45 protein-coding genes (2 of these 45 cut by a window edge) are annotated in these 57,671 nt (G+C 46.1%); 39 read left to right on the top strand and 6 right to left on the bottom strand.

Features of this window, described 5'->3' with window-relative positions:
• The 3 genes in view from T359_RS0113340 to T359_RS0113330 are tightly spaced (at most 27 nt apart) and all read right to left on the bottom strand, a layout consistent with a single transcriptional unit that may run on beyond the window.
• Nucleotides 1-1,141, bottom strand: the 5' portion of a protein-coding gene (locus tag T359_RS0113340; protein ID WP_026517910.1) for a sensor histidine kinase. It extends 116 nt beyond the left edge of the window; only the first 1,141 of its 1,257 coding nucleotides appear in the window; its start codon is at nucleotides 1,139-1,141; its stop codon lies beyond the left edge, outside the window.
• Between the two features lie 27 nt (nucleotides 1,142-1,168).
• The gene (locus T359_RS20405; RefSeq protein ID WP_051545405.1) at nucleotides 1,169-2,203 is read right to left on the bottom strand and encodes a 5'-3' exonuclease; all 1,035 of its coding nucleotides are present in this window, start codon (nucleotides 2,201-2,203) and stop codon (nucleotides 1,169-1,171) included.
• 19 nt (nucleotides 2,204-2,222) lie between these two features.
• On the bottom strand, nucleotides 2,223-3,272 hold the full coding sequence (locus T359_RS0113330) for a hypothetical protein (protein WP_035784491.1): 1,050 nt from the start codon (nucleotides 3,270-3,272) through the stop codon (nucleotides 2,223-2,225).
• Nucleotides 3,273-3,487: 215 nt separating this feature from the next.
• On the opposite strand from T359_RS0113330, the gene T359_RS20400 reads away from it, so the two are divergent.
• Both T359_RS20400 and T359_RS0113320 read left to right on the top strand, forming a co-directional pair.
• A complete protein-coding gene (locus T359_RS20400) occupies nucleotides 3,488-6,613 on the top strand; it encodes a glycosyl hydrolase 53 family protein (protein ID WP_081795583.1) in 3,126 nt (1,041 codons plus the stop codon).
• A 104-nt stretch (nucleotides 6,614-6,717) separates the two neighbouring features.
• On the top strand, nucleotides 6,718-6,900 hold the full coding sequence (locus T359_RS0113320; RefSeq protein ID WP_026517908.1) for a hypothetical protein: 183 nt from the start codon (nucleotides 6,718-6,720) through the stop codon (nucleotides 6,898-6,900).
• 2 nt (nucleotides 6,901-6,902) lie between these two features.
• On the opposite strand, the gene T359_RS22530 is transcribed toward T359_RS0113320, so the two are convergent.
• Nucleotides 6,903-7,073: a hypothetical protein gene (locus T359_RS22530; RefSeq protein ID WP_155840125.1), complete on the bottom strand. Its 171-nt coding sequence runs from the start codon at nucleotides 7,071-7,073 to the stop codon at nucleotides 6,903-6,905.
• Nucleotides 7,074-7,315: 242 nt separating this feature from the next.
• Here T359_RS22530 and T359_RS20395 point away from each other — a divergent pair, with 242 nt between their 5' ends.
• From T359_RS20395 to T359_RS20380, 18 genes are all read left to right on the top strand, one after another.
• On the top strand, nucleotides 7,316-7,513 hold the full coding sequence (locus tag T359_RS20395; protein ID WP_051545400.1) for a DUF6465 family protein: 198 nt from the start codon (nucleotides 7,316-7,318) through the stop codon (nucleotides 7,511-7,513).
• 170 nt (nucleotides 7,514-7,683) lie between these two features.
• On the top strand, nucleotides 7,684-8,799 hold the full coding sequence (locus T359_RS0113305) for a glycosyltransferase family 4 protein (protein ID WP_026517907.1): 1,116 nt from the start codon (nucleotides 7,684-7,686) through the stop codon (nucleotides 8,797-8,799).
• A 23-nt stretch (nucleotides 8,800-8,822) separates the two neighbouring features.
• On the top strand, nucleotides 8,823-10,022 hold the full coding sequence (pseC, locus tag T359_RS0113300) for a UDP-4-amino-4,6-dideoxy-N-acetyl-beta-L-altrosamine transaminase (RefSeq protein ID WP_026517906.1): 1,200 nt from the start codon (nucleotides 8,823-8,825) through the stop codon (nucleotides 10,020-10,022).
• A 20-nt stretch (nucleotides 10,023-10,042) separates the two neighbouring features.
• Complete coding sequence (gene pseB / locus T359_RS0113295) at nucleotides 10,043-11,053, top strand: UDP-N-acetylglucosamine 4,6-dehydratase (inverting) (RefSeq protein WP_330370193.1); 1,011 nt, start codon at nucleotides 10,043-10,045, stop codon at nucleotides 11,051-11,053.
• Between the two features lie 117 nt (nucleotides 11,054-11,170).
• Complete coding sequence (rd, locus tag T359_RS0113290; protein WP_026517904.1) at nucleotides 11,171-11,329, top strand: rubredoxin; 159 nt, start codon at nucleotides 11,171-11,173, stop codon at nucleotides 11,327-11,329.
• Between the two features lie 105 nt (nucleotides 11,330-11,434).
• Nucleotides 11,435-12,337 (top strand): ATP-grasp fold amidoligase family protein, encoded by a 903-nt coding sequence (locus T359_RS0113285; protein ID WP_051545398.1) that lies wholly within the window; start codon nucleotides 11,435-11,437, stop codon nucleotides 12,335-12,337.
• Nucleotides 12,338-12,360: 23 nt separating this feature from the next.
• Nucleotides 12,361-13,845: a hypothetical protein gene (locus T359_RS0113280; protein WP_155840124.1), complete on the top strand. Its 1,485-nt coding sequence runs from the start codon at nucleotides 12,361-12,363 to the stop codon at nucleotides 13,843-13,845.
• A 23-nt stretch (nucleotides 13,846-13,868) separates the two neighbouring features.
• On the top strand, nucleotides 13,869-14,807 hold the full coding sequence (locus tag T359_RS20390) for a hypothetical protein (protein ID WP_051545397.1): 939 nt from the start codon (nucleotides 13,869-13,871) through the stop codon (nucleotides 14,805-14,807).
• A gap of 8 nt (nucleotides 14,808-14,815) precedes the next feature.
• On the top strand, nucleotides 14,816-16,240 hold the full coding sequence (locus T359_RS0113270; RefSeq protein ID WP_026517901.1) for a flippase: 1,425 nt from the start codon (nucleotides 14,816-14,818) through the stop codon (nucleotides 16,238-16,240).
• Nucleotides 16,241-16,255: 15 nt separating this feature from the next.
• A complete protein-coding gene (locus T359_RS0113265) occupies nucleotides 16,256-17,296 on the top strand; it encodes an acyltransferase family protein (RefSeq protein ID WP_026517900.1) in 1,041 nt (346 codons plus the stop codon).
• A complete protein-coding gene (locus tag T359_RS22210) occupies nucleotides 17,286-18,410 on the top strand; it encodes a WxcM-like domain-containing protein (protein WP_081795580.1) in 1,125 nt (374 codons plus the stop codon). Before T359_RS0113265 ends, T359_RS22210 begins: the two co-directional genes overlap by 11 nt.
• An 8-nt stretch (nucleotides 18,411-18,418) precedes the next feature.
• Nucleotides 18,419-19,222: a sugar transferase gene (locus T359_RS0113255; RefSeq protein WP_051545395.1), complete on the top strand. Its 804-nt coding sequence runs from the start codon at nucleotides 18,419-18,421 to the stop codon at nucleotides 19,220-19,222.
• A complete protein-coding gene (locus T359_RS0113250; RefSeq protein ID WP_026517898.1) occupies nucleotides 19,219-20,178 on the top strand; it encodes an ATP-grasp domain-containing protein in 960 nt (319 codons plus the stop codon). Before T359_RS0113255 ends, T359_RS0113250 begins: the two co-directional genes overlap by 4 nt.
• A gap of 24 nt (nucleotides 20,179-20,202) precedes the next feature.
• Nucleotides 20,203-21,498 (top strand): ATP-grasp domain-containing protein, encoded by a 1,296-nt coding sequence (locus tag T359_RS0113245; RefSeq protein ID WP_026517897.1) that lies wholly within the window; start codon nucleotides 20,203-20,205, stop codon nucleotides 21,496-21,498.
• Nucleotides 21,488-22,384, top strand: coding sequence for an NAD-dependent epimerase/dehydratase family protein (locus T359_RS0113240; protein WP_026517896.1), 897 nt, complete (start codon nucleotides 21,488-21,490; stop codon nucleotides 22,382-22,384). Before T359_RS0113245 ends, T359_RS0113240 begins: the two co-directional genes overlap by 11 nt.
• Nucleotides 22,385-22,391: 7 nt before the next feature.
• Nucleotides 22,392-23,843 (top strand): flippase, encoded by a 1,452-nt coding sequence (locus T359_RS0113235; RefSeq protein ID WP_026517895.1) that lies wholly within the window; start codon nucleotides 22,392-22,394, stop codon nucleotides 23,841-23,843.
• Between the two features lie 16 nt (nucleotides 23,844-23,859).
• On the top strand, nucleotides 23,860-24,429 hold the full coding sequence (locus T359_RS0113230) for an acyltransferase (protein WP_026517894.1): 570 nt from the start codon (nucleotides 23,860-23,862) through the stop codon (nucleotides 24,427-24,429).
• Complete coding sequence (locus T359_RS20380) at nucleotides 24,426-25,550, top strand: glycosyltransferase (RefSeq protein WP_035784486.1); 1,125 nt, start codon at nucleotides 24,426-24,428, stop codon at nucleotides 25,548-25,550. The genes T359_RS0113230 and T359_RS20380 overlap by 4 nt, the downstream gene beginning before the upstream one ends.
• Here the strand turns inward: T359_RS20380 and T359_RS0113220 are convergent.
• Both T359_RS0113220 and T359_RS0113215 read right to left on the bottom strand, forming a co-directional pair.
• Nucleotides 25,513-26,637, bottom strand: coding sequence for a hypothetical protein (locus T359_RS0113220; RefSeq protein WP_026517893.1), 1,125 nt, complete (start codon nucleotides 26,635-26,637; stop codon nucleotides 25,513-25,515). The genes T359_RS20380 and T359_RS0113220 overlap by 38 nt on opposite strands.
• Nucleotides 26,638-26,652: 15 nt before the next feature.
• A complete protein-coding gene (locus T359_RS0113215; RefSeq protein ID WP_242839096.1) occupies nucleotides 26,653-28,350 on the bottom strand; it encodes a glycosyltransferase family 4 protein in 1,698 nt (565 codons plus the stop codon).
• 177 nt (nucleotides 28,351-28,527) lie between these two features.
• Here T359_RS0113215 and T359_RS0113210 point away from each other — a divergent pair, with 177 nt between their 5' ends.
• From T359_RS0113210 to T359_RS0113120, 19 genes are all read left to right on the top strand, one after another.
• A complete protein-coding gene (locus T359_RS0113210) occupies nucleotides 28,528-30,453 on the top strand; it encodes a hypothetical protein (protein ID WP_155840123.1) in 1,926 nt (641 codons plus the stop codon).
• Nucleotides 30,454-30,469: 16 nt separating this feature from the next.
• Nucleotides 30,470-32,047 carry a glycosyltransferase family 39 protein gene (locus tag T359_RS0113205; protein ID WP_081795579.1) on the top strand — a complete coding sequence of 526 codons (1,578 nt, stop codon included), beginning with the start codon at nucleotides 30,470-30,472 and terminating at the stop codon, nucleotides 32,045-32,047.
• Between the two features lie 2 nt (nucleotides 32,048-32,049).
• On the top strand, nucleotides 32,050-33,195 hold the full coding sequence (locus T359_RS0113200; RefSeq protein ID WP_026517889.1) for a glycosyltransferase 61 family protein: 1,146 nt from the start codon (nucleotides 32,050-32,052) through the stop codon (nucleotides 33,193-33,195).
• A gap of 13 nt (nucleotides 33,196-33,208) precedes the next feature.
• Nucleotides 33,209-34,342, top strand: coding sequence for a glycosyltransferase family 4 protein (locus T359_RS0113195; protein WP_026517888.1), 1,134 nt, complete (start codon nucleotides 33,209-33,211; stop codon nucleotides 34,340-34,342).
• 11 nt (nucleotides 34,343-34,353) lie between these two features.
• Nucleotides 34,354-36,366: a hypothetical protein gene (locus T359_RS0113190; RefSeq protein ID WP_026517887.1), complete on the top strand. Its 2,013-nt coding sequence runs from the start codon at nucleotides 34,354-34,356 to the stop codon at nucleotides 36,364-36,366.
• A gap of 25 nt (nucleotides 36,367-36,391) precedes the next feature.
• Nucleotides 36,392-38,185, top strand: coding sequence for an ABC transporter ATP-binding protein (locus tag T359_RS20375; protein WP_051545392.1), 1,794 nt, complete (start codon nucleotides 36,392-36,394; stop codon nucleotides 38,183-38,185).
• Nucleotides 38,166-39,158: a glycosyltransferase family 10 domain-containing protein gene (locus T359_RS0113180; protein ID WP_026517886.1), complete on the top strand. Its 993-nt coding sequence runs from the start codon at nucleotides 38,166-38,168 to the stop codon at nucleotides 39,156-39,158. Before T359_RS20375 ends, T359_RS0113180 begins: the two co-directional genes overlap by 20 nt.
• Before the next feature lie 11 nt (nucleotides 39,159-39,169).
• The gene (locus tag T359_RS21715) at nucleotides 39,170-40,297 is read left to right on the top strand and encodes a glycosyltransferase family 4 protein (RefSeq protein ID WP_026517885.1); all 1,128 of its coding nucleotides are present in this window, start codon (nucleotides 39,170-39,172) and stop codon (nucleotides 40,295-40,297) included.
• On the top strand, nucleotides 40,287-41,309 hold the full coding sequence (locus T359_RS0113170; RefSeq protein ID WP_026517884.1) for a glycosyltransferase family 61 protein: 1,023 nt from the start codon (nucleotides 40,287-40,289) through the stop codon (nucleotides 41,307-41,309). Before T359_RS21715 ends, T359_RS0113170 begins: the two co-directional genes overlap by 11 nt.
• Nucleotides 41,310-41,323: 14 nt before the next feature.
• Nucleotides 41,324-42,298 (top strand): glycosyltransferase family 2 protein, encoded by a 975-nt coding sequence (locus T359_RS20365; RefSeq protein ID WP_051545390.1) that lies wholly within the window; start codon nucleotides 41,324-41,326, stop codon nucleotides 42,296-42,298.
• Nucleotides 42,298-43,248, top strand: a complete 951-nt coding sequence (locus tag T359_RS0113160; protein WP_026517883.1) for a glycosyltransferase family 8 protein — start codon at nucleotides 42,298-42,300, stop codon at nucleotides 43,246-43,248. The genes T359_RS20365 and T359_RS0113160 overlap by 1 nt, the downstream gene beginning before the upstream one ends.
• Nucleotides 43,239-44,231: a glycosyltransferase family 8 protein gene (locus tag T359_RS0113155; RefSeq protein WP_026517882.1), complete on the top strand. Its 993-nt coding sequence runs from the start codon at nucleotides 43,239-43,241 to the stop codon at nucleotides 44,229-44,231. Before T359_RS0113160 ends, T359_RS0113155 begins: the two co-directional genes overlap by 10 nt.
• A 1-nt stretch (nucleotide 44,232) precedes the next feature.
• A complete protein-coding gene (locus tag T359_RS21710) occupies nucleotides 44,233-45,324 on the top strand; it encodes a glycosyltransferase family 4 protein (RefSeq protein ID WP_026517881.1) in 1,092 nt (363 codons plus the stop codon).
• Nucleotides 45,325-45,338: 14 nt separating this feature from the next.
• Nucleotides 45,339-46,310 carry a glycosyltransferase family 2 protein gene (locus T359_RS0113145; protein ID WP_026517880.1) on the top strand — a complete coding sequence of 324 codons (972 nt, stop codon included), beginning with the start codon at nucleotides 45,339-45,341 and terminating at the stop codon, nucleotides 46,308-46,310.
• Nucleotides 46,311-46,328: 18 nt separating this feature from the next.
• Nucleotides 46,329-47,876 (top strand): DUF6056 family protein, encoded by a 1,548-nt coding sequence (locus T359_RS0113140; protein WP_026517879.1) that lies wholly within the window; start codon nucleotides 46,329-46,331, stop codon nucleotides 47,874-47,876.
• Entirely contained in the window at nucleotides 47,873-49,096 is a 1,224-nt protein-coding gene (locus T359_RS20355) for a glycosyltransferase (protein WP_051545388.1), read from the top strand. The genes T359_RS0113140 and T359_RS20355 overlap by 4 nt, the downstream gene beginning before the upstream one ends.
• A gap of 170 nt (nucleotides 49,097-49,266) precedes the next feature.
• On the top strand, nucleotides 49,267-49,884 hold the full coding sequence (locus T359_RS0113130; protein ID WP_026517878.1) for a superoxide dismutase: 618 nt from the start codon (nucleotides 49,267-49,269) through the stop codon (nucleotides 49,882-49,884).
• Between the two features lie 54 nt (nucleotides 49,885-49,938).
• The gene (locus T359_RS0113125) at nucleotides 49,939-56,724 is read left to right on the top strand and encodes an Ig-like domain-containing protein (RefSeq protein ID WP_026517877.1); all 6,786 of its coding nucleotides are present in this window, start codon (nucleotides 49,939-49,941) and stop codon (nucleotides 56,722-56,724) included.
• Nucleotides 56,725-56,823: 99 nt separating this feature from the next.
• Nucleotides 56,824-57,671, top strand: the 5' end (the start) of a protein-coding gene (locus tag T359_RS0113120; RefSeq protein ID WP_026517876.1) for a S8 family peptidase. Its footprint extends 2,818 nt past the window's final position; 848 of the gene's 3,666 nt are visible here — the first part of the coding sequence; the start codon lies at nucleotides 56,824-56,826; its stop codon lies off the right edge, out of view.

Here is a 57,671-nt window from a genome sequence, read left to right as displayed (position 1 = left end):
TGACGGCCCTGGTACTTATGGGAAGACCGTTTTCGTCAAAAGAGGTCCCCTGGGGCGCAGGGTTCTGGGACATGAGTTTCAGTTTTTTACCGTTATAGGTTATTTCAAATTTTATCTGTCTGTTTTCCGCAGGAATTTTCTCCTGGGCTTCAACTGCATTTTCAAGGGCATTGGCCACAAGGCTTGTGAGATCCGTTTCCTCCATGGGGAAGCGCGCAGGGACTATGGCCTTGACCCTCAGCTTAAATCCCATTTTCTGACATCTTGATGCATAAATAGTCAACAGCTCGTTGACGATCTGATTGTCGCAGAAGGACACCACCGTGACCTGCTCCAGCATGGAATCGAATTCCTTCAGGTAGGCAGCGGCCTTGTCATACTCTTTTTCCTGGATGAATCCTGCAAGAACACGGTTGTAGTGTCTGATGTCGTGTTTGTATTTCCTGATGACATTTTCATTATTCTCATAGACCGCCAGCTGCTGCTTGAGCCTCTTGGCTCGCTCGTTCTGGAAATAAGCCAGCTGCTCGTCGGATTCCTTTTTGCCTATCTGATAAGCTGTGTGCTCGTATTCGATGACCCAGGCTGTGATCTGTCCCACGAAGTAGATAACCGGGTACCAATGGGTCATGTTCTGGCCATAGGGCTGAAGATAGCCGTTGAGTCTTGTGTAGAATAAGAGAATGCTTAAGATAAGGCCTGCAAAGGCACTGATTCCGCCGTAGATGCAGCCGCCTATATAGTCCGTGATAAAGGGAAGGATAAGAATAAACAGCCAGAAGGCATCCATTCCGATGGTCCAGTCCACCTCAGTGATGAAGTGGAAAAAGAGAATGATGCACAGGCCGTAGGTGCAGTATATGGCCAGAGTGGTGTGAATCTTGGTCCTTTTCAGAAGGATGAGCTGTATCACAAGAAAGATCGCGATGGTAACGTTGGTGACGGTGCTGTGCCTGTAGGGGGCATTCATTGTGGGAAAGGTGGCAATGACACAGTACAGCAGAAAGCCCACCAGAATAATGGAAAAGGTGCGGCATTTCTGCTCTGCGATGGCTGGATCATTTTCAAATTCTATAAGCTCCTTGATGCTATATCTGAATTTTTTGGTAAAAATAGGAGCTAACATAGATTTTATGCTCATTATGGAATCCCTCCCCCGGGCTAATGATCAGAGCTTTTCAATAAGTGATTTGAATCCGTACTTTTCAAAGGCAGCTCTTGCCTTTTCTTTGTCAAAAGCTATCTTAAAGTCATCAAGACTCTGAGTAAATTCATAGTCCTTTCTTATCATGGCAAGATCCTTGGAAAGAACCGCCATATCCCTGTACTCGCAGAGGGCCTTCATGGGGCTTCTGCTGATACTAAGGCTCTCCTTCCAATAGGCGCCCAGGGCCTTCAGAGCCTTGTCGTTTTCACAGGCATCGATGGCTTCGTAGATGCCCTCCACGGTGCCGTACTCCTTAAGAAGCGGCATGGCGGCGCTGCTGACACCCTTAACTCCCGGGATGTTGTCACTGGTATCACCCTGAATACCCTTCAGGTCAGGGATCTGTTCCGGGCGAACTCCGTACTCCGCAAGGCAAAGGGGAGGAGTTACCTCGAAGGCCTTATCCGGGAGCTTAACCAGCTTGTTGTTCCAGCCGTAGTCCCCGCCGTATTTATTCAGAAGCTCATCAGCGGTTTCCTGTTTGGTCTGAAGAAGCCAGACCCTTGTGTAATCGCTGACCAGCTGCAGATAGTCGTGATCCTTGGTGATGATAAAAGATGGAATCTCTTTTTCATATTTGGAAACGACGGAGCCTACAATATCGTCCGCCTCGAAGTTGTCGTCAAACATGACCTGGAAGCCGATGTCAGAGAGCATCTGCTCCATATTTACAAACTGCTCCTTCAGGGGAGCGGGAGTCTCGCCACGGTTCCCCTTGTAATCCGCGTATTTCTGCCTTCTGAAGGTATCCCTGGTCTTATCGAAGGCGAACATCATATGGGTGGGCTCCTGATCAGCCATGATCTTGAGGATGGTCCTCATCATGCCGTACATGGCATTGGTGTACTGCCCCTCTGCGTTGTGCATGATCTGGGAGTAGAGAGCCTCCTTTTTCTCGGGATCCTTTTCAAATAAGAGTGCCTTGGGAAGATTGCCGTAGTAGTTGGTCACCAGCATTGAACTTCCATCTATCAAAATAAACTTTTCTTTTGCCATATCTGTCTCCGTTCCTGGTTTAGTCAATGATCTGAGAATCGATAAATTCTTTAAATCTGGGGAGTCTTATTGAAATCATGCCCCTGGTCTCAACATCAATTATACCCTTTTCTTTTAATCTGTTTCTGGGAATTGACCATTCGCTGTGAGTTTTTTTTGTCATCTCCAAAAGCTCACTGGCGGACATGGTATCCTTCTGGACGATGAACTGCAGAAACCATCGGTCGTTGGGGGCAAGCTCTGACCATATCTTTTTATAGACCTTCTGTCCAAGAACATCATCGAATTGCCTAAGGACCTCGGTGGTGAGAGTTTTTCCTTTGGAATCCCACATATACTTGCCCAGGGTCTGATATGCGAAAGCGTAGCCCTTGGTGAGAAAGGCCATTTTCTCAGCCTCTTCGTAGGAAATCCCCAGGGTGTTTTTGTAGTCATCCCTTATGTAGGTGATATTAAGGGGCGTCATCTCAAATTTGGTGGCCCTCAGGAAAAAGGTGAGGCCCTCTGTGTTTTCCAGACTTTCTATATCCTGATAAAGACCTGCCACCACGCAAAAGATAGGAAGGGCCTTCCTTATGAGGATCTGGAACTCCTGTATAAAGGCCACGATGCCCTTGGTGCTTCTGGCTTCATCAATGGTGACAAGAAGGCGCTTGCCATGCTTTTTGAGCTCCTGCAAAAGAACCTCCAGTGCATAATCAATGCTGGCCACAGGGCTCTTTTTGGACAGATTGAGACCAATACCGAAGGCGGAGAGATTAAGATTGCCGTCCACAAACTTGGTTATCAGCGGAACCTGGCTGTAGAGCCTTGCCACAAGCTCGCTGATGATCTCCGAATCCGATCTGATTCCGATGACTATCCAGTCTTTTCTGTCTGAAAAATTCTTCTCAATGGTGGTGAGGGTGACGGTCTTGCCGGTGCCTTGTATGCCCGTCAGCTTAAAAACCTGCTCGTCCGGCTCATCGCTGTCGAAGGACTCGATGATACTGTCTATGACGGAATTTCTGCTGAGATATTTGGTCGGAACCTTTCCGAAGCTGATGGTATATGGATTTTTCTGATTCATCATTGCCTCCGTGTAGCTATATAAAAAAGTGAAAACTATATAATCCTATATAATTCTATATAATCATTATACACCTATATAATTCTATATAAAACTATATAAATCCCATTATTGAAACAGGGACATAAATTATCTTAAAATGGATAATGTACAGGCTGATTAAGTGACAATTGGCCTTGAGAGGAAAAAGTGGTAAAAGAAAGCGAGGGAGATCTATGAGAAAACTACCATGGACAAGGCCTATTGCATTGGCAATGGCTACAGCAATGGCGGTGCTGCAGATGAGCGCTGTGAAGGCATATGCAGCAGAGGAAGAGCTTGAAGCCGAAGAGATCATTCTTATTGATGAAGAGGATTATGAAGAGATCCTTGAGTCTGAAGCAGAGGATGAAATTGATTTCTTGGACGCTGAAGGTGATTTTATTATCAATTCCGACATGGAAGAGGATATATGGGGGGAGAATGCAGGCTGGACTGTTGAAGTCAGTGACTGGACAGCCACCGGTGCTTCTATCAAATCCTTTAACTATTCATCCGATTCCTGGATGAGTAAACCCACTGATGATTCTGATACAGGTGTTAATTTCTGGTTTGGTGATGGCGCCGGAGAGCTGTATTTTTACCAGAATGTAGCGCTGCACGCAGGTGAGACCTACACTCTGTCTGCTGAAGCCATGGGAGAAGGTGCGCAGTTTTATGTTGCACAGGTCAATGGATTTGCAGAAAAGACAGCGCTTACCGGTTATAACAACTGGATTACAAACAGCTACACTTTCACAACTGAAGAAGATGTAATTACCAGAGTCGGAGCAGTCTTTGAAGTGGAAAAAGGCGGATGGGGCTATCTTAACAATATTAAGCTTGTAAAGGCCGGAGATGAGCCCGTTATAGAACCGGAGCCTGAACCCGAGCCGGTGGATGCGGATATCTATGTGGAAAGAGTTCCCGGTGTGGGAAGAGACTTTATCTCCGGTGTGGATGTAAGCTCCTTCCTTGCTGAAAGGGCAAGCGGTGTTAAATACTATGATTTTGAAGGAAATGAGCTGGACGATCAGGGCTTTTTTGACTTCCTTAGTGGCTGCGGTGTCAATTACGTAAGAATCCGTGTATGGGATAATCCCTATGATGAGGAAGGGCACGGCTACGGCGGCGGAAACTGTGATGTTGAGGTTGCAAAAAAGATCGGTGTTCTTGCAACCAATGCAGGAATGAGAGTGCTTATTGATTTCCATTATTCGGATTTCTGGGCAGATCCCGGTAAGCAGAAGGTGCCTAAGGAATATGAAGGACTTGCTACAGAGCAAAAGGCTTATTGTATCGAGGGATACACCAAGAGAGCACTTTCCGATATCATGAACGCAGGCGTTGATGTAGGAATGGTTCAGATTGGAAATGAGACCAACAATGGTATTGCCGGAGAGACAGGCTGGGATAACATGGCCCAGATCTTTAAGGCAGCAAGTAACGGCGTAAGATACATGGAACTTAAAAATTCCCATCCTATGCTCGTTGCCGTTCATTTCACCAATCCGGAAAAGAGTGGAAGATATGCGGACTACGCGAAGAAACTAAATGACTACGGCGTAGACTATGACGTTTTTGCAACTTCCTACTATCCTTACTGGCATGGAACACTGGATAATCTCACAAAAGTTCTTGATAATATCGCAAAGACCTATGACAAAAAAGTTATGGTGGCTGAGACCTCTTACCTCTACACCTGGGAGGATGGAGACGGCCACACTAATACCGAGTATGAAGGAAAAACAGGTGATGTCCATAACTATGACATCTCTGTCCAGGGCCAGGCTAATTCCGTAAGAGGTGTTGTGGATGCAGTTGCCAAGGCTAAAAACGGCATAGGTGTATTTTACTGGGAGCCAGCATGGATCCCTGTTCAGGTTTATGACAAGGATGCGGCAAACGCTGATGAGATCCTTACTCAGAACAAAGAGATCTGGGAGACCTACGGAAGCGGATGGGCAACCTCTTATTCAGGAGAGTATGATAAGGACGCCAAGGTCTGGTATGGCGGCTCCGCTGTGGATAACGAAGCCTGGTTCGATTTTACCGGACATCCTCTTTCAACTGCTAATATATTCAACTATGTAAGAACAGGAACAACAGCTCCTGTGACAGTTACCGGCGTAATCGTTGAGGACTTTACTGTAGAAGAGGGACAGGACTTTGTTCTTCCGGGCATGGCAAAAGTAACTTATTCCGATGGCAGCACAACAGAGGCACCGGTCACATGGGATGTTGATTCCTACAATGCTGCTATTGAAGCAGGCATCGGAACTCACGAGGTTACCGGTGTTGCCACAGTTGACGGCGCAGAATATCCCGTAACCTGCAGGCTTACCATTAACCCTGTGAACTTAATAAAGAACCCCGGCTTAGAAGACTCTGACATGTCCATGTGGAATATAACAGATGCCAATTCCTGTGTGGGCCGTCAGGCTGACTCCAGCAATGTGAGAACCGGCGAATATTGTCTCAAGTTCTGGGACAACAAGCCCATTGACTATACAGTTACACAGACGATTACTCTTAACAGCGGAATCTACACTCTCGGAACATTTATTGAGGGCGGAGATGCCGGAGAGGATGCGAGCTTTATCCTTTTTGCAGAAAATGATGCTGAGAAAAAGCAGACAGAAACCGGGGTGACCGGCTGGCAGAACTGGGCAAATCCCGAGGTTAAGGATATCGAGATCAAAAAGGATGGCACTGAGCTTACCATAGGCGTCAGCGTTAAGGCCAAGGCAGGTGCCTGGGGAGCCTGGGATGACTTCTACCTATACAGAACAGGGGATGCGACAGCTGAAGATCCGGAGGAGCCAATTGAGCCGGAAGATCCCGATGAACCCGAGATTCCCGATGTTCCAATGGAGAAAAACAATATCACAGGCACCTGGAAGACAAAATGGGGATCAACCTATTTTGAGCATAATGATGGAACCAGGGCTACAGGCTTAGTAAATGTAGACGGTGAATATTATAGCTTCAATAAAAAGGGAGTCATGACAAAGAGCAGCTTCGTTACCTTTGAGGAGGGCAAGCGCTTCTTTGGAAAGGATGGTAAGATGATCACCGGATTCATGACCCGCTACACCTCCACCTACTTCTTTGATGCTGCCGGGCTTATGCAGACCGGCAAAGTAAAGGTAGGGGATAACTACTACTTCTTTAACGATAACGGAGCCATGAAGAAAGCAGCTTTTGTTACAGTAGATGACGCCAAGTATTATTTTGGCGCAGACGGAAAGCTGCTTATCGGAACCTTCAGTAAATGGGGCAGAAAATATAAAACAGATGAAAACGGTGTGATCCTTAACTGACAAAACCAAATGCAGCACCGCTCTGTATGAGAGTGGTGCTGCATTTGTAGTGTGTGGGAATGATTGGTATAATTAGCATAGAGCTATTATTTATGAGGGGATAAATGATGAATAAACTTCTTATTATCTATGCTGCCGTGGTCTTCATCATCGCGGTTGTGGTTTTCACCTATGCTGAACTTCATAAGAATGCCGAGCAGGAACCTGAAACCTACAAATGGATGAAGGTTTTCTCTTTTGTGCTGCTGGCTATTGCTCTGTTATGTTTGTTGTTCGGTAAGGGATAAGGTCATTTACTCCAGGTGCGAAGTCCTGCAAAGGCACAGGATGAAAGGTCGATACCACAATCAGAACTGGTCAGGGTGCGAAGACTGGGTTTGAACTCCTGCAGTCTGATAGCCTCAAGATTCTTAAGAAATTCTGCTGTTGCCTGGGAAAGAGTGGATTTTTTATTTGCCATAGCGTCACCTCCTTGTGGGATCTAAGGACATTTATGTGATCGAAATGTGCATCAATAGAATGGTTCTGAAATAATTTTCTGTCTTTCTTGTGTTTTAATTATAATTTACAAAAAATGGGGTGAAAAGATGGGAACTTTAGATAATATGCCTATTTTGAAATAATCATTCACACTTTTTCGGAAAAAGAGTTATAATATTGCTAATATGTGTTAATACCTATTCATGAAGGGGAGGAAAAATCATGGCAGCAAGTAAGGTTAGTGCAAAAATTGAACTTCAGTTTGGCGATAAGGCTTATACAGAAGATCAGATCGTTTCTATGGCTAAGAAGGCATATGGCGGCAAGGACATCAAGAGCCTTGACATCTATGTTAAGCCTGAGGAGAACAAGGCGTACTATGTTGTTAATGGTGAGACAACCGGCAGCGTAGAGCTTTGATATTTTTCAATGATTACGGAAAGCGGACAGGATAGCCTGGCCGCTTTTTTGTGCTTTTTTTGCTATTCTTGTAGAGTGTGTTATAATGTAGTGTCGAATATTATGTGCACGGAGCGAAGCTAGTGAAAAAAGATAGCAAAGCTATAGAAGATAGACAACTGAATATAGCCATGTTGGGGCATAAACGCATACCTTCACGAGAGGGTGGCGTTGAAGTAGTAGTGGAGGAGCTCTCTGTGCGAATGGCAAGACTTGGACATAAGGTTACATGCCTTAACAGATCCGGTCACCATGTTGCAGGGGAAGAGTACGACGCCATCGTGGGCAATACCTACAAGGGTGTGAGACTCAAGAGTGTTCCTACCATCAATAGGAGAGGCTACGCAGCAGCCACAGCCTCCTTTTTTGGTGCGCTTCTGGCAGCACTGGGCAGATATGATGTGGTTCATTTCCACGCCGAGGGCCCCTGTGCCACCATGTGGATTCCCAAACTTTTTGGTAAAAAATGTGTTGCCACCATTCACGGTCTCGATCATAAGAGACAGAAATGGGGACATTTTGCCAGCAGATATATTATGAAGGGCGAGAGATGCGCTGTCAGGAAGGCAGACCAGATCATCGTTCTTTCCAGGAGTGCCCAGGAGTACTTCAAGAATACCTACGGCAGAGATACGATTTTTATCCCCAACGGAGTTAACAGACCTGTTACAACCCTGCCGGAACTCATAGAGAAAAGATACGGACTTAAGAAGGACGGATACATTCTTTTCCTGGGAAGACTGGTTCCCGAGAAGGGACTTAAGTATCTTATCAAGGCCTTCAAGGAACTGGATACAGACAAGAAGCTGGTTATCGCCGGCGGCAGCAGTGATATGAAGGAATTTGAGGAGGGGCTTGCCAAGCTCAGCGCCGGAGACGACAGGATCATCTTTACCGGTTTCGTTCAGGGCAGAGTATTGTCAGAGCTTCTCAGCAACTGCTATATTTACGTTCTTCCTTCAGACCTGGAGGGCATGCCCCTTACCCTGCTGGAGGCCATGAGTTACGGCCAGTGCTGCCTGGTTTCCGATATTCCGGAATGTATCGACGTTGTGGAGGACAAGGCTCTTTCCTTTAAAAAGGGAGATTATGAGGACCTCAGGGACAAGCTTAAGAGTCTTCTGGAGAATCCGGCCCTTGTGGAGAAATACAGAAGCGAAGCCGCTTCCTATGTTTGCGAGAGATATAAGTGGGACAAGGTTGTTGAGGAGACCCTCAACGTTTACCGCACAGCCCTGGAGAAATAAATTTATTATTTGAGGATTTTTTTATGGAAAAAGAAAAACTTGCCATAAACGGCGGAACTCCCGTTAGAAAAGAGAAGATCTATTACGGCCGCCAGTGGATCGATGACAGCGATGTCAAGGCTGTTACACAGGCCCTTGTGGGTGACCTTATCACCTGCGGCCCCCAGGTTACAGCCCTTGAGAAAAAGCTCTGTGAAGTGACTGAGGCGAAGTACGCCGTTGCAGTAGCCAACGGAACAGCAGCTCTGCACTGCGCCATGATAGCAGCAGGCATAGGCCCCGGAGATGAGGTTATCACCACACCCATGACCTTCGCGGCATCAGCCAATTGCGCAGTATATGTGGGAGCGAAGCCTGTTTTTGCAGACATCGATCCCGAGACCTACAATATCGATCCCGATAGCATCGAGGCCCATATCACAGACAGGACCAAGGCTGTTGTGGCGGTGGACTTCACCGGACAGGCCGTTGATCACGACAGGATCAGCGCTATCTGCAAAAAGCACGGACTTATCTTTATCATAGACGGTGCCCATGCCATCGGAACCAAGTACAAGGGTGTTCCGGAGGGCTCACTGGCAGATATGACCTGCTTTAGCTTCCATCCCGTTAAGACTGTTACATCAGGAGAGGGCGGAGCCATTACCACCAACGATCCTGAGCTCTTTAAGAAGCTTCATCTTGCTTCCCAGCACGGAATCACCAAGAATCCCGAGGAGTTCGAGGGCGAGTGCGAGGGACCCTGGAGCTATGAGATGCAGACCCTGGGCTTTAATTACAGAATGACAGATTTCCAGGCAGCTCTTCTTATCAGCCAGCTTAACAAGCTTACTGAGTTCTCCAAGAGAAGAAGCGAGATTGTAGCCAGATATAACGAGGCATTCGCGGATGTTCCTGAGATCATCGTACAGAAGGAGATTCCTGAGTCCGAGACCACAAGACATCTTTACATAATTCAGCTTGACCTTGATAAATTAAACTGCACAAGACGAGAGTTCTTTGACGCCATGAGCGCTGAGAACGTCCAGTGCCAGGTTCATTACATACCTGTTTACTACTTCCCCTTCTACAAGAGAATGGGATATGAAAAGGGCCTTTGCCCTGTTGCCGAGAAGGTATACGAGGGAATCATCAGTATTCCTCTTTATCCTCTTCTTACAGACGCTGATGTGGATGATGCGATCCATGCGGTTAAGAAGATTGTTAACTGGTACAGAAAGTAACTTTTAGGAAGGAAATTACCATGGAAAAGTCAATTTTAGATAACAAAACCATACTGGTAACCGGAGGAACAGGTTCTTTCGGTCACTGCTTTACAGAGTACGTGCTTGAGCACTACAACCCCAAGAAGATCATCATCTATTCCCGCGATGAGTTCAAGCAGTTCACAATGGCTAATGAGAAGGTTTACAAAGAGCACGCAGATAAGATGAGATTTTTCATCGGCGATGTAAGAGATGGCGCAAGACTTGAGAGAGCCTGCGAGAATGTTGATTATATTGTGCATGCAGCAGCTCTGAAGCAGGTTCCTGCCTGTGAGTACAACCCTGATGAGGCTATCAAGACCAACATCAACGGTGCTCAGAATGTTATCAATGCAGCCCTTAAGACCGGCGTTAAGAGAGTTGTAGCTCTTTCTACAGATAAGGCTGTTGATCCCGTTAACCTTTACGGCGCAACCAAGATGGTTTCAGACAAGCTCTTTATCGCAGCTAATGCTTATGCAGGCAGCAAGGATATCAATTTCTCAATCGTAAGATACGGAAATGTAGCCGGTTCCAGAGGTTCTATCATTCCTCTTTTCAAGACTCTTGCAGAGAGAGGAGAGAAGGAGCTTCCTATTACCGACTTCAGAATGACAAGATTCTGGATCAGCCTTCCCGAAGGGGTTGAGCTTGTTCTCAAGGCTCTTTCAGAGGCTAAGGGCGGCGAGACCTTCATCAGTAAGATTCCTTCCTTCAAGATCACAGATCTTGCAGAGGCTATGTATCCCGGAATTGCCACCAAGGAAATCGGCATCAGACCCGGCGAGAAGCTTGATGAAGTTATGGTTACCAAGGAAGATGCTCCTAACACCTATGAGTATGAGAAGCACTTCATCGTTTATCCTCAGATGTCTTTCTCCCATGAGATTGAGATTGCTCCCGGTGGAAAGAGAGTTCCTGAGGGCTTCTACTACAGCTCCGGCAACAATACAGAATGGATGCGCGTAGAAGACATCCGTGCACGTCTTTCCGAAGCCGTAGAGCACTGATTGTCTCGTGACAAAAAATGAGAAGCTATAACAAATAAATAGGATAGCAATCCTCGATATTTTGATATAAAATATATGAAATGGTATTTATTACAAAATGATCAGGAGGGTTTTCTTATGAAGTATGTATGCGGAACTTGCGGATATATTTATGATGAGGCAGCCGGCGATCCGGATAACGGAATTGCTCCCGGCACAAAGTGGGATGATCTTCCCGATGATTTTGTCTGCCCCCTCTGCGGCGTAGGCAAGGAAGAATTCTCAACAGAGGCGTAAATAAGCAAAAGGCCCCGTTCCGGGGCCTTTTTTCATGCTTTAATGACTTGCTTCAATATGTTAAAATGTCCTTTGAGTTATAGTTTGTTTAAAGAGGAATTTTTAATGGATTTTAAGAAAAAACTGGCGAACAGATTTCGCTGTTCCCTTACTGTTATATCACCCAGTCTTAATGCGAAGGTCCTTCACAGAGTCAAGACCGGCAGATGGCTGAATTTTGACAAGCCGGTAACCCTGGCAGACAAGCTTGTTACTTTAAAGATCAGATCCTACAACAAGGATCCCCAGGTCAAAATATGTGCGGATAAGTACCAGGTTCGCTCTTATGTAGAAGAAAAGGGGCTTGGTTCTATTTTGAATGAACTTATTGTCGCATATGATTCTGTGGATGATATCGATTGGGACAGCCTCCCACAGCAGTTTGCCATGAAGTGGAACTTCGGCTGCGGTCACAATATCATTTGTAGTGATAAGAGCAAGCTGGATATTCATGAAGCTGCTGCTAAGCTCAAAAAGTGGGAGAAGACCTACAGAGATAATTATCTTAGCTATGCAGAGTTACAATATAAGGGAGTTCCCAAAAAGATAATAGTGGAGAAGTTTCTTAAGCCTTCATCAGGAGATCTTCCACCGGATTACAAGCTTTACTGCTTTAATGGAGAGCCGCTGGCGGTACTTTACATTGAGGAACGCAATAAAAAGAATCATCCCGCAGGCTTTTTTGATCTCGACTGGAATTATCTCGGAAGTCCAAAGAAGGAAAACAGGGGTAATATTGAAGCTGTATACCGCGGTTTTGAGAAAATGCCCGAGAAACCCAGGTCCCTGGATGTAATGGCAGATGCAGCAAGAAAATTATCTGAGGGATTTCCTTTTGTCAGATGCGACTTTTATGATGTGGACGGACGCTGTGTCTTCGGAGAGATGACCTTTACCCCCGCCGGTGGCCACGACGTAAGTGAGACGGATATCAACGGCCGAAGTATGGCCGATTACCTGCAGATTTAATACAGATAATTATAAGGATTAAAATGGATTTAGTTAAACTTGGATTAGAAAAGGTTTGTAAATTATATGAAGTTGACATGACAGGTGACTACAACATCAGAACTGTGCCTGCCAGGTCTCTTATTTCACCTCTGAGGCTTGATCTTTTGGCTAAGATTGCCTATGTGGAAAGCCGTGAGAAGAATCGAAACAGGGAGTTTGCGCTGGGGATCTATAAAAGAACCCTGGAAGCCTGCACTCTGGGCACCTTCTCAGAGTTCGACAACGACAAAAAGCAGAACTTTGACGACTTTGTCACTGAGTTCGACAAGCTTATAGACAGCATCAAAGAAAAGGGTATGGATTCTTCAATATCCGTTATTCCCGTGGGCAAGAACGGAATCATCATGAACGGTGCACACAGAGTAGCCATTGCCGCATATTTTGATATGGAGGTTCCCATCGTCGAGTTTGATGTTGACGGCGCAGAGATGGGTGTGGAGCTCTTTAAAAAGCGCTACTTACAGGAGAATGACATTGATTATCTTGTGACTGAGCTTTGCAAATGGCGAGACGATCTGTATCTTTGCTGTCTGTGGCCCTCCGCAGGACCTGAGGACAAGCGCCGCAGGGCCAAGGAGATCATGAGTAGTCAGTACCGGGTGGTCTATGAAAAGAAAGTTAATCTTAATTCCAACGGCATGCACCATCTGATTCCCCAGATTTACTGCACCATGTCCTGGATCGGAGATGTGGACACCAGATTCTTTTCCGCAACCCCCAAGGTAAATAACTGCCTGGGAGATAACCCCTTTGAAGTTATACTTTTCCAAGGGGATGAGCTTCAGAAGGTGGTTGCCTTAAAGAAGGCCATGAGAGATGTCTTCGGCATAGAGGAGAATTCCCTTCACATCACTGATTATCCCGAAGAAACCCGTTATGTTGCGCAGATGCTTTATAGCAACAACACGGTTGATTTTTTGAATAAGGGAGAACCTTTTAAGTATATCAAGCTAAATAAGAAGGTTTTTGCCTTCAAGGACTATCTCAAGGAGAGTAACAGGGATATCGATGACTATGTCATTGATTCCGGAAGTGTACTTGGAATCTACGGCATAAGGGAAGCCAATGATCTGGATTACCTCTGCATAACGGAGAAGCAGGGCGATGATACCGAGGAATTCGAGAACCATGTATATATCAAGGACGGCGAATATTATAAGAGACCCTTCGACGACCTGATCTACAATCCCTTCAATGTATTTTATTATTTCGGACTCAAGATCATGACTCTGGACAGGGTTGACGAGTTCAAGAAAAACAGGGCTTCCTCCAAGGATAAGATAGATACAGAGCTGATAGCATCATTTATCAGCGGCAAAAAGAGCCTCTCCCAGAAGCTGGGAGTCATCAGGCTCAATGTATCAAGAGGCATCAGAAATGGCGTGTACAAGACCGCGTCACATCTGCCTGATCCGGTATATGATCTGGTCAGAAAAGTGTATCGTTTGTTGAAACACAAGAAATAAACTGCAGAAGTAAGGAGCAGCATATGAATAAACTTGCACCGCTGGTGCTGTTTGTATATAACAGACCGGACCACACCCAGAGGTGTCTGGAGGAACTGAATAAATGCGCCCTGGTGGAGCAGACTGACTTTTATATTTTCTCCGACGGAAATAAGAGAGAAAAGGATAAAGAGGCTGTGGCAGAGACCAGAAGAGTAGTGGATGAGTTTGCTAAAAACAGCCGCTTCCAAAATGTCTATGTCAGAAAGTCCGAGGTCAATAACGGACTTAAGAAGTCGGTCATCAACGGAGCTACGGATATCCTTAAACAGTACGGCAAGATCATTGTTCTTGAGGATGACCTGTTGGTTTCCGAGGATTTTCTGATATTTATGAACGGGGCACTGGACTATTACGAGAAGGTGCCGAAGATATGGTCTATCTCAGGTTATACCCCTGATCTTAAGAGTCTCAAGACCTATGACAAAGACGTATATATGGTGGAACGTGGCGGAAGCTGGGGATGGGCTACCTGGTATGACAGGTGGGAGACCATAGACTGGACAGCCTCGGATTATAAGGAATACAGGGCGGACAAAAAGAGAGTCAAGGCCTTCAGGAAGATTGGATACAGTCTTCCGGAGATGCTGGATGCCCAGATGAACGGGCTGATTGATTCCTGGGCCGTGCTCTTTACCTTTGAGAAATTCAAGCAGGGCAGATATACGGTCAATCCCAAGCTCTCAAGGATCAAAAACATCGGAACCGACGGATCCGGAACCCACAGCCGTGCAGAGAAGAGATGGGAAGTGGGACTTAAAGAGGGCATTTCTCCCATTACTTTTATTCCCCCGGAGCTGGATAAAAAGGTCAACAGAGACTTTTACAATTACCTGGCCGGCAACTTTTTTATCAGAAATGCAAGAAAATACTGGCAGAAGTATAAGATTGCCAATCATAAGGCAATGGTACTTAAGAAGTAATCGATCATATGAGTAAAATAAAAAAGAATCTTAGTCTTCAAACTATATATCAGGTTCTGGCGGTGGGGCTGCCGCTGATCACGGCGCCTTATCTGGCAAGAGTTCTGGGGTCCGAGCAGCTGGGTATTTATTCCTACACCAGCTCCATCGTTGCCTACTTTTCCCTTCTTGGAAAGACAGGAACAGTCAATTACGGCACCAGAAGTATAGCCTCCACCAAGACCGATGATGACAGGAACAGAACCTTTTCGGAGATATACTTTCTTCAGGTGATAACCTGTACCATCGCGATATTGCTCTATGCAGGCTATCTGCTTTTTTTTTGCAGGGCAAACAGAATTATTGCTCTATTGCAGGGAATTACCCTTATAGGCTGCATTACCGATATCACCTGGCTGTTCTGGGGAGTTGAGGACTTTCAGATAACGGTCACCAGGAGTATCGTAGTCAAGATACTGACGGTGGTCATGATCCTGACTCTTATAAAAAAGCCTGAGGATCTGTGGCTCTACACCATAATCATGCTGGGAAGCGTTGTGGCCAGCAATCTGGTTTACTTCGTATCCCTTCGTAAGTATGTAAGATTTGTATTCCCAAGTATGAGCAAGGTTGTAAGTCATATCAAACCAAACTTTGTACTTTTCATTCCCCTGCTGGCCATGTCCGTTTATCACACCATGGATAAGACAATGCTGGGTATGATCAGTAACTTTAACCAGAGCGGTTATTACTACAACGCAGACAGAGTGGTTCAGATACCTCTTGTTATCATCAGTGGTTTCGGCACAGTAATGCTTCCCAGGATGTCTTTCCTGATCAGCTCCGGCGATTCAGATAAGGCCAACGAGCTCTTTTTCAATGTGCTCAAGGGAATTGCGGCGGTTAGTATAGGAATGGCCTTCGGAGTAGGGGCAGTGGCCAGGGAGTTTGTACCGATCTTTTTTGGAAAAGGTTACGAACCCTGCGTTCTTCTGATGATGGTAATGTCTCCTCTTCTTCTTATCAAGGGACTGGCTCTCAATCTCAGGACCCAGTATCTGATACCCATGAAGAAGGAGAAGACTTTTATAACATCTGTTATAATCGGAGCTATAGTCAATCTGATCCTGAATATCATACTCATCAGGCCCTTTGGAGCCCTGGGAGCATGTATAGCAACTGTTATGGCAGAGCTTTCCGCAGCGGTTGTTCAGTTCACAGCCCTCAAGGGACACAAGACAGAGCTTCTTGGCCTTATTAAAGAATCAATAGTCTATGTTATTGTGGGTCTTGTAATGATCCTGGCTGTGAGACTTACAGCAGGCATAAATACGCCGCTGGTTGTTAAGCTTCTTCTGGAAATAGTCCTGGGAGGCCTGGTATATCTGATTGGCTGCCTGGCATATTGGAAAGCCAGCGGCAGTGTATTATTATCTATTATAAAAAAGCGTTGAGGGGAATGAATGGGGATGAAACGAAGTGCAAATGTTGAATTGTTGAGATTTATGGCGGCTCTGCTGATTATGGGGCGCCATATTTATCATATAGGAATTCTGGACCATCCTTTTTACGACTGCTGGATCTATGTTGAGTTCTTTCTTCTTATTACTGGTTATTTCACTGCCAGACATTTCGATCATCATGTAAGTGAAGATAAGGCCGCAGCTGCGGTAAAATATACTGTAAAGAAGTTCCTGCCTATTGTTCCCTATGCAGTGATCGCATCAGTCCTTGCCTGGGTAACCCAGGGAGTATATGGACTTCTTTTTGAGAACTGGTCTATGGAATCCTTTATAGACAACTTCCTTGGGGATTTCGTTTTTGACCTTCTTCTTATCTCCGGAAGCTACACAAGGCCTCTGATCGCGCCCCTTTGGTACGTCTCAGCTATGCTCATTGTGTTCCCGCTTTTCGCATTATTTGTTCAGCTCAAAAACAGATATCTCAGACTTATTTTATGTACCTTTGTTCCCATCATGTATTTCGGCTGGGTAGGTGTCAGCGGAAAAAGAGACTTTCCCCATGATATGCTGAGAGTTTTTGTGGGCATGATGCTGGGAGTTGTTATCTATGAGATAACTGTTCAGGGTAAAAAAGTTTTCGAGAGCATGAATAAGCTCGTGCTCACTGTCATAGAGGTTTTATCGATAATTTTTCCTATATATGCATGTTATAATAACTGGGCAGGAAAGGGATTTACATCAGCAAGACTGTATCTTTTATGCTTTTTTGTAACCCTGACCCTGAGCCTTTCCGGGGCCACATATACTTCGGGAATCCGGGGCAATGTGATAACCTATCTGGGAAGACTTTCCATGCCCCTTTACGTGATCCACTGGTATATCGGGACTTTGGTCAATGACGCAGACAGCGTTCTTTCCTTGAGCGATCCGATATGTATAGCGTTATATTATCCGGCGTCCATTATCGCTGCCATGATATTTATGGCAATCATCGGAAGATGGAAGTGGTTTAATAACATATTGAGGATGGTAGTATATGAAAAATGAGATTCGCCACGGTGGCCTTAAATTCATAAGCTTTGTTATCATAGACCTGATCTGCATTGTATTGTCCAATGTCATAGTGACTCATATATATCTTAATATCAGTCATGCTAAATATAGTCTGGAAGGACACCTTCCGGTCATTTATCTAATGGTTGCAGTGGATCTGATAGTCACAGGGTTCTTCAATACTCTGGCCAGGGTTTTGAGACGTCGTAAAAGAAAAGAAATTCTTCAGAGTCTTAAGCATGTGGCAATCAGCTTTGTGATTCTTGCCATGGTTCTTTTTACCACCAAAAGCGGTGCGGAGTATTCCAGAGTTATAGTTTCTCTGGCTTATGTTTGTGACTTTTTCCTGATACTGGGATGCCGCTATCTGTGGAAAAAGGTTCTTATGAAGATCTATTGGACAAAGAATAACAACAGTGCACTTCTTATGACTACGGACAGTTTCGCGGAGGAAGCCCTGGAGGCACTTAAGAAATCCGGCGGAGATGTAAAGAGCATTTTCCTTCTGGACAGCAAGGGGCAGAAGGCTATCGGTGGCGTGCCGGTGGCTGAGAACATAGAGGACGCCATTGCGGTCCTTGGCTGGGATCTTGCCAAGAACGTGTATATCTATGGCCTGGATCATCAGATGATACCGGATGCACTGGCAGATGCCTGCAGAGAGATGAAGGTAAGAATCGACCTGGTGGATTTTAAATACAAGATCATTGATGTTAAGACTGTAAAAAATGATGATTCGAGATACGGAAGTCTTTCCTTTATCGAGGGCAAAAGAGACATTCCTTTCCCCATTAGGAGAGTGTACTGGATCACGGAGACTGAGGCGGATCTCCATCGCGGATTTCACGCCCACAAGCTCAATTGTCAGCTTTTGTTCTGTCCCCACGGATCCATAGATATCATCCTGGATGACGGAGAAAAGAAAGATACTGTACGATTGGATGAGCCGGGAAAGGGACTTCTTCTTATGCCGGGACTCTGGCGAGAGATGATCTGGAACGAGAGCGGCTCTGTACTCTGCGTTCTGGCTTCCGAGTACTATGATCCTGACGAGTACATCAGGAATTATGACGGTTTTATAGCCTATAACAAAGGGTCTAAAGAGTGAAAAAAATTATGGAAAAATCAATTGGAAACAACAACCTTGTCTCTACAGAAGAAGAGGCAGTGGCAAGGATGTTAAGAGAAAAATATCTGGATCTGAAAAATCAGACTGCAGAGCCGGTGCATCCAAGGGTCAGCTTCTACACCAAATACGGTAAGAGAATGATTGATCTTCTCTTAGCACTTCCGGCTTGTATAATAGCACTTCCCATTAACATGATCCTGGCGGTCTGCGTATTTTTTGATGTGGGAACACCGATTTTTTACAAACAGACAAGAGTAGGAAAGGATGGAAAGACCTTTGTGATGTCCAAGTTCCGCAGCATGAATAACAAGACGGATGCGGACGGCAAGCTCCTTCCGGCCTCCATGAGAGTAACAAGGTTTGGTAAGATAATGAGGAAACTCTCACTGGATGAACTGTGGAATCTGTGGTATGTGGTAAAGGGAGATATGTCCATAATAGGCCCCAGACCACAGCCTGTTTTCGTATGTGACAGGATGTGCGAACGGCACAAGATGCGAAGCGCGGTAAGGCCGGGCCTTGAATGTCCCAGGGTCATACATGTAAAGGGTGAGGAGATCTGCAGAATCCAGAGAACCTATGAAAATGACATCTGGTATGTGGAGAACTGCAGTCTTATTCTGGATATCAAGCTTGTATTTCTTCTGATCAAAATGGCCTTTACCTTAAAGAGAAGAGAGGAACAGGCCGCAGGCCAGGGACTTAGCTATTTTGTGGGCTATGACAAGGACGGTATTGCCATCAGCCTTAATTCATACAATAAGTTTTATAAGGGGAAGGACTGTTTATGAAAAAAACAGCATTGGTCACAGCCATCGGAACCGTGACAGCCACAGCAGTGGTAAGAGAACTGAAAAAGTCCGGTGATTTCCATATCATCGGTGCAGATATCAACAGACAATATGAGATCGCAACTTCGTTGGATACAGATGAATACTATGTTTTTCCGCTGGCAGTGGAGCCATCATACATTGATTTTGCGGTGGATTTTTGTAAGAATCACAAAGTGGATTATTACTTTGCGGTTATAGACAAGGAAGTAGTTAAGATTGCAGAAAACAGAGCGAAATTCGAAGAAGTTGGAACAAAGCTCTGTGTGGTAAATTCTGAATTTGCGGATGCCTGCCATTACAAGGACAGATTCGGAGAATGGATAAGACAGAACCTTCCGGAGGTTGCCATCAGAGAATACAGGAGCCTGGAGGAGGCTCAGGCTGCCGAATATCCTCTGTTTATTAAGCCCTCTGAGGGTGTTGCCAGCTCAGGCTGCCGCAAGATAGAGTCCTATAAGGAGCTTGAGGCCTCTGTAAAAGGCCAGGAGCTTGGCAGTAAGTACGTCCTTCAGGACTTCGTTGAGGGAACCAATATCACAGTGGACTGCCTCAGAAACAGAAAGACAGGGCAGAAGCTCCAGATCCAGAGAAGAGAGCTTCTTCGCAATTCCAACGGCTGCGGCATCGCAGTGGAGATATTCCATGATGCGGGGCTTGAGACCATATGCAATACCCTTATGGAAAAGCTTGACTTAAACGGCGTTGTGAACATGGAATTCTTTGAGACCGGGGCCGGATACAGAATAATCGAGATTAATCCCAGATTTTCCGCGGGAACATTGTATTCCTGCATGAGCGGCGGCAATACGGTTCTTAATGCCATCCATATCGCTGAGGGAGAGCCCTGCGAGTTTGGAGAAATTGCAGTGGGAGCGCATTTTGCGGAGCGCTACGAGCCCTATAGAATGGACTGATCATAGAATAACGAGGTGACTTAAATGCTTAAGACGGATTTAAGAGGAAAAAAGCTTCTTTTAGTCGGAGGACTGAATAATACTGTGGATCTTTTTGATCTGGCCCACAGAAACGGCGTGACAGTGGGAGTTGCCGATTACAATAAGGGAACTCTTGCCAAGAGCCTTGCGGATTATGCCCATGACATAAATGCCTATGATGAGGATGCCATGGCCAAGCTCATAGAAGATGAGCACTATGACGGTGTTATCACTGCCTTTAATGAGAGGCTGGGCCCCATTGTAAGAAAGCTGGCAGACAGAGTAGGACTTCCCTTCCCCTTCACTGTAGAGCAGCTGAAGATGAGCACCAACAAGAAGTTCTTTAAACACACCTGTATGGAATACGGCGTTCCGGTTCCAAAGGAATATATTATCGAGACTATTGAGGACATAGATAACAAGGATATTGAATATCCCGTTATCATCAAGCCCGTGGACTGTGCCAGCTCTGTAGGAGTTACACCCTGCTTTGACGCGGATGAGCTTAAAAAGGGCTTTGAGAAGGCAAAAAATGCCTCCAAGTCAGGTGATGTCATCGTGGAGCAGTACCTTCCCTATGATGAGATTAACATGACCTTTATTGCTCAGGACGGTGACATTCAGCTGGTGGCTGTTCATGACAGATACTTCAACACAGAGCAGAAGAGTGCCACCAAGGCTCCTGACCTCTATATTTATCCCAGCAGATATACATCAGTTATTTCAGATAAATACAAGGATGCTATCATCAAAATGTTCAAGGGTATCGGAGTTGAGAACGGCTCCCTGTTTATTCAGGCCGTGATCAAGGGTGATCAGCTCTACTGCTACGAAGCAGGCATGAGACTTAACGGCTGCAAGACCTACCAGATCCTTGAAGTTGAGAATGATTACAACACCTTTGAGCACCTTATGCATTTTGCTCTCACCGGAAGCATGGGAGAGCATGTGGATTTTGATCCTGCTTTTAAAAAGTGGTATGCCACCGTCAATGTTCTGGGAAGACCAGGAGCCACCATTACAGAAGTTCGCGGTGAGAAGGCTCTTAATTCCTATCCATGGCTTATTCATATCGCAAGAAGAGATGCGGTGGGACATACAATACCAGCGGATGCAGCAGGCACATTGGTTCAGGACACCACCAGAATCCATCTTGTGGCCGATACCAAAGAGCAGCTGAAAGAAAGACTTGATAAGACCAATGAGCTTTTCCGAATGCTGGATGAAAACGGAGACGACTTAATCCTCACACCACATAATACAACAGAGCTACTTAAGGAGATGGACTATGAACTGTAAGAGACTTGTTATCAGCGGAGCAGGCGGATTTTTGGGTTCGAATATCATACGACAGGCAGCTGCCATAGAGGGTCTTGAGATCCTTGCCATCACTTCGGATGCCGAGAAGCTGAAAGAGGTGACAGGCTGTGACATCTCTACCATAGATACCGCAGAGTATCTTGAGAAGGGCTATGATTTTTCTGAGGGAGATGTTTTTATCAATTGCCTTTTCCCTACCAATGCCGACGGCTTCAGGATGGCTGACGGACTTAATAAAGTATACAGAATGATCAATGTTTCCAAAGAGAGCGGAATCGGCAGCTTTATAAATATTTCTTCCCAGAGCGTTTATGATCCCAAGAGGACCTATGCTGCTTCTGAGGACAGTGATATCTGCCTGGAAACTCCCTACGCCGTAGGAAAGTACAGCACAGAGATCCTTACCAATACGGTATTTAAGGATATGCCCCATACCAACATAAGACTGGCTAGCCTTCTGGGAGTAGGATACGGTCAGAGAATCGTCAACAGAATGGCGGCTATGGCCATGAAGGGTGAAGACCTGAAGGTTATGGGCGGCATGCAGAGATACGGCTTTCTGGATGTAAGGGATGCGGCAGCCGGCATTATAAAGCTGGCCCTTGGGGGCATGCAGGACCCGGATGAAGCCTACAACCTTGGCATTAAGAGCAGCTATAGCCTCATTGATGTGGCTGAGCTTATTACCAAAGCAGTAAATGAACAGCTTGGAATGAATGTTAAATATAATATCACCGAGGGCGAAGACCACAGGAATTCTGCCCTGGATGCTACAAAATTTATGGAGTATTGTAACTGGACTCCTGCCATAAGCATTGAACAGACTGTCAATGATATAGTGGCGGATCTGGCAGGAAAGCAGTAAAGATAAAATGGCTAAAAAAAGCAAAGTAATAAAGAATTATATATACAACACCCTGTACGAGCTGTTGATGATACTTTCCCCCCTTATCACAACACCGTATGTTTCCAGAGTTCTTGGGGCCGGAGGCGTCGGCACATATTCCTACGCCAGATCCTTTGCAACCTTCTTTATTCTGGTGGGAGGCCTTGGAACCACCCTTTACGGACAGAGGGAGATAGCCTACGTACAGCATGATGTTAAGGAGAGAACCAAAGTCTTTTGGGAAATTGAGCTGCTGCGTCTTATATTTACCGGATTCTGCAGCGTTGTCTTCTTTTTCGTATTTGCCCTGGATGGGGAGAATTATCTGATCTACAGAATACTGCTGCTGGAAGTTATAGCCAGCGCTTTCGATATTTCCTGGTTTTTCCGGGGAATTGAGGAATTCAGGATAACGGTTTTCAGAAGCTCTCTGATAAAGCTTTCGGGAATTGTTCTGGTATTTGCCTTTGTCAAAAGGCCGGGAGATGTGCTCACATACACCTTATGCCTGACATTGCCCTTCTTCCTGGGTAATCTCTGTCTCTGGCCTTCAGTAAGAAAGTACATCTGCAAGAACGAGGCGAAGCCCCTTTTTGGTATTCCGAGACATATGAAATCCATGATGATCCTCTTTATCCCTCAGATTGCGGTTGAGGTCTATGAGGTTCTGGATAAGACCATGATCGGTGCCATTTCTGCTGATATGGACCAGGTTGGATGTTATACCCAGGCCCAGAAGCTCATCAGGATCATCCTGCTTATCGTAACCTCTCTGGGAACGGTAATGCTGTCAGCCATGTCTGCGGCCTTTGCCGAGGATGACAAAGAGAGGATTCAAAACGGCATCAGGAAGGCCTTCAGATTTGAATTTATGATTTCCTTTGCCCTGGCCTTTGGCCTTTGTGCCATTTCCCAGAGATTTGTTCCCTTTTTCCTGGGACCGGGCTTTGATCTGGTGGGACCCTTGACGGTTATTATTTCGCCTATTCTTGTGATCATCGGTGTCAGCAATGTTATCGGAAAGCAGTACCTTTTGCCCACCATGCAGCAGGGAGCCTACACCGCCTCTGTTGTTATCGGTGCTGTAGTGAATGTGATCTTTAATTATTTCCTGATAAAAAGATTCAGCGCCATCGGAGCTTCCATCGCAACGGTTATCGCTGAACTTACAGTAATGGGAGTGGAACTGTATTTTGTAAGAAATCAGCTTCCTCTTAAGGAATGTTTTGCCCCCGTGTTCAGATACTTTGCCATGGGGCTTGTGATGTTCCTGGCAGTATGGGGAACCGGAAAGGTTCTGCCCAAAGATTCAGTGTACATGCTGGTCATGATAGCCATCGGAGCAGCGGTATACGGCCTTGAGCTTATTATCACAAAGGATGAGATGCTGTGGTACGGACTTGATATGGTGAAATCCAAGCTTAAGAAGAAAAAGTAATAGGAGCGGCGTTAGCATGAACAGCAACTGGTACAAGATCCTTATGAAAGCCATGGGAATCAAATACGGCAAAAATCTCTGTCTCAAGGGTGTTCCTGTCATCTTTAACAAAAAAGGTGCGGAGATTACCATAGGTGACAACTGTACGGTGAAGTCCTCGTTTTTATCCAACCTTGTGGGACTGTATTCCCGTTCCATCATTGTAACCAGGGCTCCCGGAGCATATGTCAGGATAGGTGACAATGTGGGAATCAGCGGCGCCACCATTTATGCCAGGAAGGGCATAGAGATAGGGGATAACACTGCTATAGGCGGCAATGTGAAGATTCTGGATAATGACTTTCATCCCATCGATGAGGAAGAAAGAGTAATGCTTTTGAAGGACCCCAGTGGCGGCGACAGCAATCTTGTGCCTGCCAAGCCTATCAGCATCGGTAAAAACTGTTTTATCGGATGCAACTCCATCATTTTGAAGGGCACGGTGCTGGGGGATGGCTGTGTTGTTGGAGCCGGAGCAGTGGTTTCCGGAACCTTTGAAGCAAGAAGCGTGATAGCGGGTAACCCTGCGAAGGTGATCAGAAAATGAGAGTACTTTTTATAAATTCGTTCTTATATTTCGGTTCCACCGGAAGAATAGCCTACAATCAGGCTTTGGAATATGAAAAAGAAGGCCATGAAGTTAAGATCGCTTACGGAAGAAAAACCGGAATCCCTGATTTTGCCATGAAATATGGCCACAGGATAGGAAATGACCTTGGGGTCTATTTTCATTTATTCTACACGAGACTTTTTGATAAACACGGCCTTGCAAGCAAAAAGGCCACAGAGCAGTTCCTTAAGTGGGCTACTGAATATGATCCCGATGTTCTATGGATTCACAATATCCACGGATATTTCATCAACTATGAGATGCTTTTTGACTGGATAAAAACCAGGCCCAATATGCAGGTTAAGTGGACATTACATGACTGTTGGACTTTTACGGGACACTGCGCTCATTTTATGAGTTGTGGCTGCAATAAGTGGAAAGAGCAGTGCTATGATTGTCCTCAGATAAGAACTTATCCCTCGGGGCTTTTTATTGACTCCAGCAGGGAGAATTACCGACGAAAGAAAGCTGCTTTTACAGGGGTTAATGATATGACCATCATAACTCCTTCAAACTGGCTTAAAAACCTTGTGAAAGAGAGTTACCTGAAAGAGTATCCGGTTCAGGTTGTATATAATACTATCAATACGAATATCTTTAAGCCCGGAGAATCCGACTTCAGAAAGAATAATCATCTGGAGAAAAAGAAGATACTTCTGGGGGTTGCTTCTGTGTGGGGGCCTAAAAAGGGCCTTGATGATTTTGTGACATTGTCACGAGGATTAAACCCTGAGGAATATGCCATAGTTCTTGTGGGGGTGAATAAAAAGCAGATAAAGATGCTAAAGAAATCTGCACCTGAGATCATAGCAATTGAGCGAACTTCCGATGTTCAGCAGCTTGTAGGACTATATTCCGAATCTGATTTATTCATCAATCCTACATATGAGGACACTTATCCCACAGTCAATCTGGAGGCTGAGGCTTGCGGAACACCGGTTATCACCTACAACGTTGGGGGATGCCCGGAGACCATACGAGATCCGAGAAGCATGGCGATTGAGCCGGGAGTTAAGAATATTACTGACGCGCTGGAGACATTTTTTCAGCAGAGATGACCATTCCTGCAAAGAGCATGATAAACCAGCTCATCTGAAGGATCTCCATTGAGTTAACTGTGACGCCGCTTCCGAGAACAAGGATGGCGGTCATCACTGTTACGTAGAAGCTTTTCCTGTCTTCTCCCTTGTAGGCTGCGATAAAGGTCCTGACAATGAGAGCCAGGGAGAATACCATTCCTACGATTCCCAGTGAATAATAGGCCTTGAGATAAAGGCTCCTGAGCAGTGCTCCTGTATTGAGGCTGAGGCCGAAGAGATTTTCAAAAAGGCCCGTGGGACGGCTCTGGTCAAGGATCGCATTCCACTCATTGTATCGGAAATCCATATGGGAGACGCTGAGGATCCTGCTCCAGCCAAAGGCTGACTGAATCCTGCTGGAATCTCCGCTGAACACAGGAATATAAACAAGAACAACAACAGCAAGAAGACTTACTATGATGAGGCCAAGGCCCACCATGGCGAGTCTTTTTTGATTCAGGGCTACCTCCAGGATATACATGAGCATTACAACGAAGATAACAGCAAAGAGCACCATCTGAATGCCTGCATCGGAGAAGATGACCATATAGGGGCATACAAGGATCATGGTGAACAGCTTAAACAATGATTTTCTCGCGAACATGCCGATGAAGATAAAGCCCAGGATCATGGCGAAGGCCATCTCGGTATCGTTGGCGTAAAAGTCGCCGAAGGCGTTGTCAACGCTGAAAAGTGATATTCCATAGGTGAATATTCTGTGGAAAAAGTTGAGGCATATCACAAAGTAGGCTGCTGTGGCAAGAGCTGCGGAACATTCCAGGATTCTCTCGTAGTAGAGCCTTCCCATGAAATACAAAAGAAAAGCGGACATTACCTTGATGTAGGTGATATACATGGAAACATCCCGGATAAAGGAGGCTGTCACCAGAACAGCCAGGCAGGCCACAATGATGTCTGCAGAGCAGATCATGGACTTTAAATCCGGTCTTGTGAGCTTGTACTGGTAAAAAAGCATCATAACCACAAGAAGTACCATGACAATGTCAAGCCACTTCAGTGAATAGAGCATATCTACAATTTGCTTAAAGAATAAAAAGAAAGTCATATGTATATCCTTTTATCAGAGCTTAAGTATTTCCTGAGCATATTTGCTGATGGAGATGCTCTTGGTAAGGTTGTTCTCCAAAAATGTTCGTCCGTCAGCGCCCATTTTTCTAAGTTCAGGGTCGCTTTTGTGATCGATAAAATATCTGATGATATCTGTTATAGCCTCATAATTGCCGGGCTCAACCACTTTGCCGCAGCCGGCTTCCTCAACGATGAGTCTGGCCTCAGAGCCCTCCTCCAGGATGCCCAGAACAGGTTTGCCCGCTGCCATTACGCCGTAGAGCTTACTGGGAACCGAGACGCCCTTGATGCCCTTGGCATTCACAACGAAGTGAACATCGCCGGCATTAAGGCTGTAAACCAGATCCGCCTTATCCTGATAGGGAATATAAACAATGTTGGTCATGTGGTGTTCTGCCGAGTATTTCTGCATGTCCTCAAGGACTGTGCCCTGACCGATAAAGGCAAATACCACATCCTTGTTGTCGTTGAACTTCTCAATGATCTTCTGGATCTCAAGAAGATCATAGTAAAGACCGATATTTCCGGAGTACATGATGACAAACTTGCCGTCGATTCCGTACTTTTTCTTAAAGGCTGTCACCTTTTCATTATCCGCCGGAAGGGGATATATCTCTTTTTCATTGATCCAGTTGTTGATATGGGCATAGCAGGGCAGCTCCTTGGGGAATCTTGCCCTGAGGGTATCTATCATGTCTCTGCCTACGATGATTATCTTGTCTGACTTTTTGCAGCTGAATTTATCAAGGGCCATCATGGTCTTAAGAACCAGAGGGTTCTTGGAATAGGACACCGCCATTATCTGCTCCGGGTTAAAGTCCTGGATGTTGTAAATGAACTTGGCCCTCTTCATGATCTTGCCGATATAGCCCAAGAGACCGCCAAGGACAGGAGGCTGTGAAATAGTATAAACATAGTCCTGATGCCCGACTCTCTGGGTGGCGGCGATGGCATATACAAAATATGCCAGAATATTGACGATACGGCTGATGGAGAAGTTCTTTCTGAACTCGGGAACCCTGATTCTCAGGACATCCACGCCGCCTATGTTCTCGTAGTAGTACAGGTGCTGCTTGTAGTGTTTGTCGATCTTGCCGGTATAGCTGGGAACGGTACAGATGACGGTGGTGTGGAAGGTATCACCCAGACCCTCCGCCAGCTCTGTCAGAATCTGACCGGTGGAAGCCACATCCGGATAGTAATAATGGGCATAGATAAGAAGATCCTTTTTGTCCTCAGGATCCTTGACCTGACGTTTGAAGGAATCAGGGATACAGGCCATGCCAAAGCGCACAACCTCTGACAGTCCAGCCTTTTTGCCGGTGTAGATAACAAGCTTATTCTCTTTTTCAGCGGTTTCTTTGATGGAGGATAAAGAATGCTCTCCCTCCTCTGCCCATATGATGTCGCCGGAAAGGTTTTTGAGCCTTACGGACTCTGCCACTCTGAAACCTCTAAGTCTCTGAACATAGGCAATGGGTTCACTGCTGGGGAAATTGATGGCTGACTGACGAAAGAATTCCCGAAGTACCGGGTTGTGCTGCGCTTCCAAAAGATCATTTATTGATACAAGACAGATGTACTGGCCACTGAGCTCATCCATATTGTCAAGGATGTAGGAGCCTGCCTCTTTTTCACAGGAAACGGCTATATTTATGCCAAGTATTTTGTTTGTAAAGATTTTTCCCATAGCGGTCTCCTGTAGCTTCGTAAACTGGATTTATTATATCATATAAGAACTGCTTTTTTGCATGGTTTGGCAAAGAAGAGCATATTTGCTAAAATATATGGTATTATTGCGATTTTTGGCTTCGCAAATTATAATAATATGGGATTTGGTGGGGCTTTGCAATAGAATGGAGGAATAATGGCTTTTTTAGTAGTTTTGCCAATAGCTATGCTGATGGCGGCCCGGTATGACAAGAAAATCGAGGAGACGATCGGCCTTTCCATGATCTGGGCTTCTCTTCTTACCTATGTCTGCGGCATAGTGTATGAGCTGTGGATCGCACCTTATCTGGTGGCTGGGATCGCAGTTGTCAGTGTTTTATTTACGATTGTTTTATCTGTCAGGAAAAAGAAGATTCCGCAGATATTTACTATAGGTTTTTTGGAATATCTTGTAATGGGCACTTATTACATGCTCGTTATGAGAAACAGATATATTATCGGTCAGGACGGCCTGAAGGTCTACGAGAGATATGTATCTGATTTTTATCATGTGGGTGACATTTGCAATTTCAAGAATCCCATCGGTCTTATGATGTGGAAATATCTGTCACTTAAGTTTTGGCCCAACTATTCTGAGGGAATTCAGTTATTGGGTCCTGTTGTCATGTGCATAGCCTTTTTGCTCTTTGCTTTTTCCTTCAGCGAGAAGAGCTTTAAGGACAATCTTATAAAATATCTTGTGGGTCTATTCTTTATATTTATCATTCCGCTTAATTTCCGCGGTAACAGCGGCTATTTTGTCATGCAGTACGATTTTGTTTCCGCCATGCTGACGGTTTATGTGCTGACTGCCTTCAGAAGATTCCTTGATACCAAAGATAACTTCTACAGGGTGGTGATCCTCAGCGGTCTTATTTATCTTGTTCAGATCAAGACCACCGGAATCATTCTGGCTGCCATCTGCGTTCTTATCATGGCGGGCATGGACATGATCCTGGGAGAGGGCGAGGGTCTTAAGAGATACACCTTCTCCGTTATCTGCGGCATTTGTATCCTTATTTCCAAGTTCTCCTGGAGTATTTTCTGCAGGTTGAACGACGGCATGGAGAAATTCTCCATCGGTAAGGCCCTTGGCAAGCTCAGCATAGGCATGATGATCGCTGTGGTGCTGGCTCTGCTTCTTGCGGCAGCTGCTATGTTTTATCTTGTTTATAAGAGAAAGTTCAGGTTATATATTGCTTCGATCCTTCTTCTGGCCCTGGCGATCTTTGGCTGCACCACCCTTATTATTCCGGGGGATGTGCGCCTTTCCACCATCGTGTCCTTTGGAAAGATCATCTTTTCCAATTATGCGGTGGACAGGGAGTACGGCCTTGGAAGCATGTTCCTTATGCCTTTCATCATCGCTGTTGCAGCCCTGCCGCTTTTCTACCTTATGGTTTCAAGAGGTGATGACAACAGGGAAGTTAATAAAGTGAACAATCCCTTTGTCATCCTTATAAGTGCAGGCTTTGTTCTTTATTCTTCAGTGGTTTACCTGACCAACTTTTACGGCAGGACCATTACTCAGACAGCCAAGGCAAAAGAGTGCGAGAGATACATTTTTGTTTATGTAATGATCTTCATTTTTGTTTACCTGTTCCTCTTCATGAACTATTACCACAAGCATGTGGATTACAAGCCCATAATGGCTGTGCTTATTGTCACCGGCATCTTTATGACCAACAAGTCATATGTTTATTCTCAGCTGGTACACAGGCCGGATGTACAGACTTTCGATGGCCTCAACTACGTGAATATTACCAAGGACGACAGGTTCTTTTATATCGACGAGAGAAAAGAACAGGATCAGGATCAGTTCTTCTTCAGAATCTCTCCTGCATCAAGGGTGTCCAGAGACTACCTTGATATGTATATGGACGAAGACGGCAGAAACGAGCCCCTTCCCTATGATGAATGGATTCAGCAGTTGTCGGAGTGTACCTATGTGTACATTGCCACCACTGATGAGAACTTTGCAAGAGACTACGGCGATGTCTTCGAGGACGAGATCATCGACGGCCGCATTTATACTGTTTCCGTAGACGGCGGCAGGGTTTCACTTAAGAGTATAGAGTACTAAAAGGATTAAAGGGATTATGAAAAAACTTAAGATCGATTTCAGACTGATTATATTATTTTTAGTGGGGGGAGTTATGAGAGCCCTTACCTGCCTCTGGGGCTGGCCCTACAGGCTTCATCCCGATGAGAAGTATATAGTGGATAAGACTATAGATATGGTCAACAGAAGCTCCTGGGAGGCAGACGTCTATGAATGGCCGGGACACCTGCCCATCAAGATCGATTCATTCCTGTTCAACAGACTCAGCTGGATCATGTACCATGATATTCCCGCTGATACCTTTGAGGATCACAAGATCTTTTACTATATCGTGGCAAGACTTGTGACCGTGTGCTTCGGAGCACTGATGATCATCCTTGCTTACCTTGTGGCAGAGAGGCTCAGGAAGGGCACCGGAATCTTTGCGGGACTTCTTGTTTGCTTCTACTCCTCCTTTATCAGAAATTCAGCTCTGGCCACCACAGATATTCCTCTGGCCACACTGTTCTTACTGATAATCTATCTTGCGATTCTATATTCGGAAAAGAGTAATGACAATATATTCAAGGCTATGTGTGTAGTAGTGGGAGCGGCCATGACCACCAAGTATCCCGGGACATTGTTTGCCATGTTCCCTGCCTTTGTGATCATCCGTGAGGGAATAGTGAAAAAGGATTATCTTTTTATTCTTAAAAAGGCAGTCCACGCAGTTATCATCGTGTTCCTGACAGTCATGCTCCTGGCTCCGAACCTTATCATCAACTTCTACGCCGTTAAGCAGCACGTTATCGGAGAGGCCACATATGACATTGAGGGCTCTGTGGGCTATGGCATTTTGGGCAATATTTTCTATTACACAGAGAATATGATGTCCTATGCCGGCGGACTGTTCCTGATATTTATAATCGCCGGAATCCTGTACTGCGTTCGCAGCAAGAATCCTGCAACCAAGGTTCTTCTGGTGGCGATTTTGTATTATGTGATCATTTGTAATCTGAACCTGCAGCTTGAGAGATGGGGAACACCTTCCTATGCTCTGTTCCTCGTATTTGCATCTCTCGGAGTGGGATACCTTTTCGATATCCTTAAGGAGAAGGCTGCGGATAAAAAATATCTCAAATACGCACTTTCCTTTGCGGCATTCCTTTTTGCCATCAACGTTGTAACCGGCGGCATCCAGAGAATGACAGGCTCTGTTGTAAAGGATAACAGAGTGAGAGCTCTTTATTACTGCGAGGAGAACGGCATTACTGAAGAGAACACCAGATTCGACGGTTATTCTCCCTTCAACCTGTCCAACCCTATGAAGATCAAGGTGGCCCTTGATGACAACGGACACCTGAAGGCCTCCAAGGGTATCAAGTATATCCTCACCAGCAGCGGAGTATATGACAGATACTACAAGGACGAAGAGAAGTACAAGGATACGCTTGTGAGATACAAGGCCATCGAGAACGAGGCTCCTCTTATCATGGAGTGGAAAGAGATCGATAACGACAGCTATTCATGTATCCTTAACACTTATTACAATATTACAGAGACTATTCGCTTTATTAACGGCGGAGGTTCAGGAGACACCATCAGAATTTATGAGGCTCCTGCCTACGAGGGTTGATCATGTTTGAACACTATTTACCTAAGGAGATGCTTCCGGAGTACCTTGAGCTGGAGAGCATTGACTATAAGAGGGATGACAGCCTCTCGGTCCTTGAGATAGAGAAGGGTATTATACTCTCCCCCAGAAAAGATGAGACCGGCTCCGGTCTTTCCAAGGCTACCTTTGGTCTCGGGGGCGTCGTGGACAGTGAGGGCAGATTTGTTGAAGCCTCCGTTATGGATACAGCCAAGCTGATCCGGAGGTCCAAGCTCTGCAAAAAGAGATTCGGTGGTTTCTATGAGGTTGACCCTGCAGCTGTCGCCGCAGTAGACGAGGAAGTTATTTACATGGGCTTTTTCTGGGAGCAGTACGGGCATTTCCTGGTGGACATCATCGGAAGACTCTGGTATGCACTGGACAATGACCTGAAGATAGCCTGCGTCATCAGTGGCAAGAAGATTGGCGGCAACTATCTTAAACTTCTTAATCTTATGGGCATTGATGAGGACAGGATCATTTATGTCACAGAGCCCACAAGTTTTAAGAAGGTATATGTTCCCGAGACAAGTTTTTACCCCGGTAAGTACTACACATCTGAGTACAAGGGGATGATAGATAGAATTATTACTAGCGCAGCAAAAGAGTGTGAGGGTCTTGAGACCTATGACAAGGTCTACTTTTCCCGAAGCAGCTTCCCTTCAGCGGAGGTTGGAGAAAAGAGCATCGAAAAGCTCATGGAAAAGAACGGCTTTCATATCCTGCATCCTGAGAAACTCAGCACTGCCCAGCAGGTTTATTATGTGAACAATTGCAGGCATCTGGCTTCCATAGAGGGCACCATAGCCCATAACTGTGTATTTATGAACGCTGAGGCGAGGCAGACCATTTTTATAAGAGGTGACCTGCCCAACGTATTCCAGTTCCAGCTAAACAGCCTCAAGGGCGTTCCTGCGGATATGGTATTTTGTGAGAACAAAAAAAGGAACGACAAGTCCAGGAAAAAGCTCGGAAAGAAGAGCCCTGTTCTTGTGGGAATGACAGATTATATCAGGGAGTACTGCCAAAAGGAAGGACTTATTCCTCCCGCAGCAGCTGAGAAAGCCCGGGATATCTTATCTCTGGCAGAGTATAACCTCAAGGTGTTAAAAGCCGGAATACGCAAGTGATTCGGAGAATAGAATGGAACAAAAAAAGGGAAAATGTGTATATATCACAACTTCCAAGATACCGTCCAACCAGGCCAACGCCATACATGTGATGAAGCTTTCCGAGGAGCTTTCCAGGAGCTGTGAGAGCTTTACGCTGGTGCTTCCCGGGGACAGTGCCAAGGACAGAGATGTCTTTGGAATCTACGGAGTTGATGATTTCAACATAAAATACATTCGTAAAAAGAGACTTCCTTTTCTGAAGGAAGGGCATAACAGGCTGTTGGAGCACTATTCCTATGCCCTGGCGGCGGTCAGCTTCGCTGCATCAAAAAAGGCGGATTTCATACTTACAAGAGATCCTCTGGTGGCTGTGTTTGCCACCAAAAGAAGGATCAGAACAGTATTTGACCTCCATGGGGATTACAAGGTCAGATATACGGGAAAGGCCTATTCGGTCATTGATGAAAGGCTCCTTATATCGCCCTGTATCAGGCTTGTGTCTATTACCAAGTCCCTCAGGGAGTATTACAAGAATAAGTACAATATAGATGAATCAAAGATCACGGTTCTGCCGGATGGTGTGACCTTGAAAAACTATGATTTTGAGCCAAAGAAGATCACCGGAGAACCAAATATCGTGTACATGGGCAAGTTCCATGTGGGCAAGGGCCTGAGGCTCCTATATGATATCGCCCTGGCAATGCCCGGGCAGATATTTGACTGGTACGGCGGGGATAACAAGCTTGCCTGCAAGGAACTGGGTGTGCAGGCGCTTCCTGAGAATGTCAGAGCCCACGGCTATGTTTCACAGGATAAGGTCCCGGAGATACTGGAGGGTGCGGATATACTTCTTTTACCCAATCAGAAGGACCAGCATCTTGCCAGTGAGAACATTGGGAATATAACATCACCCATCAAGATGTTTGAGTATATGGCCAGCGGAAGGACCATGATATCCTCTGATATCGAGGTCCTGAGAGAGGTCTTGGATGAGAGTCTCTGCTATTTTGCGGATGCAGATGATGCCCTGACCTGGAAGAAGGCCATAGAACATATAAAAGAGAATACTGATGAAGCCTACAGAAAGGCTGTTTCAGCGAGAGAAGAGGTACAGAAATATACCTGGGGGAAGCGGGCTGAGGGAATACTTAAGCTCGGTTTATAAGAGGAGAAAAAATGTCGATAATCATTGCACTGCCGATTGCTGCAGCGTTGGCGATAAGATTCCAAAAGAAGATAGAAGAGACTACAGCTCTGGCCATCTTTGCCATTATAACAATACTTTATTTTTCGGGGCTGGTGACCACCTTCGGTCCGGGACTTGTTGTTTCCTTTGTTGCGGCTATACTGGCATTTGGCTATACCCTATTTATGCTGGCTAAGGACAGGACTTTATTTAAGAAGTATATATTTACACCGGGACTGGTGGTCCTTTTAGTTCTGAGCGTATATTTTCTTTTTGTTTCATACGGAAGATATTTTAACGCCGGCACAGATGAGAAGCATCACTGGGCTCTGGCAGTAAAGTATTTTTACATGCTTTCTGATTATTCCAATGTGCCCGGAACCACGGATCTTTCGGTATTTCATTGTCCTGCGGTTACTTTGTGGGCATACTTTAGCACAAAACTCTGGGTCACCTGCTCCATCGGAATGGCCATGTGGGGACAGCAGATCATGGCAATTGCTCTGATGATCCCGGTACTTCGAAATGTAAACAGCTTTAAGGAAACAAAGAAGATACTGTTATTTAGTCTGTTTATGCTGGTTCTGCCCTATTGCCTCAGGGATCCCACGGCCAAGTTCGTGGGCTATGCCACCATGCAGCCGGATTTTGTACAATATCTCTTATTTGGCTTTTCACTTATTTGCTTTAAAGAGTATTATGAAAAGAAAGATAACTTTTATCTCTGGTCCAGTGTTTTCGGAGTGTTCATTCTGACTGTCTCCAAGAGAACCGGAATAATCGATGCCGTCATCTATTTATTCATCGTTTATGCCACAGTTCTTTTGCATGGCAAGCTGGAGATCAAAAAGCTCTGGGGCATCATGGTGGCAAATATAGCCTCCATGCTTCTTGGCTATCTGTCCTGGGAGGCTTATCTTATTGCATCCGGATCCACCACCGGCGGATTGTCCAAGGTTGTTTTCAAGGCTGCGGATAAGCTGATGCAGATGGGACCCCTTGTGGTTTTGGCTCTTTTAGTGGCAGCAGTTGTTTTTGTGATCGCGTTTATTACAAACCAGAAAAAGCATCCCCTGGTAATTATTTCACTGATATCCATAGCATATTTAGCTGTTTGTATCGGATATTCCGTTATATATGATTCTGATGCAGGCTTCAAGAAAGAGGCCGTCAGATATGTGATCAGAACTCTTGTGGGCTATGATCTGTATAGCTATACGGAGCTGCAATTGGATGCTATTCAGATTGGCCGTCTGATTCCTATGTCGATAGGACTGTTTTTGATATTGATATATTTCATCTGGAGATACTGCCTCAAGAATAAGACTTATGATAAGAACAGAGATCAGTTTTTCCAGTACTATCTGGTATTTACCATAATCGGATATCTGTTCATGCAGGTATTCAGATACATGGGAGCAGTGACTTCAATGGCTTATAAAAACCAGCCCAGTCTTGCTACGGCTGATAATTATCTTGGCGGGTATCTTCTGGCAATCATGCTGCTTCTTGTGGATGAGATCGTGAAGAACTACAAAGTTCATGAGGAAATAAGTGGTAAGGCTGCAATTATCGCACTGATAGTGATCATGGCATTCTTTGATTGCAGCAGCGTATTTAACAATCTGGTCGAAAAACCAAAAGAGCATTACTTCTATGCCCTTGACGGTTTTAGCTTTGATTTTGGCGATAAAGTGTATCTTATGGATACCAACATTGAAGGTGAAAATCTTTCTCATGATTTTTATTATCAGGCAGCGCCTGCAAAAGCTGCAACAGGAACCTGGTATGTCGATGGATATATGGGGGAAAAGTTCACTGTAGAGCAGGTTTCAGACAAGCTTATCCAGGGCGGATTTAACTATGTATACATCGAAAATCTGGGCCCTGACTTCAAAGAATACTATGCGGATCTTTTTGCGGATCCCACAACCATAGATAACAACCATATTTACAGCGTGGATGCTACCGGGAACAAGGTTGTGCTGGAACTGGTCAGATAATAGCAGAAGAGAGTGATTATAGAATATGAGTATATTGAAGAAAATTAATTATCTGTTTGACAGGAAACAGAAGCTGGTACTGTTTGGCAATTTGATTCTGGCTCTTTTGGCCGGCTTTTTCGAACTCCTGAGTGTATCTGCACTGTTGCCGCTGATTAACGTAATTTTGGACAGCAGCCAGATTGATGAGAACAAGTATTACAAAATGTTCGCGGATCTATTCAATGCCCACGACATCAAGAGCTTTGTTATATGCTTTTCGATTTTCCTCATCATCCTGTATATCCTGAAAAACACCTATCTGATGTTCAGATTTAAGATTCAGCAGGATTTTGTATTCGGAAACAGAAAGAGACTGGCCCTGAGGCTTATGGACTGCTACCTTAGTCAGGATTATCTTTTCCACGTAGAGCATGCAGCCCCGGAGCTTCAGAGAAACGTATACAATGATGTTCTTGGATTTATGAATGTCATCTCAGCTATCGTAAGTATAGCTGTAGAGGTATTTACCTTCGGCTGTATGATGGTGTTCCTGTTTGTGACAGATGCCATAACCACCATACTTATGGGTTCTATTTTTGTCTGTGTCTTCCTGATCATATTTAAGATCTACAGAAAATATCAGGTAAGATCCGGAGAGGAAGCCAGAGCAGCCAGTGCGGATCTCAACAAGTGGATGATCCAGTCCTTTGGCGGAATCAAGGAGCTTAAGGTCCTTAACAGAGAGAGATTTTTCCTGGATAATTTCGACGGTGCCTACAAAAAATATATCAAGGCCAACAGAAAGAACAATCTCTTTACCCACTATCCCAAGTACATAACCGAGATGCTGATCATAGCGGTGCTTCTTGTGACTATCATTATTCGTATGAACATGAATGTCGATGTGAAGAACTTCGCTGCAACCCTTTCAGCCTTTGCCCTTGCGGCCATAAGAATGCTTCCCGCATTCAACAGAATGACTGAGTATGTCAGCGGAGTGATGTATGGAAAGGCCTCTGTGGATGCCATCTACGAGGATATTGTTCAGGCAGACAGCATCAAGAAGAACATTAGAGACAAGAAAAACGGAGCGGAGCTGGAGTTTAAGGATACTCTTAAGGTAGACAATGTGAGCTTCAAGTATCCTGAAGGTGACAAGCCGGTATTTGTGAATGCCTGCCTTTCCGTTGAAAAGAACCAGTCCATCGCTCTTATCGGTGAATCCGGTGCAGGTAAGACAACCCTTGCGGACATTATGCTGGGACTTTTGACACCCCAGAACGGAACCGTGACCGTGGACGGAAAAGACGTATTTAAGAATGAGGATGCCTGGCACAGATCTGTGGGATATATTCCCCAGATGATCTACCTCATCGATGATACCATCAGAGCCAATGTTACCTTCGGCCATGAGAATGTGGATGATGAGAGAGTATGGGCTGCTCTTAAGGACGCCCAGCTGGATGAGTATGTAAGGAGCCTGAGCAAGGGCCTTGATACTGTAGTTGGAGACAGGGGCGTGAAGCTCTCAGGGGGACAGAGACAGAGAATCGGTATAGCAAGAGCGCTGTATGCACAGCCTTCAGTTCTTTTCCTGGATGAAGCAACCTCCGCTCTTGATTCCGAGACAGAGAGCGCTGTAATGGAATCCATTGAGTATCTTCAGGGTAAGACAACTCTGATTATAATTGCACACAGACTTACAACCATCAGAAACTGCGATGCTATTTTCGAGGTTGGTGGTGGAGTGATAACCAAGAGAGACAAAAAAGAAGTATTTGAAGAGGAATCATTAAAGCTGAGGCGGGCGGCGAACGATGAAAAAGGCAAAGATTAAATTTGTAGACACCTATTCAAAACAGAAAAAGTATATTTTAAGACTTTTGGGAGACCAGATTGAGATTGAGGAATCGGATGAACCTGATTTCTTGTTCTATGGCGTTTTTGGCTCCGGAATTGAACACTTCAGGAATCAGGATTGTGTCAAGATTTTTATGGCTTCAGAGGGGGTGATACCTGATTTTAATGAGTGCGATTACGCTGTGGCCGAATACCCCATGCAGGTTGGAGACAGATATTTTTGTAAACCATATATGTCTCCTGCTCCGACAGATAATTTTGAACTTGAGGAGGGGAAAGATTACCTTAACAGGAAATTCTGCAATTTTGTTTATTCAAATGAGACTAACGGCAGAGGGGCTCTTCTTAGAAAAGAGTTTTGCCAAAAGCTCATGGAATACAAACATGTAGATTGCCCCGGTAAAGTTCTCAATAACATGAAGGATGCCATTGAACCAAGAAGTGGTAATTGGTTCCATGGTAAGCTTGATTTTATCAAAGACTACAAATTTACAATATCTTTTGAAAATATTGACACCCCCGGTATGGTGTCCGAAAAGATCTACAATGCATTTCAGGTCAGATCTGTTCCGATTTACTGGGGACCTGAGGATGTGAATAAAATATACAATCCGAAAGCCTTTATAAACTGCTCAGGATTGTCCCTTGATGAGATGGTTCGCAAGGTAAAAGAAGTGGACGAGAATGATGAGCTGTATATGGAAATGCTCAGACAGAATCCTGTAAATGAAAACTTCAATCTTTATTGGGAGCAGGATCTTTCGAAGTTTTTACAGAGCATTATTCTTGAGGATAAAAAACATTTTGACAAGGATCCCTTAGGCTGGGATGCGGGTTCCAAGTCTGCAAAAGAATTACTGGAGATCGAGAATACCCTATATTATAAGACCAGAAAGACAATGCAAAAGGCATATCATAAGATTAGCTCTGCATTAGGTAAAACAGATTAATGGAAAACACGATGGAAAAAGTTAAAGTGGCTTACATAGCCAGAGCATCTGTGCCTTCAACTTCAACCAACAGCATACATATCGCCAAGATCACAGAGGCTTTTGCCCAGATCTCCCCGGAGCCTGTTCTCATAGTCTCCGGCGGGGATGAGAGCATGAGCCTTCTTGAATGCTATGGAATAAAAGACGGATATGGGATAAAGCGCTTTCGCATGCCCAAAAAGGACAGGCTTCATCAGATCCTTTGGGCAAAAAAGGCTGTGAAGGAAGCCGGAAGACTTGGAGCAACCTGCATAGTTACAAGGGATCCTTTTACCGCCTTTTTTGGCGTTATGAAGGGCTATGAGACTGTGCTTGATCTCCATGGGGATCTGGCCCATCTCTGCGGCAGGTTCTACAGGATGATCAGATGGAAGTTCTTTGCGGCAAGTCCCAAGTTCCATCCCGTATTTATATCCAAGGGACTTCAGGACTACTATCTTAAGAAATACGGTCTTCCCCGGGAAAAGAGTGTTGTTCTTCCGGATGCCTGCAACCTGGATGATTTTGAGGAATACGCTATCAAGGAGCCTGCCCTGTCAGGAGATAGCCTTCACATAGGCTACTTCGGAAAAGCCCTGGTGGGCAAGGGAATAGAGCTCATAAGGCGCCTTGCGGAGCTTGACAGTGATGATCTATTTGATATTTACGGAGCTACGCAGCAGGAGGCCGAGAAGGAGACCGGCAAGGCCTTTTCCGGCAATGTAGTCTTCCACGGCCGCATCAACAATAAAGAGGTTCCTGAGAGAATGTGCGACATGGATGTTCTTATCCTTCCCAATCAGGACAAGCTCCGGAACGAGGGAGAGGACATCGGAAAATTCACATCTCCCCTTAAGATGTTTGAGTACATGGCCAGCGGCAGAGTTATTGTGGCATCTGACCTGGAGGTCCTCAGGGAAGTCATTGACGATTCCTTCGTTTACCTGGCGGATGCCGGGGATGAGAATTCCTGGATGAAGGCCATTAATGAGATAAAAAAAGACAGACAGCTTGCCAAAGAAAAGGCTGTCAAAGCAAAAGAAGAAGCCCGGAAATACACCTGGAGAGCCAGGGCCGGAGCTATGCTTTCGCTTACAGGACAAAACTATGATAGATGAAAAGATGATAGATAACAGCAAGGCACAGATAACAGAGTATCAGGGAGCCTATATAATCCCTGATGAACAGTGCCTTTTTGCCTTTGATGAAAAGGGAAAGTTTATAGAATATACCAGTAAAAGGCGCCTTCACAAAAAGGGCTACGCCACCAGAGAGGATATTGATCCCAAGGCTGCAGAGTGGGAGACCTGCGACGAGGAGGTCCTTTACATCGGCTTTTTACGTGGCCACTGGGGACATTTCCTTGTGGACAGTACCGTCAGAATGTGGGCTCTTTCCAGGGAAGTGAGCAAGGGCAAAAAGATCCTTGCCAAGATAGAAGGCATGGAGAGCTTTTACAGACAGTGGTTTGCCCTCTGGGGAATTGATCTGGACAGGGACGTAATATGCCCCTCAAAGCCCACCAGATTCAGCAAGGTGCTGGTTCCCGACATATCCTACTATCCGAGATTTTTCTTAAAGAAGGAGTATATCGAGCCCTTCAGATATGTATCGGAGACCGTTTCCGCTACAGAGAGTTTTCCTGAGGTTTATGACAAGCTCTATCTCTCCCGCAGCAGAATAGCCAGGGGCTCCAAGCAGCTGGGTGAGAAGTATATTGAGGAGCTTTTTGAAAAGAGCGGTTACAAGGTGCTTTATCCCGAGGAGATTTCTTTTAAAGAACAGGTATGGTACTATAGCCATTGCAGGGAGATGGTGGCCACCACAGGAACGGTAGCCCACAATATTCTTTTTGCAAAAGAAGGAACAAAGCTTGTTATTCTGAACAGATATCCCGAGACACCGGGACACCAGGACATCATCAATTACGCTTCCAATGCGGAGGTGGTTGAGATTCCTGTATATGTAAAGGGCTGCGATCACGACAATAACCTTATGGTGCTGACTCCTGAGCTTCAGAGCTTTTGCGATAAGTCAGGCATCGACACTTCCTCCTACGACAGGAAAAAGGAAGTGCTTTCCAGGCTTTTGTTCAGAATCCCCAAGGCTTACAAGCTTTACTGGAAGTAAGGAACAGATTGAGAATGAAGGATTTAATTTCTATAATAGTTCCATCTTATAATGTTGAAAAATTCCTGGATGCCTGCGTAGACAGTATCTGCAGTCAGACCTATGACAACCTGGAGATCATTCTTGTGGATGATGGTTCCACGGACTCCACCGGGGCACTTTGTGATTCCTGGAAGGAGAAGGACTCAAGGATCAGGGTCATCCATCAGGAAAACAGAGGCCTTTCCGGAGCAAGAAATGCCGGTATCAGGGCTGCGAAGGGAGAGTATCTTTCCTTTATTGATTCGGATGATATCATTGCGCCGGATTATGTGGAGGTGCTTTATTCCTGTATCTGTGAAGGCCATGTGACCATGGCTCAGGGAAGATCCAACAACTTCCATGATCCTGCAGAGACAGAGACCTTTCAGAGCACCTATGAGACAAGGCTCATGGATTCCAGGGACATGTGCCACGAGCTTATGACCACTTATCACAAGGGCTGGGGCATCGTCATGACCAAGATGTTTCACAGAAGCCTTTTTGAACACCTGGAGTTTCCTGTGGGCAGGATCCATGAGGATGAATACCTGGTTTACAGGCTTATCTGGGAGGCACGGAAGGTGGCTCTTTCAGACAGGATCATATATTATTACAGATCCAAGAGAGAGGGCAGCATAACCCACTCGGGCTTTTCCGTTAAGAGGCTGGATGTGCTGGATGCCAGGAAAAAGAGATGTGAATTTTTTAAAAGTCTCGGAGAGAGCTCCCTCTATGGAGATGCGCTTCTTTCCTATTGTCAGGCCCAGACCGACTGCCTTAAGAAATTGAAAAAATCGGATATGGCTGACAAAGAGAAGTATATAGCAGATATAGAAAAGGACCTGAAAAAGGGCTTTAGGACCCTAAAGGGAATATCCCATATATCACAAAAGAAAAAACTGTCCCTCTGGCTGGACATCTATATGCCCTGGGCCAAGGGATTCTATAAAGGTTTAGGAAAAGGATAATGAATAAAAACTTGATACCTGTAGTACTTATAAGTGACGACAATTTCATAATGCCCACCTGCGTGGCCATAACCTCGCTTCTTGTAAACAAGGCTCCCGACACGGAGTATGACGTTTACATTGTTATGGCAGAGTGCAATGAGAGCTCCTATGAAAGGATCGAAATGCTCAGGTCCTTCGGCTCTCCCATCAATCTGGTGAAGGCTTCCCTTGATGCCTACAGGGATATTAAGCAGCTGGCTCATATTTCAATTGCATGTCTTCTGAAGTTTGACATCAGCGAGCTGGTGCCTGCCTACGACAAGCTTCTTTACCTTGACGGCGACATCATTGTGAGAGGTGATCTGTCGGAGTTCTACAATGTGGACCTTGGGGATCACTATGCAGCAGGTGTAAAAGAGCTGGCCAATATGGATGAGGAGACCGGCAATGTCAACGCCGGCATCATGCTTTTTAACGCCAAGCGCATCAGAGATGAGAAGCTCAATCTCAAAATGAGAGAGGTCAGAAGGAGCCTTGGAGACCGCGGTTCCATGGACCAGCAGACCTACAATATCGTCACCGGCAAGGACTACCTCTATCAGGATATTAAGTTTAACTGCATTCCTCCCAAGGTCATCGAGATGGCGGAGGGAAGGATCGACCGTCTAAATGAGGTTTACGGTTCTGACTACAAGAGTGCTCAGGACGTTATAGATAAAGCTGTTATCATTCACTACGCCACCGGGGAGAAGCCCTGGAAATACACCTTCAAGCCCTGGGCAAAGGAATGGTACAAATATTACAAGCTGTCACCCTTCAAGGATGTGGAGTTCAAGCTAAGAGGCATCTGGAGCTACAGATTTGACAAGCTCAGGAAAAAGATTGCCCAGGAGGGCTTTGCAGGCTTTATCAATATCTTCAGGGAGAGAAAAGAGAGAAGAAACAAGAAAGTCGGGAAATGGGAATGAACAGACTGCCCTTTGCGCTGATATGCGATAAAAATTTTTTAATGCCAACCATGGTAACCATAACCTCCATACTGGAGAACAAGGCACAGGATACCTTCGCTGATATCTATGTGTTCGGAGGTGACTTTTCAAAAGAGGATTCCGAGAAGTTCAATGTCTTCGGGCATTATGAGAATAGCAGTGTCACCTGCATAGAAAAGCCACTGGATAAGTTCAGTGACATTGTTCAGCTATCCAGCATTTCTCCGGCATGTCTTTTGAAATTTGATATAAGCGATGACCTTCCTCAGTACGACAGAGTGCTCTATGTGGACTCGGATATGATTGTGAAGGAGGACTTGTGGAAGCTCTATTCTGAGACTGAGCTGGGGGACAACTATCTGGCTGCAGTGCTCCACTCCGCATGCATCCTGGACAAGACCGAGAGGATCAACGGCGGATTTCTTCTTCTGAATGCAAAAAAGCTTCGTGAAGATGACATGAGCACCAAGCTCATAGCCTACAGAAGAAGCCTTGGAAACAGAAGCTCCATGGATCAGCAGACCTTTAATGAATATTGTAAGGGTCGGATAACCTTTTTATCCGCCAGATATAACTGCATGCCCTTCAGATATATGGCTGAGCAGATACCTCAGTTTTATACCATGGATGAGTTTAACAGCTACTACGGAACCAATTACAGGGACTGGAAGGAAGCGGTAAAAGACGCTGCGGTTATCCACTACATCACAGGGGATAAGCCCTGGATCTACAGAGATATCTACGCAGGAGATGAGTGGTATAAGTATTATCTTTTATCACCCTGCGGAAAACAGAAGCTGGACCGCAAGGGAAAGCTCTACAGGTTCAATAAAAAGCTCAGTAAGGGCGGATTCTCCGAGGTTTTGGAATATTATGTAAAGAAGCCCTTGAGAGCAGTTTACTATTCCATGAGAAGCCTGGAATTCCGCAAAGACAAATGGGCCGGAAACAATTGGGGATAAGATGAAAAAAGTACTTCATTTACTTAGCGCCGGAGGGGCCGGCGGAATAGAGCTCTTGTGCGAGCAGATCGGGCTTAGGGGAACAGCGTGCCATGAATTCTGCTTTCTTTTTGGCATGGGCGAAATTGCTGAGAGGATGAAGGATGAGGGGCTTAAGACCTATGATTTCAGCGGTTTTTCAGCTCCGATAAAGATTAAGGAACTGGTAGCTCTTACCCGGAAAAATAAGTATGACGCAGTGGTGGTGCATCACGAGGGTGTGGGAACATACTTCCTGTACAGGTGCCTGATCAAGCTGTGCAAAGGCCCCAAATATATCAAATACCTTCACTGCTCCTTTGAAGATAAGTTTTTTTATACAGGCAATAATCGAAAAGATAAGATGCATTACAGGCTGCTTTCCAAGATCCTCAAGGAATCAGATGCACTGATAGCAGTATCGGAATTTACCAGGCAGAGTTATGTTCAGGAATTTGGCATTTCTGCTGATAAGATCAAGGTTGTTTATAACGGAATAGATATTTCGGAATCAAAAGAAGAGCCCGGTGAAGCCGGTGGTTCTGAGGGTTCCACAGGTCTTCTCTATATCGGCCGTCTGGTGGATGTAAAGGGCGTTGACGTTCTTATAGATGCCCTGGGAATTCTTTCAAAGGACCACAGCCTCCACCTGGATATCCTGGGGGACGGCCCCGCAAGAACTTCTTTAGAGCAGAAGGTCAGGGACCTGGGACTTATGGATACAGTCACCTTTCACGGTGTTAGGCTGGACAAGGAGGCCTTTTTCAAGAGGGCACAGATCTTTGTCTATCCCCCTGTCTGGCAGGAGGCCTTCGGCATATCCATTATAGAGGCCATGGCTCAGGGACTTATATGCGTAGCTTCCGATATTGGAGGCATTCCTGAGATAATTACAGAGGATAAGCAGGGAATACTCTTTGAGGCGGGAAACCCCAAGAGCCTTGCTGAGGCTATAGATAAAGCGGCAACTATCGCGAAAAGCGGCGTGATGCCTGAATATACAGAAGCTGCAAAGAAGAGAGCCGCATTTTTCACCATAGAGAAATCGGTTCATGGCCTGGAGAGTTTATTGTAACGGAGAATAAGTAATTGAGCGATACGAAGATAACCGTGGTTGTACCCATATACAACGCTGAAAAATATATACGACGCTGCGTGGACAGCATCATAGCCCAGAGCTATAAGAATCTGGAGGTTCTTCTCATGGACGATGGCTCCACCGACGGAACCCCGGGGATTCTGGATGAATACGCCGGCAAGGATGAAAGGGTGAAGGCTATCCATAAGGAGAACACCGGACATGCCAATTCCCGCAACTGCGGCCTTTTGCAGGCCACCGGTGAGTTTATTACCTTCATGGATTGCGACGACTATATGCACCCTGATTTCATAGAGAAGATGTATGGCGCCATCTGTGAGGACGGCTCCGATATGGCCTGCTGTTCCTTCAGATACGTGGATGAAGAGGGAAAAGAGCTGGACTGGAGCGAGCCGGTGCTGGAGAGGAAATGTGTCAGCGGCGCTGATGCCCAGAGAGTCTTTCTTTTAACCCACAATATCGAGGGCTTTTCCTGGAATAAGCTTGTGAGGCGCAGCATCCTGATGGAGCATGAGCTTCGCTACGCCGAGGATCAGAAGGCCTTCGTCGATATGCTTTTGTGGTACAGATCGATTTCTTTTTCAAACAAAGTGAGCTTCGTTCCCGACAAGCTCTATGATTATTATCAAATGCCCGGTTCTGTGGTTCATACCATAGGTGATGAGAAGATGGGGAATTTTATTACCACCACCGGCAACATCAGAAGACAGGCCACAGAGAACGGCCTTGGCAGAGAGGGTGAGTACTACGCCACTTCCAGAATGCTCAATCAGATCTACGACCAGATAAGGATAGACCTCAAGGGCTTTTTCAGACCCGGGTTCTTCCGCAAATACGGCTGGCAGGAACTCTTTGGGGATTCCGGCAGATATGTCAGAAAGAGGATAAAGAGCTTTGCCACAGAATGGGAGATCATGGGAGGATTCAAGCTCTTTTTGGTGAGGCTTTATCTGAAAAAATAAGTGGAGAAATAACCTTAAATGAAAAAACTGATTTCAAAACACAGGGTCCTTATCTGGGCCCTCATACTTTTACTGAGCCTTATTCCTGTATTTATGATCGCCCCCTACGACTTTGCCAGCGGGGATGATTATAACTACGGAGCGGGAGCCCATCTGGCTTTTAAGACCACAGGCTCTGTGATCTCAGCCCTTAAGGCTGCGGCTTTGACCACTGTTGATACTTACAAGCACTGGCAGGGAACCTGGTTTGACTGCTTTGTGTTCTGCCTGCACCCTGAGGTTTTCTCAGCCCGGGGCTATGTGCTGGTGCCCTTTATTTTCGTTATCCTGCAGATCATCTGCTTTACGGCCTTCGCCCATCATTTCCTGAAGAAGAGATGGGAGCTGGGAGGCAGATATTTTCTGGAGGTGGCACTTATTTTCCTGACCTTTTCCTTTCAGCTGGTGCCTTCTCAGAAATCAGGAATTTTCTGGTGGGTCGGCTGTGTTCACTATGTAATGCCCATGTGTATGGCACTTATAGGAATTCTTTTCGGGGACAGATTTTTAACTGACAGAAAAATCGGAGACCTCATTGTACTCAGCATTTTCGCGGCTCTTATGGGAGGAGCAACCTATCCCGCAGCCCTGCTTCTTCCGGAGGTTGTATTTATCCTCTGGCTGGAAAAGTTTGTTATTGCAAAGGACAGGAATAAAAAGGATTTCCTTCTTCTGATTCCTCTGGTGCTGGAAGGCATAGGACTCTATCTTAGCTTTGTGGCTCCGGGAAATGCGGCCAGAAGTGCCTCGGATATCAGTCAGGGAGCTCAGCCCACCGAGGGCGTGGTTGCAACTATCCTTGCCAGCATCACTTTTTCCGTAAAAGACGCCTATGAGAGCTTCATTGTGGATAAGGCCTTTGTGCTGATCGCGGTGCTTATTATTGCGGTCATCTCCGCCGGGGCACTTAAGGCTGCCAAGGCAACTTATAAGACAGGTTTTGAGAAGCGCTTTTCACATCCGCTATTGTTTACAGCCACTGCATTCCTTGTTAATGCCAGCATGTATGCCCCAAGGCTCTATGCCGGCGGCGTGGTTTCATCAGGATATTATAACTTCGATTTCTGGGTGTTCTTTATCTGCCTTCTGGCAGTGGTGATCTATGTCATGGGCTTTTGCATAAGCCATCTGGACACCGCGGATAAGGGAAGAACTGTAGTGGGCGATATTGTGCTTTACGGTGCCCTTGCCCTTGCAATGCTGCTGATAGCCTATGTTGGAAGACATGGAATCAAGGAATACACCGATTATGTCTGCCTTGACTATTACCGTTCAGGACAGGCCGAGGACTATAGAGAGCAGATGCTTCTCCAGATAAGGCTCATGGAGGAAGAGGGCGTTGACGACGTTATCCTTCCTGAGATCAACAATTATCAGGGACCTCTTATGCACATGCCTGTTGTGTCCGATCCGAAAAATGTGGATAATTGCATGACAGCAAGCTTCTATGGCAAAAACAGCTGCAGGTCTATGCCAAGACCTGACTGGATAGACCTTTACGGAGAGAAATACGGAGTTTCACAATGAAGATCTTAATGGTAAACAAATTCCTCCATCCCAATGGAGGCTCGGAAACATATATTTTCAAGCTGGGAGATGCCCTTAAGGCCCTGGGCCATGAGGTTCAGTATTTCGGCATGGAGCATGAGGGCAGATGTGTGTCCAACAATGTGGGGGCCTACACTTCCGACATGGATTTCCATGGAGGAAGCAAGCTCTCCAAGCTCACCTATCCTGTGAAGACCATCTACAGCAGGGAAGCCAGGAAAAAGATCAGGCTTGTCCTGGAGGATTTTCAGCCTGATGTGGTGCACCTCAATAACTTCAACTATCAGCTGACACCCTCTGTTATCCTGGAGGTGGTCAAGTGGAGAAAGCAGGTGGGAAAGAACTGCCGCATAGTATTCACTGCCCACGACTATCAGCTTCTTTGCCCCAACCATATGATGAATAACCCGGGAAGCCGCCTTAACTGCGAGAAGTGTCTGGGAGGACATTTCGTCAACTGTATCAAGGGTAAGTGCATTCACGGCTCTGCCGCCAAATCCGCAGTGGGAGCCGCTGAGGCCATATATTGGAACGCGAGAGGCACCTATAAATACATCGACACCATCATCTGCTGCTCAGAGTTCATGAAAAAGAAGATGGACAGTAATCCGCTCTTTGCGGATAAGACCGTGGCCATGCACAATTTTGTGGAGCCTATGGAACCCAAGGGGGATCCCGATCCTGAGCTGAAACTTCCGCCCAATTACGTTCTCTACTTTGGCAGATACTCCTGGGAAAAGGGCATGGGAACCCTTCTTAGTGCCTGCGACATGCTTCCGGAGGTGGACTTTGTTTTTGCCGGAAAGGGCGAGTACAAGGAGGCCATAGATAACCTTCCCTATGCCACAGATGTGGGCTTCAGAACAGGGGCAGACCTTAAGAAACTCATAAGCGGGGCACTTTTCACCGTATACCCCTCTGAGTGGTATGAGAATAATCCCTTCTCCGTTATGGAGAGTCAGCAGCTGGGAGTGCCTGTCATAGGTGCCAATATCGGCGGAATCCCTGAGCTTATTAAGGACGGAGTCACAGGAAGACTCTTCGAGCCCGGAGATGCCAGGGACCTTGCTGCCATAATCAAGTTCCACTGGGACAACCCCGAGATGCTGGACAGGTACAAAAAAGAACTGGGGGACCTTAAACGCATGGATGCAGCCGCTTATGCAGAGTGGATCGCAGGAAACGTTTATACCGTATAAAGTTTATTATATTTTTATAAAATCATCGGTTCCAAGGGGCCGGGATGAAATTAAATATTCTTAATCATGTTAAAATGGATATGTATAGCCGTTAAAATAGCGGTTATACATATCTTTTTTTTATTAACAATTGTCAAAGACAAAAAGTGCAGACAGAAAGGGGCAGAATTATGTTTGAACAGGTTAAATTGGCGTACGAAGTAAACGGTTTGGAGCCGCATATAGATCAGCTTACAGTGGAGACCCACTACGGTAAGCACCATGCAACATATACCAAGACCTTTAACGAGCTGGCAGAGAAGGCCGGCATGGCGGATCTGGATGTGGAGGAGCTTTTGGCAAGTCTTGATAAGGTTTCCGACGAGACCCTGAGAAAAGGGCTTCGCAATCAGGGCGGCGGCTACTACAATCATAATCTGTATTTCAAGACTCTGTCTCCCAATCCTGCCAAGGCTCCCACAGGGAAGCTGGCAGATAAGATAAATGAGACCTTCGGAAGCCTTGAGGAAGTTATCGATAAGCTCTCCAAGGCAGCAGCCGGTCAGTTTGGTTCCGGCTGGTCCTTCCTTTCAGCAGATAAGGAGGGCAACCTTTTCGTTACCGCATCACCTAATCAGGACAATCCCATAAGCGAAGGAACAGGCAGGATCCCGATCCTTGCTCTCGATGTCTGGGAGCACGCTTATTATCTGAAATATAAGAACTTAAGGGCCGATTATATCAAAGAGTTCTTTGAGGTCCTTGACTGGAACGCTGTTTCTGCATTATACGACAAGGTTACAGGTTAATTGCAAATAAGGCTTTACTAAATAATTACTTATCTTGTGAGGGGGATTAGTGTTATGAAGAAAAGGCTGATTTCGCTGCTTTTGGCTACCAATCTGGTGCTGACAGGGACCCAGGGAGTCTATGCGGCATCCGAGGAGAACCTTCTTTTGGAGGAAGAATCTTCCAAAGAGGCTTCTCTTATTGACTATGCCCCGGAAGAGGAGCTTCTTTCTGAGGAAGATACTGCGGGAGACTTCGAAGAATTTGAATCTTCCGATGAGACTGCTGAGCTTCAGGAAGAGCTTCTGGATGAAGATTCCGAGGATCCCGCCACATTTTATCCCGAGGAAGATCAGCAGAGCCGCGCACCTACCGGATTTCGTGAGTTGGATCATAAGATGAATATAAGTAGCCTGGGGGGAGATGATCCCTCCGGGCTGTCACTTTTGTCTGAGGAGGATGAACCGGAGGAGTACTATGTGACTCCCAATCTGCCGGCTCTTCATGACCAGGGCGACTACGGAACCTGCTGGGCATTTTCATCTTTGGCTCTGGCCGAGATAAATATGATGAATAACGGGAATCTGCCTAATTACTACAGTCCCGAATATTCCAAGCTGCATCTTGCTTATTTTTCCTACAGAACAGTTGAAGATCCCCTGGGAGGAACCGCGGGGGATTACAACAGCTGCCATGAAACCGGCGTAAATATGCTGGATCTTGGAGGAAATGTTTTTCTTTCAGAGAACGTTCTTGCCAATTGGACCGGTGCGGCCTCAGAGGAGACTCTCCCCTATAGTGAGGCCCAGGAGCTCAACTATCGCATAATCGATGAGGGTCTTGCCTATGATGATATGGCCCACCTCCAGAGCTATTACGACCAGGAATACAGTATCGACAACCTGGTACCTATCAAGAATCTGATAAAAAAGTGTGGAGCCGCAGCCTTCAGTTTTTGCGCTGTAAGCCCCTTTGAAGGCGGAAGTCAGGCCGGTGTCTACAATCCAAAGTATAATTCTTTCTACAATCCTGAATTTAGCTATGCCAACCATTCCGTGGCTGTAGTGGGATGGGATGACAATTTCCCAAAAGAGCACTTTACCTATACTCCGCCCGCAGACGGAGCCTGGCTTGTGAGAAACAGCTGGACTGAGGGTAATCTTGATGACAACCAGGAATATGACGGATATTTCTGGCTGTCCTACTATGATGCCAGCTTATATGATTTTGTTCACGCCTTCGAGATGGAAGGTGCCGATAATTACGACAACAATTATCAGTACGACGGTGGAATGGACGTGGATACCGTAAAAGCTAAAAAGGCAGCCAATGTCTTCACTTCCAAAGCCCCCAGCGGAGCTGCCGGAGAGACGCTGCAGGCTGTTGGTGTATACTGCGGAGCTGCAGGCACCGAATACACAATTTCTGTTTATACAGATCTTGAAGATCCTGAGGAGAATCCGGAGAGCGGAACTCTGGCAAGTCAGACCTCAGGTGTTCTGACCTATGCGGGATTTACCACCATCAAGCTGGATGAAACTGTAGACCTTCCTCCCGGCACGGTATTTTCTGTGGTGGCAGAGTTCTATAACCCTCTGTACCAGGGAGATGATCAGAGTATCCCCTCAGGATACTTTGGCTTTGAAAGCGAGGCCTTTTCCTGGTATATAACACACACGGAAGCTGAAAAGGGACAGAGCTTCATTCTTGAAAATGATGAAAGCTTCTGGGAGGACTATGGAGATAATCACAACTGCAATATCAAGATCAAGGCCTATACCACAGATAACGAGGACTATTCCGGAACACCGGTGGCTCCCTCGGAGATCGTTTTTGACGACGGTATGGAGAACCTTCATCTTGGCATCAGCGAGTCCAAGAAGATAAGAGCCGCTGTTTTCCCAAAGAATGCGGTAAACAGAAGGCTTGAGTATACAAGCAGTGACACGGATGTTGTCACTGTGGTCAACGGATACCTCTACGGCAAAGCCGCAGGATGCGCTACCATCACAGCAAGAGCACTTATGGCCGATGAGTTCGGCAATCATGCAGAGAGCTCTTTTAACATTATTGTGGAACCAAAGCTCCTGGGAGTTACCATTGACGGCTGCGAAGACGTGGAAATGGGCAAGGAGTACACCTTTAAACTGAGGTCTATTCCTGAGGAGGCACCCCTTCCCGAGGAGCCCTACTGGTTATCCTCTGATCCAAAGGTTGCCTCTGTCAATCCGATTACCGGCGTTGTAAAGGGACATGAGATCGGCAGCACCCTTATTACAGCCATCTGCGGCGATTCGACGGAATCCTTCTACGTATGGGTATTCCCGCATGCTCCGGCGGAGCTAAAAGCCAGCGTTGACAGATTCAACACCGTGACCCTGACTTGGGATGCGGGAGTTGGCGCCCAGAGCTATGAGGTTGTCAGGGACGGACAGGTGGTAAAAAGGCTTTCCGCTTCATCCGGCAAGGAGAGCTTCTGCTATATCGATTCCTTCATGAAGGATGACTACCACAGCGAAGAGCTGGAATATGCCGTAAGAAGCATCAGGAAAGACTTCTGGATCTGCGAGACGGTTTCCGTGAGAACCTATGAAAGAACAGATCTGGATCCCGACGGAGGAAGCTGCAGCAGATCCTATGTACTGCATTTCCCGGAGGAAGAGCCCCAGGATCTTCCGATTCCTTACAAGAAGGGCTACACCTTCACAGAGTGGGAAAAAGTAGCTGACAACAAGCTGGTGGCCAGATATACCCCCAATTCCTATTTGGTTACCTTTGAGGCCAATGCAGAGGATGCCCAGGGTCTTATGATAGATGCCGAGTATGTCTATGACCTGGAGGAATATCTTCCCGAGAATGAATTTGAGAGATCCAATGCCTATGACTTTGCGGGCTGGAATACAAGAGCCGACGGCAGCGGAAAAACATATACCAACTGCGCTCTGGTCAAAAACCTTGGTTACATTGACGGAAGCGTTATTACCCTTTACGCCCAGTGGGAAGAAGCCAGAAGAAAGGTGACTTTTGACACAAGAGGCGGAAGCTATATTCCTTATGCGGAAGCAGCTCCCGGTGAGATGGTGGAAGCCCCTGACAGAGAGCCTGTAAAGAGCGGATTTAAGTTTACGGGATGGTTTGAGGATGAAGATCTTAAAACCCCTGCAAGCTTCCCTGTTCTCGTATCCGAAGATATGACCTTCTACGCAGGATGGGCCTATGAGCCTACCACAATCGACGTTGGGGCTGAAGGCTATGTGCTCCTTCGCGGAACCAGAGAGGGCGACGAGGGCTACAGTCTGGATCTCACAGCGCAGTTTATTTTACCTGACAAAGAAAAGGATGAGGATGGAAGGATCCTCTGGACCACCTCAGATCCTCTTGTAGCCGGCTTTTTGACAGAGAGCGGAAAGATGCCGGTCAGCAGGACTCAGACCGATGCAGCTATGGGAAACACTGTTACCGTTGCTATCCATTCCGAGGACGTAAATAAGGACGGATACACAGATCTGTGGCCTGCAGCTACGCAGTTTGCCTTCATCTATGCCACATCCCTGGATGACGGAGCAGTATACGGAAGCTGGAAAGTGGTGATCGCAGATCCCTCCAATCCCGGGGCAGCAGAAATAGATGACAGGGAGCTTCTTATAACCTGCGGCGGAAAGCTGATCACCTCCAGCCGCCAGAGCTATGGCGAGAGCCTGTCGGTGGCCCAGGGAGAAACAGTTCAGGTGGCTTCGAGCTACACTCCTTCAAACCCTGCCAACACAGATGTTTACTACAGCTCAGAGAATATGGCTGTTGCCACGGTGACCTCAGACGGTACCGTCAAGGGAAAGAGCGCCGGTACCACCGTGATCATAGCCAAGAATCTCTGGACCGGCCTTGTGGCCAAGTTCAGGGTAAATGTCTATGACAAGATAACAGCAATAAAACTCTCCGACAGCACATTAAAGGCCGGGGAGGGCAATCTTTTTGAGATAAAGGTTGTTTCCGTTATACCTGCAACGGGCATCGGAGAAATCGAGTTTACAAGCAGCAACAATGCTGTTGCAGAACTTATAGAAACAAGGACTGACGAAAGCGGCAAGACCATCGGAGTATTTGTCGCAAGGTCAAAGGGCAAGGCTGTCATTACCGCCTCTGCGGGAGATGCAAGTGCAAAATGCTCCGTTAATGTAGGCAATCCTGTGAAGTCCATTGAGATCGACACAGGAAAGGGCCTTGTGGCAGTGGAAAAGACCCTCAAGCTAAATGCCATCCTTAACGGCGGAAACAAGAAGGACCAGCCCCTTAATAAGGAGGTTTACTGGACTGTAACGAATCTTGACGGCACCGAGACCGATAAGGCTGTCATCGAGAAAAAGACCGGTAAGCTCACGGCCCTTAAGCCCGGCTGCATCAGGGTAAAAGCCGAGAATACTACAGAGGGCGTGGCTTCAGAGGATGATGAGAATGCCATTGTCAGGATCTATGTGCCTGTAAAGAGCGCTGCCTTAAGTGCAAGCACCGTATCCATGAAGCCCGGAGCAGAATATACAGTTTCAGTGGTATTTACGCCGGCTTCTTCTGAAGGCTACGGCTGCACCGGCGGCTTTGATGAAAACGGAGAAGCTATTGAGATCTCCAAGCTTCAGGGGTCAATTGACTGGGAGCTTTCAGCAAATAAATACGTGGGAATAGAAAAACATCCCGACGGAACCTGCACCATCGGAGCAGGAAATGTGGACAGTAAGGGTAATATTACTCTTAAGGCCAAGTATCTTCCAATGGGAGCAAAAAAGACAAAGACCTTATCCTGCAAGGTGAGGGTCACCTCCAATGAGGTAAGTAAGATTGCTCTTTCCAATTCAAAGATAACCCTTGGAAGAGGCGTGGCCACAGAGCTTTCCGCTATTTTGACACCTACAGCTCCTGAGAAAGCGGGAGTTATATGGACCATCCCCAAGGAGTATGCAGAGGACATCTGCTTTGTGGAAGATGATAAGGAGAGCGAAGCTCTTACAGTCACCACCGACCTTTATGAGAATGACGGAAATAAGGTTCTTATCAAGGCAAAGAAGAGCAATGACACCGCCAAGAAGACCGTAAAGATCCAGGCTGAGACCACAGCCACAAATAAGAAGGGGGCTTCCTTCAAAGCCACCTGTACTGTGACGATTCACGGAAATGCCAACTGCATCGAATTCGGTAATCTGACCTATACCCTGGAAAAGGGAAAGAGCTTCAGTCCCAAGGCTGTGGCTTATCTGGTTTCCGGTGACAGCAAGGTAAAATCCGAGGTTCAGAAGTTCATTTACACAAGTTCTGATGTGACCGTGGCCACCGTCAACAAGAACTCCGGCAAGGTAACTGCCAAGGGAGCGGGCTCAGCCACCATCACAGCCACTTTAAATGACGGCTCCGGTCTCAAGGCCAGCTTCGGAATCAGGGTAAGTGAGCCCGTGTCCAAACTGTCCATCGATAAAAAGGCCCTTTATATGGGACTTAAGAACGAGAATGCGGAAAATGAATCTACAGTAAAGGAAAGCAGCTGGGCAGCATACAACATGCTCACTCCCGTAGTAAGTCCCGAGGAGGCCTTTGGCGAGAATGTATCCTTTACCTGGACCATAGGAAACAGCGAAGCCCTGGAGACGGCGGCAATTGATGCCAATGTGGTAAGAGGTGTAAAGAACGCTTCCGATGCCCAGAAGATAATTGCGGGCTATGACAACGGCTCCTTCTTTGGAAAGAATGGAGAGATCACCACCACAGGCGGACAGGCCCTGGCCCTTAAGGCCAATTCCACCGGCAAGGTTGAGGTGACGGTCACAACTTCCAACGGAAAGAAGGCCAGCTGCACCGTTTATATTTCCGAGCATGTGGAAGGAATCAATGTAATAACCGATTTCGGCGCATCCCCCGGAGACGGCAGGTCAGATAATGTGGCCATCAACGAAGCCATCAAAAAGGCCCATGAAAACAGCAAAAAAGCAGGCCACAAGGAAAGTGACGTTACAGTCTTTGTTCCCGGCGGAGTTTATGATGTGTCTGCCTTTAATATCATATCCGGCTCGGATATGCTCTCCACAGGTATCCATGTGACTTCCGGTGTAAGACTGGTGATGGATCCCGATGCCATCCTGAGAGTTCAGGGAAATAACCTGGGAGACTACGGAGTTATCATTGTTCAGGGTGAAAAACTGGACTACGGCGAAGGCGAGGTTGTTCCTGACAATATCGAGATCTCTGGAGGTCAGATCTGGGGCGAGAGAAACAGGCATACAGGTTCCGGCGGCGAGAGCGGACATGGTATTTATCTGGCCGGCGCCTGCAATGTGACCATATCCGACATGATGATCTATGAGAACTGGGGTGATGGAATCTATATCGGCACAAGAGCTCTTTTCGCAGCAAGCATAGGCTGCAGAAACATCACCGTAAAGAACTGTGAGATCTTCAACAACAGACGAAACGGCATATCCGTTGTTGACCTTGGCACCGACAAGGATTATAAGCAGGGTCTCAGAGTGGAGGATTGCCTTATCAGAGACAGCCACGGCACAGCCCCGCAGTGCGGCATCTATGTGGAGCCCAACAATAAGCCCAAGCAGTCCGGATATCTACAGTCGGAATTTGTAGTCTGCGACACCATGTATGTGAAGAACACTGATATCAGAGCTTATCAGGGTAAAAATGATGCGGCATACTGCTGCTTTATGAGCCATTATGATCCCGCAAACAGCGCCTATGTTACCATCAGAAATCTCACCTTTGAGAAGTGCAGGATTAAAGGCATGTTCGGAAACTACTCGGGCCAGAACCTAAAACTTATCGATACTTCGATAACCGGCACCAAAATAATGGGGCCAAATCTCTGAAAATTTCTTTAGTTATGTGTTAAAAGTGCATAAAAGCGCCCTTTTGCCGGGTATCTGTTATATAATTGACTTACAAGATATGAAAGGAAGTAGAGTAATTTGAGGTACAAAAGGGTGGGGGCAGCAAGAAAACTGGCATTATTTATGGCTGCCGCAATGTTAATAGACAACACTCAAACAGCCTGCGCATCCTCGCAGGCTGATTTTGATGTGGAATTATATGAGGAACTGTTACCGGAGGAGGAGCTATTATCGGAGGAACTGCTATCGGAGGAGCCGGAGCTTCTTCCGGAGATTCCTGAAGAGACCACAAAAGAGTCTTCTGAGGAATCTGCAGAAGAGCTGGTGCTGACCGAGGAAGAGCTGGAGATTAAAACAGAGCTTGCGGAAAATGACGTTCTTTCCGAACTTCTTGAGATGGAGGAAGGAACCGATTATGTGGAAGATCAGGTTATAACTCTTGCTTCTTCTGAGGAGGAAGCAGGCAGAATAGCCAGGGCCTACGGTGGAGAGCTTATAGACTATTCCTACGGCCTTGCCACCATAAGCCTTGAGGACAGCGGCCTCAGTGTTGTGGATGCCTTTGAATACGGCATCGATCCTGACAGCAATGTGCCTGCTGTTGAGGCCAATATCTATATGTCTTTTGAAGAAGAATACGGGGATTTTGAGAACTGGTCTGAGGAGTATTATGCAGCCGGTAATGATGATCCCATGCTGAAACCCACTGACTCAAAATACCAATGGTATCATGAGGCTCTGGGAAGTTTTTATGCCTGGGAACTCACCAAGGGCAGCAGCGATATCGTGGTGGCTGTCATTGATTCCGGCGTCCAGACTGATCATGAGGACCTTAAGGATGCCATCGTGGATAATTATGAGCAGGTCAATCAGGATACCTACGACATGGGCCTTAATGACAGTAATGAAGACGGCTATGGCCACGG

It is taken from the genome of Butyrivibrio sp. MC2021, from assembly GCF_000621605.1.
Lineage (GTDB): Bacteria > Bacillota > Clostridia > Lachnospirales > Lachnospiraceae > Butyrivibrio.
Note: the sequence above shows the minus strand (reverse complement) of the source record. Positions and strands in the feature narration are given on the sequence as shown.

What these genes read in the sequence shown, in the direction of transcription:
- T359_RS0113230 (WP_026517894.1), top strand. Translation starts at nt 23,860, where the DNA reads ATGAACAGCAACTGGTACAAGATCCTTATGAAAGCCATGGGAATCAAA.
- T359_RS20375 (WP_051545392.1), top strand. Translation starts at nt 36,392, where the DNA reads ATGAGTATATTGAAGAAAATTAATTATCTGTTTGACAGGAAACAGAAG.
- T359_RS0113330 (WP_035784491.1), bottom strand. Translation starts at nt 3,272, where the DNA reads ATGAATCAGAAAAATCCATATACCATCAGCTTCGGAAAGGTTCCGACC.
- T359_RS0113220 (WP_026517893.1), bottom strand. Translation starts at nt 26,637, where the DNA reads ATGACTTTCTTTTTATTCTTTAAGCAAATTGTAGATATGCTCTATTCA.
- pseC (WP_026517906.1), top strand. Translation starts at nt 8,823, where the DNA reads ATGGAAAAAGAAAAACTTGCCATAAACGGCGGAACTCCCGTTAGAAAA.
- T359_RS0113305 (WP_026517907.1), top strand. Translation starts at nt 7,684, where the DNA reads ATGTTGGGGCATAAACGCATACCTTCACGAGAGGGTGGCGTTGAAGTA.
- T359_RS0113215 (WP_242839096.1), bottom strand. Translation starts at nt 28,350, where the DNA reads ATGGGAAAAATCTTTACAAACAAAATACTTGGCATAAATATAGCCGTT.
- T359_RS0113125 (WP_026517877.1), top strand. Translation starts at nt 49,939, where the DNA reads ATGAAGAAAAGGCTGATTTCGCTGCTTTTGGCTACCAATCTGGTGCTG.
- T359_RS20400 (WP_081795583.1), top strand. Translation starts at nt 3,488, where the DNA reads ATGAGAAAACTACCATGGACAAGGCCTATTGCATTGGCAATGGCTACA.
- T359_RS0113235 (WP_026517895.1), top strand. Translation starts at nt 22,392, where the DNA reads ATGGCTAAAAAAAGCAAAGTAATAAAGAATTATATATACAACACCCTG.
- T359_RS0113205 (WP_081795579.1), top strand. Translation starts at nt 30,470, where the DNA reads ATGAAAAAACTTAAGATCGATTTCAGACTGATTATATTATTTTTAGTG.
- T359_RS21710 (WP_026517881.1), top strand. Translation starts at nt 44,233, where the DNA reads ATGAAAAAAGTACTTCATTTACTTAGCGCCGGAGGGGCCGGCGGAATA.
- T359_RS0113130 (WP_026517878.1), top strand. Translation starts at nt 49,267, where the DNA reads ATGTTTGAACAGGTTAAATTGGCGTACGAAGTAAACGGTTTGGAGCCG.
- T359_RS20365 (WP_051545390.1), top strand. Translation starts at nt 41,324, where the DNA reads ATGAAGGATTTAATTTCTATAATAGTTCCATCTTATAATGTTGAAAAA.
- T359_RS0113245 (WP_026517897.1), top strand. Translation starts at nt 20,203, where the DNA reads ATGCTTAAGACGGATTTAAGAGGAAAAAAGCTTCTTTTAGTCGGAGGA.
- T359_RS20380 (WP_035784486.1), top strand. Translation starts at nt 24,426, where the DNA reads ATGAGAGTACTTTTTATAAATTCGTTCTTATATTTCGGTTCCACCGGA.
- T359_RS0113140 (WP_026517879.1), top strand. Translation starts at nt 46,329, where the DNA reads ATGAAAAAACTGATTTCAAAACACAGGGTCCTTATCTGGGCCCTCATA.
- T359_RS20395 (WP_051545400.1), top strand. Translation starts at nt 7,316, where the DNA reads ATGGCAGCAAGTAAGGTTAGTGCAAAAATTGAACTTCAGTTTGGCGAT.
- T359_RS20405 (WP_051545405.1), bottom strand. Translation starts at nt 2,203, where the DNA reads ATGGCAAAAGAAAAGTTTATTTTGATAGATGGAAGTTCAATGCTGGTG.
- T359_RS0113285 (WP_051545398.1), top strand. Translation starts at nt 11,435, where the DNA reads ATGGATTTTAAGAAAAAACTGGCGAACAGATTTCGCTGTTCCCTTACT.
- T359_RS0113250 (WP_026517898.1), top strand. Translation starts at nt 19,219, where the DNA reads ATGAAAAAAACAGCATTGGTCACAGCCATCGGAACCGTGACAGCCACA.
- T359_RS0113280 (WP_155840124.1), top strand. Translation starts at nt 12,361, where the DNA reads ATGGATTTAGTTAAACTTGGATTAGAAAAGGTTTGTAAATTATATGAA.
- T359_RS22530 (WP_155840125.1), bottom strand. Translation starts at nt 7,073, where the DNA reads ATGGCAAATAAAAAATCCACTCTTTCCCAGGCAACAGCAGAATTTCTT.
- T359_RS0113255 (WP_051545395.1), top strand. Translation starts at nt 18,419, where the DNA reads ATGGAAAAATCAATTGGAAACAACAACCTTGTCTCTACAGAAGAAGAG.
- T359_RS0113200 (WP_026517889.1), top strand. Translation starts at nt 32,050, where the DNA reads ATGTTTGAACACTATTTACCTAAGGAGATGCTTCCGGAGTACCTTGAG.
- T359_RS21715 (WP_026517885.1), top strand. Translation starts at nt 39,170, where the DNA reads ATGGAAAAAGTTAAAGTGGCTTACATAGCCAGAGCATCTGTGCCTTCA.
- T359_RS20390 (WP_051545397.1), top strand. Translation starts at nt 13,869, where the DNA reads ATGAATAAACTTGCACCGCTGGTGCTGTTTGTATATAACAGACCGGAC.
- T359_RS0113265 (WP_026517900.1), top strand. Translation starts at nt 16,256, where the DNA reads ATGAAACGAAGTGCAAATGTTGAATTGTTGAGATTTATGGCGGCTCTG.
- T359_RS0113190 (WP_026517887.1), top strand. Translation starts at nt 34,354, where the DNA reads ATGTCGATAATCATTGCACTGCCGATTGCTGCAGCGTTGGCGATAAGA.
- T359_RS0113195 (WP_026517888.1), top strand. Translation starts at nt 33,209, where the DNA reads ATGGAACAAAAAAAGGGAAAATGTGTATATATCACAACTTCCAAGATA.
- T359_RS0113270 (WP_026517901.1), top strand. Translation starts at nt 14,816, where the DNA reads ATGAGTAAAATAAAAAAGAATCTTAGTCTTCAAACTATATATCAGGTT.
- T359_RS0113240 (WP_026517896.1), top strand. Translation starts at nt 21,488, where the DNA reads ATGAACTGTAAGAGACTTGTTATCAGCGGAGCAGGCGGATTTTTGGGT.
- T359_RS0113155 (WP_026517882.1), top strand. Translation starts at nt 43,239, where the DNA reads ATGGGAATGAACAGACTGCCCTTTGCGCTGATATGCGATAAAAATTTT.
- T359_RS0113320 (WP_026517908.1), top strand. Translation starts at nt 6,718, where the DNA reads ATGATGAATAAACTTCTTATTATCTATGCTGCCGTGGTCTTCATCATC.
- pseB (WP_330370193.1), top strand. Translation starts at nt 10,043, where the DNA reads ATGGAAAAGTCAATTTTAGATAACAAAACCATACTGGTAACCGGAGGA.
- rd (WP_026517904.1), top strand. Translation starts at nt 11,171, where the DNA reads ATGAAGTATGTATGCGGAACTTGCGGATATATTTATGATGAGGCAGCC.
- T359_RS0113160 (WP_026517883.1), top strand. Translation starts at nt 42,298, where the DNA reads ATGAATAAAAACTTGATACCTGTAGTACTTATAAGTGACGACAATTTC.
- T359_RS0113180 (WP_026517886.1), top strand. Translation starts at nt 38,166, where the DNA reads ATGAAAAAGGCAAAGATTAAATTTGTAGACACCTATTCAAAACAGAAA.
- T359_RS0113170 (WP_026517884.1), top strand. Translation starts at nt 40,287, where the DNA reads ATGATAGATGAAAAGATGATAGATAACAGCAAGGCACAGATAACAGAG.
- T359_RS0113210 (WP_155840123.1), top strand. Translation starts at nt 28,528, where the DNA reads ATGGCTTTTTTAGTAGTTTTGCCAATAGCTATGCTGATGGCGGCCCGG.
- T359_RS22210 (WP_081795580.1), top strand. Translation starts at nt 17,286, where the DNA reads ATGAAAAATGAGATTCGCCACGGTGGCCTTAAATTCATAAGCTTTGTT.
- T359_RS20355 (WP_051545388.1), top strand. Translation starts at nt 47,873, where the DNA reads ATGAAGATCTTAATGGTAAACAAATTCCTCCATCCCAATGGAGGCTCG.